Source organism: Aquirufa esocilacus (assembly GCF_042715595.1).
Lineage (GTDB): Bacteria > Bacteroidota > Bacteroidia > Cytophagales > Spirosomataceae > Aquirufa > Aquirufa esocilacus.
Genome location: NZ_JBBKXX010000001.1, coordinates 844,360 through 902,030 on the forward strand (window position 1 = coordinate 844,360; position 57,671 = coordinate 902,030).

At 37.8% G+C, this 57,671-nt stretch carries 58 protein-coding genes and 4 tRNA genes (2 of these 62 only partly in view); 39 read left to right on the top strand and 23 right to left on the bottom strand.

Annotated features, from left to right (window positions below; translation table 11 throughout):
* Positions 1–699, top strand: the final stretch of a protein-coding gene (locus SKC37_RS03670; protein ID WP_130896689.1) for a DNA topoisomerase IV subunit B. It extends 1,188 nt beyond the left edge of the window; only the last 699 of its 1,887 coding nucleotides appear in the window; its start codon lies beyond the left edge, outside the window; it ends in the stop codon at positions 697–699.
* On the opposite strand, the gene SKC37_RS03675 is transcribed toward SKC37_RS03670, so the two are convergent.
* On the bottom strand, positions 700–1,008 hold the full coding sequence (locus SKC37_RS03675; protein WP_377980160.1) for a tetratricopeptide repeat protein: 309 nt from the start codon (positions 1,006–1,008) through the stop codon (positions 700–702).
* 51 nt (positions 1,009–1,059) lie between these two features.
* On the opposite strand from SKC37_RS03675, the gene SKC37_RS03680 reads away from it, so the two are divergent.
* The 8 genes from SKC37_RS03680 to ribF are packed head-to-tail and all read left to right on the top strand — an operon-like array spanning position 1,060 to position 6,817.
* On the top strand, positions 1,060–1,794 hold the full coding sequence (locus SKC37_RS03680; RefSeq protein ID WP_377980161.1) for an electron transfer flavoprotein subunit beta/FixA family protein: 735 nt from the start codon (positions 1,060–1,062) through the stop codon (positions 1,792–1,794).
* Between the two features lies 1 nt (position 1,795).
* Entirely contained in the window at positions 1,796–2,725 is a 930-nt protein-coding gene (locus SKC37_RS03685) for an electron transfer flavoprotein subunit alpha/FixB family protein (RefSeq protein ID WP_377980162.1), read from the top strand.
* A gap of 43 nt (positions 2,726–2,768) precedes the next feature.
* Positions 2,769–3,338, top strand: a complete 570-nt coding sequence (locus SKC37_RS03690) for a bifunctional nuclease domain-containing protein (RefSeq protein ID WP_377980163.1) — start codon at positions 2,769–2,771, stop codon at positions 3,336–3,338.
* Positions 3,339–3,340: 2 nt separating this feature from the next.
* A complete protein-coding gene (locus SKC37_RS03695; RefSeq protein ID WP_377980164.1) occupies positions 3,341–4,225 on the top strand; it encodes a cell division protein FtsX in 885 nt (294 codons plus the stop codon).
* Between the two features lies 1 nt (position 4,226).
* On the top strand, positions 4,227–4,430 hold the full coding sequence (locus SKC37_RS03700; RefSeq protein ID WP_377980165.1) for a DUF3098 domain-containing protein: 204 nt from the start codon (positions 4,227–4,229) through the stop codon (positions 4,428–4,430).
* The gene (locus tag SKC37_RS03705) at positions 4,430–5,218 is read left to right on the top strand and encodes an undecaprenyl-diphosphate phosphatase (RefSeq protein WP_377980166.1); all 789 of its coding nucleotides are present in this window, start codon (positions 4,430–4,432) and stop codon (positions 5,216–5,218) included. The genes SKC37_RS03700 and SKC37_RS03705 overlap by 1 nt, the downstream gene beginning before the upstream one ends.
* Positions 5,206–5,895, top strand: coding sequence for a tRNA pseudouridine(55) synthase TruB (gene truB / locus SKC37_RS03710; RefSeq protein ID WP_377980167.1), 690 nt, complete (start codon positions 5,206–5,208; stop codon positions 5,893–5,895). The genes SKC37_RS03705 and truB overlap by 13 nt, the downstream gene beginning before the upstream one ends.
* Positions 5,879–6,817: a riboflavin biosynthesis protein RibF gene (ribF, locus tag SKC37_RS03715; RefSeq protein ID WP_377980168.1), complete on the top strand. Its 939-nt coding sequence runs from the start codon at positions 5,879–5,881 to the stop codon at positions 6,815–6,817. The genes truB and ribF overlap by 17 nt, the downstream gene beginning before the upstream one ends.
* On the opposite strand, the gene pheA is transcribed toward ribF, so the two are convergent.
* From pheA to SKC37_RS03765, 10 genes are all read right to left on the bottom strand, one after another.
* The gene (gene pheA / locus SKC37_RS03720) at positions 6,791–7,867 is read right to left on the bottom strand and encodes a prephenate dehydratase (protein ID WP_377980169.1); all 1,077 of its coding nucleotides are present in this window, start codon (positions 7,865–7,867) and stop codon (positions 6,791–6,793) included. The two genes, ribF and pheA, sit on opposite strands and share 27 nt — an antisense overlap.
* A gap of 111 nt (positions 7,868–7,978) precedes the next feature.
* Positions 7,979–8,052 (bottom strand) — tRNA-Arg (locus tag SKC37_RS03725).
* A 63-nt stretch (positions 8,053–8,115) separates the two neighbouring features.
* Positions 8,116–8,189, bottom strand: a tRNA-Pro gene (locus SKC37_RS03730).
* 11 nt (positions 8,190–8,200) lie between these two features.
* Positions 8,201–8,287, bottom strand: a tRNA-Ser gene (locus SKC37_RS03735).
* Positions 8,288–8,350: 63 nt separating this feature from the next.
* Complete coding sequence (locus SKC37_RS03740) at positions 8,351–9,850, bottom strand: glutamate synthase subunit beta (RefSeq protein WP_377980170.1); 1,500 nt, start codon at positions 9,848–9,850, stop codon at positions 8,351–8,353.
* 6 nt (positions 9,851–9,856) lie between these two features.
* On the bottom strand, positions 9,857–14,425 hold the full coding sequence (gltB, locus tag SKC37_RS03745; protein WP_377980171.1) for a glutamate synthase large subunit: 4,569 nt from the start codon (positions 14,423–14,425) through the stop codon (positions 9,857–9,859).
* Between the two features lie 200 nt (positions 14,426–14,625).
* Positions 14,626–15,051 (bottom strand): STAS domain-containing protein, encoded by a 426-nt coding sequence (locus SKC37_RS03750; RefSeq protein WP_377980172.1) that lies wholly within the window; start codon positions 15,049–15,051, stop codon positions 14,626–14,628.
* A gap of 1 nt (position 15,052) precedes the next feature.
* Positions 15,053–15,985: a phosphoribosylaminoimidazolesuccinocarboxamide synthase gene (locus tag SKC37_RS03755; RefSeq protein WP_377980173.1), complete on the bottom strand. Its 933-nt coding sequence runs from the start codon at positions 15,983–15,985 to the stop codon at positions 15,053–15,055.
* Between the two features lie 9 nt (positions 15,986–15,994).
* On the bottom strand, positions 15,995–16,534 hold the full coding sequence (locus tag SKC37_RS03760; RefSeq protein ID WP_377980174.1) for a hypothetical protein: 540 nt from the start codon (positions 16,532–16,534) through the stop codon (positions 15,995–15,997).
* Positions 16,535–17,209, bottom strand: a complete 675-nt coding sequence (locus SKC37_RS03765) for a hypothetical protein (protein ID WP_377980175.1) — start codon at positions 17,207–17,209, stop codon at positions 16,535–16,537.
* Between the two features lie 59 nt (positions 17,210–17,268).
* Between SKC37_RS03765 and SKC37_RS03770 the strand changes: the two genes are divergently transcribed.
* Together SKC37_RS03770 and SKC37_RS03775 are read left to right on the top strand one after the other, a co-directional pair.
* Entirely contained in the window at positions 17,269–18,480 is a 1,212-nt protein-coding gene (locus SKC37_RS03770; protein WP_377980176.1) for a pyridoxal phosphate-dependent aminotransferase, read from the top strand.
* Positions 18,477–19,220 carry a queuosine precursor transporter gene (locus SKC37_RS03775; RefSeq protein ID WP_377980177.1) on the top strand — a complete coding sequence of 248 codons (744 nt, stop codon included), beginning with the start codon at positions 18,477–18,479 and terminating at the stop codon, positions 19,218–19,220. Before SKC37_RS03770 ends, SKC37_RS03775 begins: the two co-directional genes overlap by 4 nt.
* Here SKC37_RS03775 and SKC37_RS03780 read toward each other — a convergent pair.
* Complete coding sequence (locus tag SKC37_RS03780; protein ID WP_377980178.1) at positions 19,197–19,946, bottom strand: TrmH family RNA methyltransferase; 750 nt, start codon at positions 19,944–19,946, stop codon at positions 19,197–19,199. The two genes, SKC37_RS03775 and SKC37_RS03780, sit on opposite strands and share 24 nt — an antisense overlap.
* A gap of 3 nt (positions 19,947–19,949) precedes the next feature.
* On the opposite strand from SKC37_RS03780, the gene tamL reads away from it, so the two are divergent.
* On the top strand, positions 19,950–22,217 hold the full coding sequence (gene tamL, locus SKC37_RS03785) for a translocation and assembly module lipoprotein TamL (RefSeq protein WP_377980179.1): 2,268 nt from the start codon (positions 19,950–19,952) through the stop codon (positions 22,215–22,217).
* 3 nt (positions 22,218–22,220) lie between these two features.
* On the opposite strand, the gene SKC37_RS03790 is transcribed toward tamL, so the two are convergent.
* The 5 genes from SKC37_RS03790 to sucC are packed head-to-tail and all read right to left on the bottom strand — an operon-like array spanning position 22,221 to position 26,299.
* Positions 22,221–23,174 (bottom strand): transketolase family protein, encoded by a 954-nt coding sequence (locus SKC37_RS03790; RefSeq protein ID WP_377980180.1) that lies wholly within the window; start codon positions 23,172–23,174, stop codon positions 22,221–22,223.
* A 10-nt stretch (positions 23,175–23,184) separates the two neighbouring features.
* Positions 23,185–24,042 (bottom strand): transketolase, encoded by an 858-nt coding sequence (locus tag SKC37_RS03795; RefSeq protein ID WP_377980181.1) that lies wholly within the window; start codon positions 24,040–24,042, stop codon positions 23,185–23,187.
* 9 nt (positions 24,043–24,051) lie between these two features.
* Positions 24,052–24,492, bottom strand: a complete 441-nt coding sequence (bcp, locus tag SKC37_RS03800) for a thioredoxin-dependent thiol peroxidase (protein WP_377980182.1) — start codon at positions 24,490–24,492, stop codon at positions 24,052–24,054.
* Between the two features lies 1 nt (position 24,493).
* Positions 24,494–25,105 (bottom strand): fumarylacetoacetate hydrolase family protein, encoded by a 612-nt coding sequence (locus tag SKC37_RS03805; RefSeq protein ID WP_377980183.1) that lies wholly within the window; start codon positions 25,103–25,105, stop codon positions 24,494–24,496.
* 3 nt (positions 25,106–25,108) lie between these two features.
* Positions 25,109–26,299: an ADP-forming succinate--CoA ligase subunit beta gene (gene sucC, locus SKC37_RS03810; RefSeq protein WP_130896713.1), complete on the bottom strand. Its 1,191-nt coding sequence runs from the start codon at positions 26,297–26,299 to the stop codon at positions 25,109–25,111.
* Between the two features lie 95 nt (positions 26,300–26,394).
* On the opposite strand from sucC, the gene SKC37_RS03815 reads away from it, so the two are divergent.
* The 13 genes from SKC37_RS03815 (at position 26,395) to SKC37_RS03875 (ending at position 38,163) form a co-directional block, all read left to right on the top strand.
* Positions 26,395–27,048 (top strand): ABC transporter ATP-binding protein, encoded by a 654-nt coding sequence (locus SKC37_RS03815; protein WP_377980184.1) that lies wholly within the window; start codon positions 26,395–26,397, stop codon positions 27,046–27,048.
* Positions 27,049–27,100: 52 nt separating this feature from the next.
* On the top strand, positions 27,101–28,516 hold the full coding sequence (gene miaB / locus SKC37_RS03820; RefSeq protein ID WP_377980185.1) for a tRNA (N6-isopentenyl adenosine(37)-C2)-methylthiotransferase MiaB: 1,416 nt from the start codon (positions 27,101–27,103) through the stop codon (positions 28,514–28,516).
* Positions 28,510–29,796 carry a sigma-54 interaction domain-containing protein gene (locus tag SKC37_RS03825; protein WP_377980186.1) on the top strand — a complete coding sequence of 429 codons (1,287 nt, stop codon included), beginning with the start codon at positions 28,510–28,512 and terminating at the stop codon, positions 29,794–29,796. Before miaB ends, SKC37_RS03825 begins: the two co-directional genes overlap by 7 nt.
* The gene (locus SKC37_RS03830) at positions 29,774–30,280 is read left to right on the top strand and encodes an LptE family protein (RefSeq protein WP_377980187.1); all 507 of its coding nucleotides are present in this window, start codon (positions 29,774–29,776) and stop codon (positions 30,278–30,280) included. The genes SKC37_RS03825 and SKC37_RS03830 overlap by 23 nt, the downstream gene beginning before the upstream one ends.
* Before the next feature lies 1 nt (position 30,281).
* Positions 30,282–30,809 carry a hypothetical protein gene (locus SKC37_RS03835; protein WP_377980188.1) on the top strand — a complete coding sequence of 176 codons (528 nt, stop codon included), beginning with the start codon at positions 30,282–30,284 and terminating at the stop codon, positions 30,807–30,809.
* Positions 30,810–30,811: 2 nt separating this feature from the next.
* Positions 30,812–31,129, top strand: a complete 318-nt coding sequence (gene secG, locus SKC37_RS03840; RefSeq protein ID WP_377980189.1) for a preprotein translocase subunit SecG — start codon at positions 30,812–30,814, stop codon at positions 31,127–31,129.
* 130 nt (positions 31,130–31,259) lie between these two features.
* The gene (locus SKC37_RS03845; RefSeq protein ID WP_223130676.1) at positions 31,260–31,538 is read left to right on the top strand and encodes a co-chaperone GroES; all 279 of its coding nucleotides are present in this window, start codon (positions 31,260–31,262) and stop codon (positions 31,536–31,538) included.
* Positions 31,539–31,567: 29 nt separating this feature from the next.
* Positions 31,568–33,199 (top strand): chaperonin GroEL, encoded by a 1,632-nt coding sequence (gene groL / locus SKC37_RS03850; RefSeq protein WP_377980190.1) that lies wholly within the window; start codon positions 31,568–31,570, stop codon positions 33,197–33,199.
* A 64-nt stretch (positions 33,200–33,263) separates the two neighbouring features.
* Positions 33,264–33,794, top strand: coding sequence for a 5' nucleotidase, NT5C type (locus SKC37_RS03855; protein ID WP_377980191.1), 531 nt, complete (start codon positions 33,264–33,266; stop codon positions 33,792–33,794).
* A complete protein-coding gene (locus SKC37_RS03860) occupies positions 33,794–34,927 on the top strand; it encodes an MFS transporter (protein ID WP_377980192.1) in 1,134 nt (377 codons plus the stop codon). The genes SKC37_RS03855 and SKC37_RS03860 overlap by 1 nt, the downstream gene beginning before the upstream one ends.
* Complete coding sequence (locus SKC37_RS03865) at positions 34,924–35,772, top strand: helix-turn-helix domain-containing protein (RefSeq protein ID WP_377980193.1); 849 nt, start codon at positions 34,924–34,926, stop codon at positions 35,770–35,772. The genes SKC37_RS03860 and SKC37_RS03865 overlap by 4 nt, the downstream gene beginning before the upstream one ends.
* A 59-nt stretch (positions 35,773–35,831) precedes the next feature.
* A complete protein-coding gene (locus SKC37_RS03870; protein WP_377980504.1) occupies positions 35,832–37,145 on the top strand; it encodes a sugar porter family MFS transporter in 1,314 nt (437 codons plus the stop codon).
* 10 nt (positions 37,146–37,155) lie between these two features.
* Positions 37,156–38,163, top strand: a complete 1,008-nt coding sequence (locus SKC37_RS03875; protein WP_377980194.1) for a GntR family transcriptional regulator — start codon at positions 37,156–37,158, stop codon at positions 38,161–38,163.
* Here SKC37_RS03875 and SKC37_RS03880 read toward each other — a convergent pair.
* On the bottom strand, positions 38,158–38,610 hold the full coding sequence (locus SKC37_RS03880) for a GNAT family N-acetyltransferase (RefSeq protein ID WP_377980195.1): 453 nt from the start codon (positions 38,608–38,610) through the stop codon (positions 38,158–38,160). The two genes, SKC37_RS03875 and SKC37_RS03880, sit on opposite strands and share 6 nt — an antisense overlap.
* Positions 38,603–39,634, bottom strand: coding sequence for an RluA family pseudouridine synthase (locus tag SKC37_RS03885; protein ID WP_377980196.1), 1,032 nt, complete (start codon positions 39,632–39,634; stop codon positions 38,603–38,605). The genes SKC37_RS03880 and SKC37_RS03885 overlap by 8 nt, the downstream gene beginning before the upstream one ends.
* Between SKC37_RS03885 and SKC37_RS03890 the strand changes: the two genes are divergently transcribed.
* On the top strand, positions 39,627–40,466 hold the full coding sequence (locus SKC37_RS03890; RefSeq protein ID WP_377980197.1) for a 1-aminocyclopropane-1-carboxylate deaminase/D-cysteine desulfhydrase: 840 nt from the start codon (positions 39,627–39,629) through the stop codon (positions 40,464–40,466). The two genes, SKC37_RS03885 and SKC37_RS03890, sit on opposite strands and share 8 nt — an antisense overlap.
* Before the next feature lie 2 nt (positions 40,467–40,468).
* Here SKC37_RS03890 and sufB read toward each other — a convergent pair whose 3' ends face one another.
* Together sufB and SKC37_RS03900 are read right to left on the bottom strand one after the other, a co-directional pair.
* The gene (gene sufB / locus SKC37_RS03895; RefSeq protein WP_130896729.1) at positions 40,469–41,917 is read right to left on the bottom strand and encodes a Fe-S cluster assembly protein SufB; all 1,449 of its coding nucleotides are present in this window, start codon (positions 41,915–41,917) and stop codon (positions 40,469–40,471) included.
* A gap of 76 nt (positions 41,918–41,993) precedes the next feature.
* A complete protein-coding gene (locus SKC37_RS03900; protein ID WP_130896730.1) occupies positions 41,994–42,458 on the bottom strand; it encodes an Lrp/AsnC ligand binding domain-containing protein in 465 nt (154 codons plus the stop codon).
* A 418-nt stretch (positions 42,459–42,876) separates the two neighbouring features.
* On the opposite strand from SKC37_RS03900, the gene SKC37_RS03905 reads away from it, so the two are divergent.
* Positions 42,877–43,512: a peroxiredoxin gene (locus SKC37_RS03905; RefSeq protein WP_377980198.1), complete on the top strand. Its 636-nt coding sequence runs from the start codon at positions 42,877–42,879 to the stop codon at positions 43,510–43,512.
* A 99-nt stretch (positions 43,513–43,611) separates the two neighbouring features.
* Complete coding sequence (gene pgi, locus SKC37_RS03910) at positions 43,612–45,258, top strand: glucose-6-phosphate isomerase (RefSeq protein WP_377980199.1); 1,647 nt, start codon at positions 43,612–43,614, stop codon at positions 45,256–45,258.
* Here the strand turns inward: pgi and hisS are convergent, their stop codons facing one another.
* A complete protein-coding gene (hisS, locus tag SKC37_RS03915) occupies positions 45,259–46,620 on the bottom strand; it encodes a histidine--tRNA ligase (protein ID WP_377980200.1) in 1,362 nt (453 codons plus the stop codon).
* A 91-nt stretch (positions 46,621–46,711) separates the two neighbouring features.
* On the opposite strand from hisS, the gene SKC37_RS03920 reads away from it, so the two are divergent.
* From SKC37_RS03920 to SKC37_RS03970, 11 genes are all read left to right on the top strand, one after another.
* Positions 46,712–46,855 carry a hypothetical protein gene (locus SKC37_RS03920; RefSeq protein WP_201737843.1) on the top strand — a complete coding sequence of 48 codons (144 nt, stop codon included), beginning with the start codon at positions 46,712–46,714 and terminating at the stop codon, positions 46,853–46,855.
* Positions 46,856–46,924: 69 nt separating this feature from the next.
* Positions 46,925–47,680: a 3-keto-disaccharide hydrolase gene (locus tag SKC37_RS03925; protein WP_377980201.1), complete on the top strand. Its 756-nt coding sequence runs from the start codon at positions 46,925–46,927 to the stop codon at positions 47,678–47,680.
* 61 nt (positions 47,681–47,741) lie between these two features.
* Positions 47,742–48,506 (top strand): class I SAM-dependent methyltransferase, encoded by a 765-nt coding sequence (locus SKC37_RS03930; protein ID WP_377980202.1) that lies wholly within the window; start codon positions 47,742–47,744, stop codon positions 48,504–48,506.
* Between the two features lies 1 nt (position 48,507).
* Positions 48,508–49,797: an aminopeptidase P family protein gene (locus tag SKC37_RS03935; protein WP_377980203.1), complete on the top strand. Its 1,290-nt coding sequence runs from the start codon at positions 48,508–48,510 to the stop codon at positions 49,795–49,797.
* Positions 49,798–49,872: 75 nt separating this feature from the next.
* Positions 49,873–51,660 (top strand): translation elongation factor 4, encoded by a 1,788-nt coding sequence (lepA, locus tag SKC37_RS03940; RefSeq protein WP_377980204.1) that lies wholly within the window; start codon positions 49,873–49,875, stop codon positions 51,658–51,660.
* A 74-nt stretch (positions 51,661–51,734) separates the two neighbouring features.
* A complete protein-coding gene (locus SKC37_RS03945) occupies positions 51,735–53,369 on the top strand; it encodes a 2-oxo acid dehydrogenase subunit E2 (RefSeq protein ID WP_377980205.1) in 1,635 nt (544 codons plus the stop codon).
* 57 nt (positions 53,370–53,426) lie between these two features.
* Positions 53,427–54,290, top strand: coding sequence for an ATP phosphoribosyltransferase (gene hisG, locus SKC37_RS03950; RefSeq protein ID WP_377980206.1), 864 nt, complete (start codon positions 53,427–53,429; stop codon positions 54,288–54,290).
* A 2-nt stretch (positions 54,291–54,292) separates the two neighbouring features.
* Complete coding sequence (hisD, locus tag SKC37_RS03955) at positions 54,293–55,555, top strand: histidinol dehydrogenase (RefSeq protein WP_377980207.1); 1,263 nt, start codon at positions 54,293–54,295, stop codon at positions 55,553–55,555.
* A 2-nt stretch (positions 55,556–55,557) separates the two neighbouring features.
* Positions 55,558–56,610: a histidinol-phosphate transaminase gene (hisC, locus tag SKC37_RS03960; RefSeq protein ID WP_377980208.1), complete on the top strand. Its 1,053-nt coding sequence runs from the start codon at positions 55,558–55,560 to the stop codon at positions 56,608–56,610.
* A 1-nt stretch (position 56,611) separates the two neighbouring features.
* A complete protein-coding gene (locus tag SKC37_RS03965) occupies positions 56,612–57,133 on the top strand; it encodes a hypothetical protein (RefSeq protein WP_377980209.1) in 522 nt (173 codons plus the stop codon).
* A 1-nt stretch (position 57,134) separates the two neighbouring features.
* Positions 57,135–57,208: transfer RNA gene (locus SKC37_RS03970), tRNA-Ala, on the top strand.
* A 3-nt stretch (positions 57,209–57,211) separates the two neighbouring features.
* Here SKC37_RS03970 and nspC read toward each other — a convergent pair.
* Positions 57,212–57,671 carry the 3' end of a carboxynorspermidine decarboxylase gene (gene nspC, locus SKC37_RS03975; protein WP_377980210.1) on the bottom strand. It continues 710 nt past the right edge of the window, so the window shows 460 of its 1,170 coding nt (coding positions 711–1,170); its start codon lies beyond the right edge, outside the window; the stop codon is at positions 57,212–57,214.

The following is a 57,671-nucleotide window of genomic DNA, read 5'->3' on the forward strand; positions in this document are numbered from 1 at the left end:
AAATTAAGGGATTGTCGTGTACACTTGTCGGATGAGAAATCGGAGACTCGTCACGACACTACTTTGTTTATCACGGAGGGTGATTCAGCTTCTGGAAGTATCACTAAATCACGTGATGTGCAATTGCAGGCGGTATTTAGTTTAAGAGGAAAGCCATTGAATAGCTTTGGCCTAACAAAAAAGATTGTCTACGAAAATGAGGAGTTTAATCTATTGCAACACGCATTAGATATTGAAGATTCCTTGGATAATTTGCGTTATAATAAGATTGTCATTGCGACGGATGCCGATGTGGATGGCATGCACATACGTTTGTTGATTTTAACGTTTTTTTTGCAATTCTTTCCTGATTTAGTGCGAAATGGTCACTTGTATATTTTAGAGACTCCCCTATTTAGAGTTCGAAATAAGAAAGAAACCCGTTATTGCTACTCTGATGAAGAACGTCGCAATGCGATCGAAGCTTTAGGGCCTAAGCCTGAGATTACGCGATTTAAGGGTTTGGGTGAAATTTCTCCTGAGGAATTCGGGAACTTTATTGGTGAGGATATTAAGCTAGAGCCAGTGATTCTTGAAAAAGATTTTACCATTCCGCAGCTTCTAACCTATTACATGGGTAAAAATACACCTGAACGCCAAAAATTTATCATTGACAACCTCGTTGTGGAAAAAGATTTGGAAGAGGTTTTATTAGGGTAATTAGAAATTCAATTCAAGGAGTTGCTTAAGTTCTTTCAAGGCTTTAGTAGCTCCTTTTTTTTCTGCTTCATTTATTCCTAGCATAATTATTTCTTCTGCTCTATCTTCCTTCATTTCAGTTAGAAGTGCGTTCGCATAGGTGTAGTATGTCGCTATATAGCCCGGGAAATCTGTAATGATTCGTTCAAATGACTCAAAAGACGCTTCAATAGCCTTTTCTTTATACAATTCTATCGCTAATAGATAGTGGTTAAACGGATCCGTTGGATCTTGATTAATCTCATTTTTAATAAATTCTTTGCGATCCATTTTGCTAAATTAAAAACAAATTAGTATGCTTGCATAACAATTTAATCTGCCATGAAAATACTAGTCTGTATCTCCTGTGTCCCAGACACTACCTCAAAAATAGCAATAGATCCATCAACCTCCCAAATTAGTAGCCAAGGATTAACATTTATCGTAGGTCCCTACGATGATTATGCCCTTTCGAGAGCTATTGAACTAAAGGAAAGTAATGGTGCAGAAGTCATTGTTTTGCACGTAGGTGGTTCCGAATCTGAAGCACTTATTCGTAAATGCTTAGCTCTGGGAGCAGATTCAGCTGTACGTGTTGATGGGAATCCTACTACTTCGGCTCAGATTGCGAATGCCATTGTATCCTATGTTAAACAAAATCCGATGGATTTAATTTTGATGGGTAAAGAGTCCATTGATTATAATTCTGGAATCGTCCATGGTTTAGTGGCGGGAGCTTTAGGATATACCCATTTTAACCCGGTGATGCATTTAGATGTTGCTGGTGATGGTTTAAAATTAGAAGTGGAAATGGACGGCGGTAAAATGGAGGTTTCTTGTCCCCTACCCGCTGTTTTGGGTTGTCAAGAACCCATTGCCGAGTGGAAAATTCCATCTATGCGCGGTATCATGACGGCTCGTACAAAAGAAATAGTGGTATTGCCTTTGGAATCCATCGGTCAAATTCAGATTGTTAAAGCTGATATTGCCGAAACAGCTCGCAAGAACAAGATGATTAAAGCCGAAGATGCTGAACAGTTAATTGATTTATTAAGAACGGAGACAAACGTATTATAAGATGAAAAAGGTCGCTATTATTGTTCAAACTAAAGAAGGTCAACTTTCAGATTCTTCTAAATCATTACTTTCATATGTATCCTCATTTAGTCCAGAGACTATACTACTTTTGGCTATAGGTGACGTGAAGTTTAGTTCAGTTCCATCTTCTAAATCGGTGGATGTTATCACTTTATCCGATGGATTGTGGACAGATTCGTCTTCTATTGAACCCTTAACGAAAATACTAGAGGGTTTTACGGTATTTGGGATAAAATCTATTCAAGTCGATAATTTATTAAGTCTTCTAGCTGCAAGTTCAACTCAGGAAATGATCTCGGGTATTCAGCAGTTTACTTATTCTGGTGGGAAATATGTTATTAATAAATCTATTTTCTCTGGTAAGGCGTCTTTGTCACTCACCACAGAATCTGCTGCCTTTTTCAGTTTGAACCGTAATTTTGATTTTTCAAATACGCCAGACTATGCTGAACAATTCATTGGGTCTATTTCAACAGTTAATGCTGCAATAGGTAGCCATGCGTCTATAATTGCCTTGAAACCGATTACTGGCGCTATACCTTTACCAGATGCTGCATTAGTGGTGGGTGCTGGTCGTGGTTTAAAAGATCCAAGTAATTGGACGATTGTAGAGGATTTGGCCAAAGCTCTAGGGGCTGCAACCGCTTGTTCAAAGCCAGTATCTGATTTAAATTGGCGCCCTCATCATGAGCACGTAGGACAAACCGGCGTTAAGATTTCACCTAATTTATATATTGCTTGTGGTATTTCTGGAGCGATACAGCATTTAGCAGGAGTAAATGGTTCTCGTATTATTGTCGTGATTAATAATGATCCAGAGGCACCATTTTTTAAACATGCGGACTACGGAATTGTAGGTGATGTAAATGATATCCTACCAAGGTTAACAAAAAAGCTTCAATCTCATTAAAATTAGCGGTCTAATTGGTACATTTGTGTTTTAATATAGGCCTTTGAAAGAGTTTGTTCCTTTGCGTATTTTATCAGTGAACCCTAGTTCTGTGGGAGCTAGTTCCTATATTCTATTATTAGAGGCAGATAATACACAAGCCTTGCGTTTTCCTATCGTTATTGGTAGTCAAGAAGCTCAATCCATATCTGTTTATTTAGAAAAAATTCAGCCAAGTCGGCCTTTAACGCATGACTTGTGTGTGAATCTGCTCTCTCATTCGAATGTTTCTATCTTAAAGGTACTTATCACAGACTTTAAGGATGGTATATTTTATGCCAATTTAGAGATTGAAAAGGACGGAGAAGTAACTCAAGTGGATGCTAGACCGTCTGATTCCATAGCTTTGGCCATCCGATTAGACATTCCAATTCTTATTTCTGAGAAGTTATTACATGATATCTGTATTCCAGAAGATGAATTATTAGATGAATTAGAGGAGGAATATGATTTAATAGAAAAAATTCCTTCGAAAAGATCTAAGGTTGAATTAGAGAGCTTGTTAGATAAGGCTTTGCAGGAGGAAAATTATGAAGAGGCTGCCAAATTAAGAGATGAAATTGAAAAGTTATAAATATGAAATATTCTAAAAGTCGTCCACAATCTACCCAGTTTACCTTGGTGATATCCATGGCGAGTTTGGCCTTTATTCTTGCCCTATTCTTTCAATTATTTGTCAGTGTAAAATCTTGGGGAGATGAAATTAAGTCACAAATGAAAGTATATGTGTACTTAAGTGATTCATTACAAACTAATGAGCTTGCATCGACGATTACCTATTTCAAATCGCGTCCTTACCTAAATCAGAAAGATTTTAAACCCGAATTAGAATTTAAATCTAAGGCTCAGATTGCCTCTGAGTTTTTGAAATCATCTCAAGAAGACTATCAAACTCTATTAGGTGAAGAAAATCCGTTTAAAAATTGCTTGATTTTAGGGGTCAAAGATGAATTTAAGGACGAAGCATCTTTTAAGAAGATTGTAGCGGAAATTCAGGCTAGACCTGATGTTTACGAAGTAACGTATCCTAATACATTTTTAGGATCACTATTGAGTAAAATTAAAGCGGTAGGCTATATAGGTGTAATTTTAATCGTTCTACTTGTCTTATTTGTCTATATTCAACTGGCTAATAATATTCGTTTACATATTCATGGAAATCGGGTTTTAATCAAGACAATGCAGTTATTAGGTAGCACAAATGGCTTTATTAAAAAGCCCTATTTACTCAATTCCTTATTCGTAGGTTTCTTGGGCGGGGTGTTAGGTTTTGTTTTTGCGGATGGAGCCTTTTATTACTTTTCTACCTCTATTCCAGAAATCTCATCCTTATTCTTTGAGGTGTCTAATCAAGTACAATTGGCCATTGTCTGTGTCGGTTTTTGTAGCTTATTTAGTTTAATCGCCTCATTCTTTTCTATCACTAAGTATTTAAAAATTCAACATACAAATCTTTTTTAATATGAGTCAATCGAATATGCCATTAGGCTCCAAAGACATTAAGATTCTTTTAATAGGAATTGCGATCATGTTAATTGGCTTTTTTGTCATGACCATGGATAAAGAAGAGTTTGGTTTTGGTTTTTTAGGTTTAACACTTGGACCTATACTTGTTATTGTAGGGATTATCATTCCCATTTTCGCCTTATTTAAGTGGAAACGCTAATGAATGAGATTCTTAAGACCATCATTTTGGGAATAATAGAGGGCTTAACTGAATTTTTGCCTGTTTCTTCTACTGCACATTTAATTGTTTCAGAAAATTTACTGGGTATCGACAATGACAAGTTCCTTAATTTCTTCACTGTATTTATTCAATTAGGCGCCATTTCGACTGTGCCTTTTCTTTATTTTAAGCGATTATTTGCTTCTGGTATTTCTGTTTATTTTACTATCCTTGCTTCTTTTGTTCCAGCGGTCATTTTAGGTGTTTTATTAGATGATTTCTTAGAAGCGTTATTTGAGGGATACTGGTTTATTGCCTGTTCTTGGATAATAGGTGGAATAATTCTAATACAAATAGATAAGTGGTTACCTGCCAAATCAGATTCTGTAGACATTCAGAATATATCTTATTTACAAGCTTTTAAAATTGGATTGTTTCAATGTATAGCCATGATTCCTGGTGTTTCTCGTTCTGGAGCTACTATTGTAGGTGGCCGGGTTTTAGGTTTAAGTCATTCAGCTGCTGTTGAATATTCCTTTCTACTGGGTATTCCAACTATTTTAGGTGCTAGTGCGAAAAAGCTGTTGGATTATAGACACGATTATGATGTGCTATTTACTAAAGAACATTTACAATTTTTAGGAATTGGAACCTTGGTTAGCTTTGTAGTGGCTTTATTAACCATCAAATGGATGGTAGGATTTGTTCGTAAACATGGCTTTACTTTATTTGGTTATTATCGCATCATTGCGGGTATTTTATTAAGTGTGTATTTGTGGATGAGTTAGGCGAAGTACTAGATAAATTTTACGTCATTAATAAGCCCAAAGAATGGTCTTCCTTTGATGTGGTGAAGAAGATTCGTAATCTTGGTCGCTTTAAGAAGATAGGTCATGCTGGAACGTTAGATCCATTAGCGACGGGTATACTTATTATGTGCGTAGGTAAGTACACGAAGAAAATTGATTACTTTCAATCGCTTCCTAAAACGTACACAGGTAAACTAGTTCTAGGAAAAACGACTCCGTCCATAGATTTAGAAACAGTTTTTGACGGTGAATTTCCAATTGACCATATTAATGCGACTATATTAGAGGAGGTTCGTAAAACATTTTTAGGTTCTATTCAGCAAGTCCCTCCTATTTATTCTGCTATTAAACTTAATGGACAACGTTTATTTACGCATGCTCGTAATGGGGTTAGTGCTGATGAATTAGAGATTAAGATTCGAGAAGTGGAAGTATATCGAATGGATATTGACGCCTCTAACTTTCCTGAGATTAGTTTTGAAATTGAATGTAGTAAAGGAACGTATATCCGTAGTATTGTGCGTGATTTTGGCATAAAGTGTCAATCAGGTGCCTACATGAGTGAATTAGTTAGAACAAAAATTGGTGATTGGGGTTTAGATAAAGCACAAGAGGTGGCCACTTTTAATAGCGATTTTTATGAAGTGCTTTTATAGTTTTGATAAAGTTCAGGTGGAGGGCCATACGGCGGTAACAATCGGTATGTTTGATGGAATACATTTAGGTCATATTAAAGTTATCCAAGGTTGTCTTCAAGTAGCGAAAGATTCAGGTCTTAAAACTTGTGTCATTACTTTCTCTAATCATCCTGCAGACCACTTTACCGGAAAGCGAAATGAATTATTGATGCCAATGCAAGAGAAAATTGTGGCACTGGAATCTTTGGGAATTGATTATGCTATCATTCTTCCCTTTGACTCTTTTATAGTAGAATTACCCGCGAAAGATTTTATACAGGATCAATTATTAGATCGATTAAAAGCCACTATAGTAGTATTAGGTTATGATAACCACTTTGGTAAAAATAGAGAGGGATCAATAGCGTTTATTCAAGATAAATTTTCAGCTGAACTTGAAGCTATTTCCATTGATGTAGCTAAAGTGGATGATGTGATTGTAAGTTCCTCTCAAATTAAAAAGTATTTATCTGAGGGGGAAGTATTAAAGGCAAAAGCTATGCTGGGACAGCCTTTCTCGATATCTGGAAAAGTCATTCATGGAAATCAGAATGGCCGAAAAATTGGATTTCCTACCGCTAATATGTCTTTACATGCTGATAATAAATTTATACCTCAATTAGGGGTGTACTTATGTGAGGTCAAGGTGGAATCAGGATCATTTTATGGTTTAACGAATATGGGCTATCGTCCTACCCTAAACAAAGATGAGGGAATCCACATTGAAACGCATATTTTGGGATTTGATGGCGATATATATGGCCAAAATATTGAAATACAATTCATGGAAAAAATCAGATCTGAAAAGCGATTTGACTCTTTTGAAGAATTAAAGAATCAAATCGCTGCTGATTTAGCTTGGGCTAAATTGTATCTAGCACAGGTTCATGTAACTTCCTAAGAAGACTAATTCATCTCCTCTCTTAGCTAACAATTCGGCTATCTTTTGGTCTAATTTATTGCCCTCAATATCTATAAAGAACCAAAATTTAAATTCATTCGTGTCCTTTTGAGGTCTAGATTCAATCTTTAATAAATTAATACCTCTAGTTTCAAAATCCTGTAATAAGGATAATAACGCCCCAGGCTTATCATCATTTTTTAATTTAACGGCTAAGCTTGTTTTGTCCTTATCCGTTTTTTTCAAATTTTCAACCTTGGATATAATGAAGAAACGCGTTTGGTTAGCATCATTATCTTGAATATTATCAAATAATATAGGTAAAGAATAAATCTTAGCCGCTATATGTGAACATAAAGCAGCCCCATCCTCTTCCTCTACAGCTAATTTAGCCGCACGGGAGGTTGAATCTACTTGTACGAAGAAATCTTCCTCCTGACCTGAGAAATAGTCGTTCAGGAAGCCTTTACATTGCTGGAATGCGATGTCTTTTGAATAGATTCTTTTGATTCCTTGGATGCCATTGTGCTTCGACGCTAAGCAGAAGTTTACAGGAATGATAATCTCGGAGATAACGAATAGATTTTTTTCATTTAAAAGATCCATGGTTTCTTTTACCATACCCTCTTGATTATTTTCAATGGGTACTACGCCATATTTTGCACGCCCGGTTTCAACAGATTCGAAAACAGACTTAATTGACGGTAAAGAAATATAATCAGCCACTGCCCCGAATCGGTTTTCAGCAGCCTGGTGCGTAAAACTACCTTCTGGTCCTAGATAACATATTATCTCAGGTAATTCTAGGTTTCTTGACACGCCAAAAATTTCTAAGAATATGGCTTCAATAGCTTCTTTCTTTAACTTACCTGTGTATTGGCTAGCTAATCGATCGATGATCTCCTTTTCTCTATCAGGATGGTAAATCACTGAATTAGACTCTCGTTTTAATTTACCGATCTCTTCTACAAACTCCATTCTTTTCACTAAAAGCGAAAGAATCGAATCATCTATATGATCTATTTTGCCTCTTAATTCAGGTATATTCATGCGTAATAATGTGCTAATTAACTCAATTTACGAATTTTAGCAGATTTAAGGAAAGGAAATAAAAAAAAGGATTTGAATAAATCCTTTTAGTTAATAACCAGATGTGTTATGTGATTCCGTTTGGATTCGAACCAAAGACCTACTGCTTAGAAGGCAGTTGCTCTATCCAACTGAGCTACGGAACCTTAATCAAAATAAAAAGTCAATTTATAATTGGTGTAAAACACGTCCTCATAAATTGACTTTTGTCGGGGTGGCAGGATTCGAACCTACGACCTCTTGGTCCCAAACCAAGCGCGATACCGGGCTACGCTACACCCCGAAAATTGACTGCGGAGAGAGAGGGATTCGAACCCTCGGTACCGTTACCAGTACGCATGTTTAGCAAACATGTCCTTTCGGCCTCTCAGGCATCTCTCCTAGCATTTAAGAGAGCACAAATGTAGTAAATATATTTAGTAAATGAAATAAATGGCGAAAAAATTATTTCGCCATCACATCAAAACTTGATATAGATTTACCTTCTAAACTTGTTTTACCCATTAAAAACAAGTCGATATTTCTAGCTGCTTCACGTCCTTCAGAAATCGCCCAAACCACCAATGATTGTCCACGCCGAGCATCACCTGCAATGAAAACTTTCTCATTATCAGATTGATAAGCTGAATTAGCTACAAGGTTACCGCGCTCATCTGCATTCACCCCCATCGCAGTTAATTGATCGAACAATCCCGTATGATCTGTATGCAAAAAACCTGCTGCAATTAAAGCTAAATCACAAGGAATTTTTCTCACATTTATTACTTCTTGCTCCATTTTCCCCTCCTTCATATTATAAACAATGTCACCAATCAGCAAGGATTCTAGCTCGCCTTTATCATTTTTGATAAATTCTTGCAAAGAAATAGACCATAAACGTTCCGCGCCCTCATCATGTGAGGTAGAGGTACGTAACATATTTGGCCAATTAGGCCATGGTGTATTAGAAGCTCTTTCTACTGGAGGTTTAGGCATTACCTCGATTTGAGTAATAGAAGCAGCCTTATGGCGATTAGAAGTACCTACGCAATCTGAACCAGTATCTCCCCCACCAATAACGACAACATGCTTTCCTTTGGCATGTATATCTGTATTTGTATATTTCTCACCTTTATGGTTAACGTCTAAAGCGATAGAAGCATTACGTTTATTTTGCTGCGATAAAAACTCCATCGCAGGATAAATGCCACTAGCGTCATTCCCTTTAGCTGTAATAAAACGAGGCGTTGTGCTACCAGTAGCTACTAATACCGCGTCAAAATTATTTATTAGATTATTTAACTTTTCTGAAGTACCTATGTTGGCATTCGTAATAAAAGTAATCCCCTCTTTTTTCATCACCTCTACACGGCGAGTAACAACTGATTTATCTAATTTGAAATCAGGAATACCGTAACGTAATAAACCACCAATTTGATCAGCACGCTCAAAGACAGTCACGAGGTGACCTGCCTTATTCAATTGCGCTGCGGCAGCTAAACCCGCCGGACCTGATCCGATAATAGCTACTTTTTTACCTGAGCGTGTCTTAGGAATAAAAGGAATAACCCATCCCTCAGAATAGGCTTTTTCAATGATTGATTTCTCAATCAATTCAATCGCCACCGCTGGTTTATTGATTCCCAATACGCAAGCTGACTCACAAGGTGCGGGGCAAATACGTCCTGTAAACTCAGGAAAGTTGTTTGTGGTACTTAAAATATCATAGGCATACTTCCAATTTTGCTCATACACAGCATCATTGAATTCTGGAATAATATTTCCAAGTGGACACCCGTTGTGACAAAATGGTGTACCACAATCCATACAACGACTTGCTTGCGCTTCAGTGTCAGTAGTCGAGTTTAATTGTTCTATTTCTTTGTAATCATTCACTCGCTCAGATACAGCTCTTTTAGGAGCTAATTTGCGGTCAATTTCCAAAAATCCGGTAGGCTTACCCATTCTATCTTATTTTAAATCTACTTTAATATCTTGATACACTTTGTCTTTGTCAGCTAATACTTCAGAGATGCTTAGTTTTCTAGAACTTAACGCATTCTTGTAATCCACTGGCAATACTTTCTTGAACTGACTTGCTAAGGCATTGAAGTTATCAAACACTTGCTTTCCTTTTACAGAACCCGTTAAGGCTACATGTTTTTCCAAATACATCAAAATGATGTTTTTATCTTCCGGCGTTAATTCTGTAATTTCTACCATTTCGCGATTAACTTTTGCATCAAAGGTATTTTGTTCATCAAGTATGTAGGCTACACCGCCAGACATACCTGCACCGAAATTACGTCCTGTATTTCCTAAAATGATGACTAAACCGCCTGTCATATATTCACAACCGTGATCACCAATTCCTTCCACTACTACTTTTGCACCCGAGTTTCTAACGCAGAAACGCTCGCCTGCCATACCCGCTAAATAGGCTTCGCCTGATGTAGCGCCGTAGAATGAAACATTACCTACGATTGAATTCTCTGACGCTTTGAAAGAAGCTAAAGGAGATGGATATGCCACTAAAGTTGCTCCACAAAGTCCTTTACCAATATAGTCATTTGCATCTCCTTCAATTTCGAATTTGATCCCTTTCACAGAAAACGCACCGAAAGATTGTCCAGCCGTTCCTTTAAATTTGATATTAATCGTATCAGCTGGTAAACCTTTCTCACCATATTTCTTCGTAATCTCATTCGATAAAATAGTTCCTACCGAACGATTCACGTTGATGATATCTAATTCTCCAGTTACCTTTTCCCCTTTATCAATGGATGGTTGAGCTATTTTTAATAACTGCCAGTCCAATTGATCTGCTAATCCATGATCTTGTTCTTCAGATTTGAATACAGCAACACCATCAGATAAAGTTGCAGGAGCTAAAATAGGGTTTAAATCTAAGTTCTTGAATTTCCAGTGTCCAGATAAATCTTTCATTTCCAAAAGATCCACACGACCCACCATGTCTTCTAGTTTACGGAAGCCTAACTCAGCCATAATTTCACGCAATTCCTGCGCTAAGAAATGGAATAAATTGACAACATGATCTGCTTGACCTGTATACAAGGCCCTTAATTCTGGGTTTTGAGTCGCTACCCCTACTGGACAGGTATTTAGGTGACACTTACGCATCATAATACAACCAGCGGTGACTAATGCAGCAGTTGCTACACCAAATTCTTCTGCTCCTAATAAGGCAGCTACTGCAATATCCTTACCAGTCTTGATTTGACCATCCGCTTGAATGGTTACTCGACCACGTAATTTGTTTTTTACTAAGGTTTGGTGCGTTTCAGCTAAACCAAGTTCCCAAGGTAAACCGGCATGACGAATAGAAGATAATGGAGATGCTCCTGTTCCTCCGTCGTAACCTGCAATCAAAATATGGTCTGCATGTGCTTTTGCAACTCCAGCCGCAATCGTACCTACACCTGCTTCTGAAACTAATTTAACCGAAATCCTAGCGGCTCTATTCGCATTCTTTAAGTCAAAGATTAATTGTGCTAAATCTTCGATTGAATAGATATCGTGGTGTGGAGGAGGTGAAATCAAACCTACTCCTGGCGTACTGTGACGAGTTTTACCAATCCAGTCATCTACTTTGTGTCCTGGTAATTGACCTCCTTCACCTGGCTTAGCACCTTGTGCCATTTTGATTTGAAGTTCTTTCGCATTTGTTAAGTAATGCGCCGTCACACCAAAACGACCTGAAGCCACTTGCTTAATAGCCGAATTCATTGAATCCCCATTTGCCATCTTTTCGAAACGAATTGGATCTTCTCCACCCTCTCCCGTATTTGATTTACCACCAATACGGTTCATCGCAATAGCTAACGTAGTGTGTGCTTCGTATGAGATGGATCCAAATGACATAGCTCCTGTAGCAAAACGAGCTAAAATATTTTCAACAGGTTCTACTTCATCCATTGAAATCGCTTTACTTGATTTGAATTTCAATAAACCACGTAAGGTGATGGACTTTTTGCTTTGGTCATCAATTAATTGCGCATACTTTTTGTAAACAGAATAGTCATTCTGTTTTGTTGCTTGCTGCAATAAGTGAATCGTTGCTGGATTGAATAAGTGCTCCTCTCCTCTTTGTTTCCACTGGTAGATACCACCAACTTCTAATTTAGGAGACTCTTGTTTGCGCAATTGATAACCAGAAGAATGCTTAATAAGCGCTTCTTTGGCAATTGTATCTAGGCTAATACCTCCAATACGAGAGATGGAACCACTGAAATAGGTGTCTACTACTTCTTTACCTAAACCTAGAATTTCAAAAATTTGAGCCCCTTGGTAAGATTGCAAAGTAGAGATGCCCATTTTAGAGAAGATCTTCAATAATTCTCCATTAACGGCTTTGATGTAATTGTACTCTAATTTATCGTAGCTCAAGTCTTTATTGACAAATCCTTGATCTTTCATTGCTTTGATTGTCTCAAAAGCCATATACGGATTTACCGCACTGGCACCGTAACCAATCAACGTAGCATAATGGTGTGTTTCCCACACATCACCCGCTTCAATAATGATACCTACTTTGGCTCTTTTCTTCGTACGAATCAAGTGATTGTGCACAGAAGCCAAGGCTAATAAAGATGGAATAGGCGCATGTGAGCTATCAATTCCACGGTCTGTCAATAAAATAATTGAATAACCATCATCCACGGCATCTTCTGCGTATTGATTAATACGATCCAAAGCCTTTTTCAAAACTCCATCCTCCTCAGATGCGCGGAAAGTCATGTGAATGGATTTCGTTTGGAAATTTTCATGGTCAATCCAACGGATCTTCTCCACCTCTTTGTTACGTAAAACGGGCTGTTGAATCTCGATTTGACGGCAATGGGTAGGGCTTTCCTCTAACAAGTTCGATAAACCTCCGATATCCGATAAAAGCGACATAACCATTCTCTCCCGGATCGGGTCAATCGGGGGATTCGTTACTTGCGCAAATAATTGCTTAAAGTAAGACGATAAATGTTGAGCTTTTTCAGACAAAACAGCTAATGGTGTGTCTATTCCCATAGAACCTAAAGCTTCCTTACCTGTTTCAGCCATTTGAGCTAAAACGATACGGATATCTTCCGTTGTAAACCCAAAAATTTGTTGTCTTGATACTAATTCAATTGCTTTCGGTTGTCTGTATTCAGAACCCGCCTCTGGAAGATCTTCTACGCGAATTTTATTATTAATCAGCCACTCTCCATAAGGTTGTTGTTGGCAAATTTTTTCTTTTAATTCTTCGTCTGGAATGATACGTCCTTGCTCCATGTCCACTACGAACATTTTACCGGGTTGTAAGCGTCCTTTAGATACAATCGTTGCTGGATCTAAATCTAAGACACCTGCTTCTGAAGCCATGATAACATGGTCATCTGACGTTACCCAATAACGAGATGGACGCAATCCATTTCTGTCCAATGTAGCACCGATCATTTTCCCATCTGTAAACGAGATACTGGCTGGACCGTCCCATGGTTCCATCATTGCAGCATGGTACTCATAGAAATCCTTTTTGTATTTCTCCATGCTCTCATTGCCATCCCAAGCTTCCGGGATTAACATCATCATGACGTGTGGTAAAGAGCGGCCTGTTAAATACAATAACTCAATAGCATTATCTAAAATGGCTGAATCAGATTGTCCTAAGCTACAAACGGGAAGAATCATGTCTAATTCTTCTTGCGTAAAGTATTTGCTTGAGAATAAAGCGGATTGAGCTTGCATCCAAGATGAATTACCTTTTACCGTATTGATCTCTCCGTTGTGCGCAATAAAGCGGAATGGTTGAGCTAATTTCCACTCAGGGAAAGTATTGGTTGAGAATCTAGAGTGTACGATGGCCAAAGCCGAGGTAAAGTTCTCCTGGAATAAATCCAAGAAGTAACCCGGAACCTGCATGGTCGTTAACATGCCCTTATAAATAATGGTACGGCAAGACAAAGAGGCAAAATAAAACTTGTTGTTTAATCCAGCAATTGTTTCGTTTAACAACTTAGAAACATATTGTCTGAAAACGTAAAGCTTTCTTTCAAAATCAATTTCTGTCGCGCAATCTGCAGGTCTTTCTATAAATAATTGTTGAATTGACGGTTCTGCATTACCTGACTCAGCACCGGTGATTTCCGAATTATCCACAGGAACGATTCTGTAGCCAAGAACTCGCAATCCTAACTTTTTAGATTTGCGCTCTATAACCTCTTTACACTCTTTAATTAAGATATCGTCTTTCGGGAAAAAGACCATTCCTACCCCATAATTTCCTAAAGATGGTAGTGAAAATCCCAAAGAACTAGTTTCTTCCATGAAAAATTCATGAGGTAGTTGTACTAATACGCCCGCACCATCCCCTGAATTAGGGTCGCATCCGCAAGCACCTCTGTGATCCATACGAATCAACATTTTAATCGAATCCTGAACAATGCGATGTGACTTAATTCCTTTTAAACTGGCGACAAAACCAATACCACAAGCATCATGTTCAAACTCTTTTCTGTACAAACCTACTTCATTCGGATTTCTCATAGGAAACTATAAATATTCTAATATAAATAATAATGAATTGTAAATATCAAGACTTGCTTGTTACCGCATTTTAGATAGATAATATACCTAATTTCAAATTTAATTAAAAATAAATTTGGCAAAACGATCTACACACAAAATATTCTTCTGAATTTGAATTATCAGAAATGCTACACAAAAAATCTTGCTATAATACTATTTTAGTCGTAATCATCTCCATATGATTCACCAAATTCGCTCTCACCTTCGGTATCATCCTCATCTTGGAATTCATTTTCAAGATCATTCAGATATATAGCATCGACTCCCTCTTGCACTGTATTTAGCAAGGTTAAATTTTCAATTTTAGCCGTGTCTAATCTCTCAGCAGTACTGTCGTCTTTAGTTACTACAACAAACAAACCTCCCTCATTTGTACAGATTTTAGTCCCTTTCCGGATAGCTGATACGCCATATCCATCTAATTCGACAATTTTAGAAATATTTAAGATGATATTAGCATAGTCTTTTTTAAATAAAAGACGAATAGCGTTTTCTAATTCCTCTGAATTAGTGGCTCCTAATTGTTCTGCTTTCCAATCAATAACGGCATAACTTTCGTTTTGTTCGAGTTGAAATGAATTCATATTAGACATGTTGCAAATACTGGATTGTGTTGTTAAAAATACGGTTATAAATATCTTCTTGTGGCTCTTTATGAAATGTCAAGCCGGTAATTTCCTCGTATAAGAGTATATATCGATCTGAAATTTGTTGCACAAACTCATCGGTAATGGGAGGAATGCTTTGTCCCTCTTTACCTTGAAATCCATTAGCAATGAGCCACTCCCGAACAAATTCTTTTGATAATTGTTTTTGGGCCTCTCCATTTGCAAACAATTCAGCATAGGGTTCTTTGTAAAAATAGCGAGATGAATCCGGGGTATGAATCTCATCCATTAACATAATTTTTCCATCATAGAGTCCAAATTCATATTTAGTATCCACTAAAATCAAATTTTTATCCGCTGCCATTTCTTGGCCTCTTTGGAATAGACGTTGTGTAATTGCACATAACTTATCCATATGTTCTTTCGCTACAATACCTTGTTCGATAATCGATGCTACGGAAATATCTTCATCATGCCCCTCACTTGCTTTTGTAGTGGGCGTTATAATAGGCGCAGGTAATTGCTGATTTTCTACAAGTCCATCGGGCAAAACAACGCCACAAACGACACGTTTACCAGCTTTGTATTCTCTCCAAAGGTGTCCCACCAGATAACCTCGAATAACCATTTCAATAGCGAAAGGTTCACATTTTAAACCAAAGGCAGCATTAGGATCAGGTGTAGCCAATAACCAATTAGGTACAATATCTGCTGTTTTTTGTAGGAAATAACTAGCAATTTGATTTAATACTTGACCTTTGTATGGAATTAATTTAGGCAACACTACATCAAATGCAGAAATCCGATCAGAAGTAATCATTAATAATCGTTCTCCTATTCCATACACATCTCGTACTTTACCTTTGTAAAAAGAAGTTTGATTAGGAAACTGATAAGGTGTTGGGTTCATTGTAGTAAATTAATAGATAAGATTTTTTTGTTTCTTCTTCATCAGATTGAGTAAAGATAAAGCTTCTTGTGTATTTATTTTCTGTGTTTGACTGATCATTTGAGTTGAACGAGCCTGTTTCTTTAATTTGTTCTGAGGAAAATAAAATGCGTACAATTCATAGGCCTTAACTAAGGTATCGACACTACCATTGTTCAGAATGGATTGATGCAAATCAGCTAAACCTTTCTTTGAATTACCGTATTTGGCTATATAGTGACTTTTTAAAATGTCATTTTCAAGAGAATTGGCAGTCAACTGTATTTGTTTAGCCTGCGTTCTTTTATCTGCAGCCACTTTTAATTCTAATGTAGCGACTACAGCTTCTATTTCATTATTATTAAAAAGTCTAGAACGCATAATTGAATGAGCACTTCCTAAAGCTTTCTGATAATCTTTAGCTGCCATCTGCTTATTTAAAGAACTGATTTCAGCATTATATTCCGATGTTGACTTTGAAAAAAGTCCATCATAAAAAAGCAGCAAAAGATAGAAAAGTGTAGAAAACATCTAGATTTTTAGTGCTTTAATCGGGAAAACAATATCTATAAAAGACAATGCCAATAACAAAATTACTAAATATAATGGCACATAGGTCGCTTGAAGCCAGTTTATGAATATATTCTTAGAAAGAAAATTATCCTCGCTTGATAGGTCATTTTCTCGCGTCCAGCGTTTACCCTCCTTGTGTAATATTGTAAACTCATCAGCTGTTAACTTAAGGGAAACAGGGCCTGTAAAAACTTTTCTAAGTAGTAAATTGGGTGAATCTTGAGCATGCTCTATCAAATTAAAAAATGAATCTTTATTAGTGTTAGGTATGATTTGATTCCAATTAGCTGTTTTAGGATCAAACTGTATTAAACCAAATTGACCATTAGAAGACAATTCATTTACTTTATCTCGAACGTTATTCCATGTTAAACTTGAATTGGTCGTAGATACAGCTACTAAATAAACTGGTTTATTATTTAACTGAGTCTGGGCTACTTGTTTGGAAACAATCACCTGGTAACATAAAAATAAGAGGATTAGTAAAGATGAAAATCTTAAAATGTATTTAATAACGAGAAGTCGAGCGACATGAAACACTCCCCCTTTGGCATTGTAATATTTATAGGCCATTAACAAGATAGTTACGCCATAAAGACTTGCCAATAAAACACCTATTTCCTTTAAATTCATAAAGACGGGTAACTCTAATTCAATTTAATTACTATTTTTACGATTCTATCAAAAATAGCATGGATATTTTAAAAAGTAAACGTCTCGATCACCTTAAGTATGAAATTCGTGGACCTGTATATGATAAGGCACTCGCTCTTCAAAATCAGGGTTACAAAATCACGTCTTTAAATATAGGTAATCCCGCCGCTTTTGGTTTTGAGACCCCTGATGAAATCGTACATGATATTATTGTAAATATACGAAATGCTCAGGGATATGTTGATTCCCGAGGTTTGTTTGCTGCTAGAAAAGCTGTAATGCAATATTATCAAAACCTGGGTGTAAAGAATATTCTGATAGAAGACATTTATATTGGCAATGGAGTAAGTGAGTTGATTTCTTTGGTCATGACTGCCCTATTGAATACGGACGATGAAGTTTTGATTCCATCCCCAGATTATCCATTATGGACTACTGTGGCAGGTTTAGCTGGCGGCAAAGCGGTGCATTACACCTGTGACGAAGCGGATGAATGGGCCCCAAATTTAGCAGACATGGAGTCTAAAATTTCAGCTAATACAAGAGCCATTGTTCTTATTAATCCTAATAATCCCACAGGTGCCGTTTACTCTCAAGAAACCGTTCAGAATGTGGTTGCATTAGCTGCCAAATACCAGTTGGTACTTTTCGCAGATGAGATATATGATAAAATTTTATTTGATCATACGGTTCATCATACAGCTGCGGGTTTATCAGATGATATCTTGATTATTACCATGGGAGGTTTGTCTAAAAACTACCGTGCTGCTGGTTTTAGAGGTGGATGGATGATTTTAACGGGTGCGAAGCATAAGGCTAAATCTTATATAGAGGGGCTCAATTTCTTATTTAGTACACGTCTTTGTGCCAATGTAATCACACAATACGGTATTCAAACAGCCTTAGGGGGATATCAGTCCATCGATGATTTAGTGGCCAAAGAGGGACGCTTAAATCGCCAGATGAATTTGGCCTATGAGCGAATCAATGCCATTGATGGAGTAAGTGCCGTTAAACCTAAGGGAGCCTTATATCTGTTTCCTAAGATTGATTTAAGCAAATTCAATTTTGAAGATGATAATCACTTTGTTATGTCCTTATTAGAGGAACAAAAAATTCTGGTAGTTGGTGGTCGCGGTTTTAATTTTCAAGATTCAGATCATTTTAGAATTGTCTTTTTGCCTCATGTTGAACAATTAGGCGTAGCCTTAGACAAAATTGCTTTACACTTTGAAAATTACCGCAAATGATTTTTGACCAATTTTCTCGAAAGCAAAAATTATTCATATTCCTATTTGGGGTGTTTTTGACAAATGCGATCGTAGCAGAAATTATAGGTGTAAAAATAGTAAGTATTGAACGTACTTTGGGATTCTCGCCTTTACATTGGGCGACACCTTGGGGCGATTTATGGGATTTAAATCAGACGGCAGGAGCTTTAAACTGGCCATTAGTATTTATTACGTCTGACATTATTAATGATTATTTTGGAAAAAGAGGGGTGCGTTTTATCTCTTTTACTACTGCGCTTTTCATCGCATTCTCATTTTTAATCATCTATATTGCGACCTTATTAGTGCCGGCTGATTTTTGGTTAGAGGTTAATAAAGGGTCAGAGAATTTCAATATCAATACTGCATTTGCTAGAATTTTTCGCCAAGGTTTAGGCATCATTCTAGGTTCCTTATCGGCATTTTTAGTGAGCCAGATTATTGACGCGCTTGTATTTGAAAAAATCAAATCAAGAACTGGTTCAAAACACATTTGGTTAAGAGCTACAGGTTCTACCCTGATTTCGCAATTAATCGATAGTGTTTTGGTTATCGGTATTGCTTTTTATTTATTCGGAAATTGGAGTATTTCCCAATGGATGAATGTTTCTTTTAATAACTACTTCTATAAATTTGTGGTGGCTATTATTTTCACTCCTTTACTCTATCTAGCTCACTGGGCTATTGAAAAGTATTTAGCTGAGGATAAATCGCTTTAAGTTATCTGCTATTATAGCAGTTGATATTCCTACATTTAAAGATTCAGCCTCACCAAAGGCTGGAATGGTAATTCGCTCATCTAAGCTTTCCATTATTTCTTCCCGTATTCCATTGGATTCATTTCCTAAAATAATAAAACCCTTATCTGGAAACTGATAGTGATGGATATTTACGCCATTTAGAACAGCTCCAATCTTTTTATATTCTTGGTGTTCTTTGAAAAAAGTAGGTAAATCAACATAGGTAAATTCGATGCGCGAGAATGAACCCATGGTTGAAATAATCACTTTGGGATTATAAAACTCTGTACAATCCTCCGAAAGTACAAGCTGCTTAAAACCATACCAGTCGCAAATACGAATAATAGTCCCCAAATTACCGGGATCACGAATTCCATCAAGTACGATTGTATACCGGTCTTGAATGATAAATGGAGGGAATTTCTTTTGATGAACGACAGCAAGTCCTATCTGATTATTAACTAAAGTGCTTAATTTTTGAATACTTTCTGGATCCAAAAAATAAATAGGAGCTTTCGATTGTTGACTAATTTGATCGGCGAGAGAAACATGAACTTCGTTCAACAGAAAAAAATCTACTTTAAAGTCAGACTTGACTAATTCAAGCAATGACTTCTCCCCCTCTACTAAAAATAAATCATTCTCTTTTCTTCCTTTTTTAGAATGTAGGGAATTAATTAACTTTATTTGTTTATTCGTTAGCATCACTTGAAGAATCAATCAATTATCGGTTTTATTGTAGTTTGTTTTGGTCTTATTTCCTGCGGGAAATACCAAAGCTTCGAAATACCCTCTCCGGTTATAAATCAGGTTAATATGGTGGGTAATCGACTTATTTCTAAGTCTGAATTACGCTCAAATATCATCGGAGTGAAAAATTCATATCGTCGTTTATTGCCTGCAAAATTATACACTTATCTGGGCATTAAAAGGAAAAGAAAAGATTCTCTTCAAATAAAGCCTAGTTTTGTACAATTTTTCAAGTCTCCAAATCCAGTCTACACACTGGCTTGGCTTACCTCCAATCAGACTCAAATACAACGTTACTATAGAGAAAACGGTTTTCTGAAAGCACAAATTAATGCTAAGGTTGATACAAGTGGTCAACTTGTAAATGTTACTTTTGAGATAAACGAGGGTCGTCCTAGTTATTTCACGCGGGAGGATTCTATATCGGTTGATAACCCTATTTTAGCAGAACATGTCAATTCCTATATTAAAGAAAATAGTTTAATTCGTCCGCTAGGGAGACTTCAATTATCGTTAATCAAAAAAGAGAAAGAGCAATTGAGTCACCATTTAAGAAATGAAGGATATTACTATTTTTCGCCAGATGCGGTAGGAATTAGGTTAAATGATGTAAAAGATTCAACACTACAACGCATTTCCCTATATTTCAAAATACCGGAGTTTAAAAATCATGTTACTATTGCCAATTATGATCGTTTGTATCGGATTGGATTGCCCGAATTTGTTATTTCTGATCCTTTTGGGAATCCGGCAATTCGCCCCCCTTTAAAAGCTTTAAGTAAATTAATTAATCTAAAAGAAGATGACTTGTATTCGGTTGATTTGTTTAACCAAAGTTTAAAAAATATTTATTTGACCGATCAATTTAAGACTGTTTCAATTCGCTTTGATACAACAAGAACCCGCCTTTTCCCCCGCATAGAATTATTTCAAAATGAAAAATATAATTTTAGTTCAGAATTAGGAGGTAGCATTTTTAGAGGGATTCCTGGGCCCTTTTTAACAAATTCATTTAAGGTTAGGCGCTTATTCTCCAGTTTAGACTATTTTGATTTTTCTACGCGCATAGGATATGAGGCTCAATCTGGATTTATTAATACGACTGATACGCGTAATAATTTAGAATTGAACGTTTCTGCTTCCATTAACTTTCCTACCCTTTACTTACCTAAGCCGTTGGTAGGAAAATTTGGATCTTATTATGGCGCCAAAACCTCTATTGGTGTGGGTTTTGATTTTATAAATCGTCCAGAGTATCAGCGGACTAATTTGAATCTATTTCAGCGCTATACTTGGCAAAAAAGTGAATACAGTTTTTTTACTTTCTCCTTGGTCAACCTCAATTTATTAAATACGATTTACCCTGAGACCGCTACTTCGGAATCATTTAAGGCATATTTGGAAGATTTAAAAGATAAGGGAAATAACTTGTATCGAAGTTTTAATCCTAGCTTCGTAAGTAGTATTTCGTTTCAATATGTGTACCGAGACCTACTACCTAGCAATGAATTAAAGAATGGGAAAATTTTTCAAATTGGACTAGAGTCTGGAGGTTCGACATTGAATCTAATACCTAGTCATAAATTCAGTTTTGTAACAGATGTATTAAATAGTGGTCAGGATATACAGTTTTACCGTTTTTTACGCTTTAATTTCGATTATAGAAAGTATAAAATGCTTGGACGAAACCAGAAATCCCAAGTGGCCTTTAAACTAGTAGGTGGTGTAGCTTACGCCTATGGCGATGAAAATGACTACCAGTTACCCTATGAGAAGAACTTTTTTATAGGAGGTCCATCTAGTGTTAGAGCATGGAAACCGCGCCGTTTAGGCCCAGGATCCTATGTGTCTTCTTCGAACTTAGTGGAGCAGCCTGGTAGTATCTTATTGGAATCTTCCCTTGAATATCGATTTAAATTATTCCCTTTATTTGGTCAAATGAATGGCGCATTCTTCGTGGATGCAGGTAATGTCTGGAATATGACACAAGGAAATACGGATCCTACTACTCAATTTCATTTGCGTGACTTCTACAATCAGATTGCAGTAGGTACAGGTTTGGGGCTTCGTTGGGATTTCGATTTCTTCTTGTTGCGACTAGATTTAGCCACGAAAGTTATTAATCCGGCTAACCCTGTAAATCAAAAATGGGTTCTGCCACAAACTTCTTTCGAAGGAGGACAAAACCCAATTGAATTTAATATTGGTATTGGCTATCCTTTTTAAAGATTATTTACGTGCCATTACCTTGATTGCTTTCGCTACGATAGCTTCCGCATTTAAGCCATATTTTTCCATTAATTCGGCAGGCTTTCCAGATTCTCCGAAGGAATCATTCACCCCTACGAACTCCATTGGCGTTGGATGGTTCATTGCCAAATACTGCGCAACAGAATCACCTAATCCACCATTGTATTGGTGTTCTTCAGCTGTAACTACACATCCTGTCTTTTTAACAGAAGCTAAGATAGCCTGAACGTCTAATGGTTTAATCGTGTGGATATTAATTATCTCCGCTTTGATACCTTTTTCTAATAAAGCCTCAGCAGCTTGAATGGCTTCCCATACTAGGTGACCGGTCGCTAAGATTGTTACATCAGTACCCTCTACTAAATGCAAAGCTTTACCAATTTCAAATTTCTGATCTTCTGGTGTGAATACAGGAACCACAGGACGTCCAAAACGTAAGTATACTGGACCTTCGTAATCGGCAATTGCGATAGTAGCTGCCTTAGTTTGGTTGTAATCACAAGGATTAATTACTACCATTCCTGGTAACATTTTCATTAAACCAATATCTTCCAAAATCTGGTGCGTTGCTCCGTCCTCTCCTAGCGTTAAACCTGCATGTGAACAACAGATCTTTACATTCTTTCCAGAATAAGCCACTGATTGACGGATTTGGTCATAAACACGACCTGTTCCAAAGTTTGCAAACGTCGTTGCAAAAGGAATGAAACCACCTAACGTTAAACCAGCAGAGATACCAATCATGTTCGCTTCTGCGATACCTGTTTGGAAAAAACGCTCTGGACTATTCTTGATAAATCCTTCTAATTTTAATGAACCAATTAAATCAGCACATAATGCGACCACTTTAGGGTTATGCTGACTTAAATACTCCATACCTGCTCCAAAACCCGAGCGTGTATCCTTTTTTGTTTCGTAGGTAAATAATGCCATCTCTATCTAATTAATAATCGCCTAAAGTTTCTTCTAATTGCGCTAATGCGTCTTGTAATTGTTGGTCGTTAGGTGCTACACCATGCCATTTATGTGAATACATCATAAAGTCTACACCAGCACCCATTTCTGTTTTCATGATAATCATGATAGGAGATCCTTTTCCTAATTCAGCTTTGGCCTTAATTAGCGTATTTTGTATATCCACCGCATTATTACCGTCCATACGCATCACATTCCAACCGAATGCTTTGTATTTAGCCTCTAAATCACGGTTGCTCATTACTTTCTCTGTAGGACCATCAATTTGCTGTCCATTTTCATCAATGAAAGCAATCAAATTGTCCACCTTGTGATGAGGAGCATACATCGCAGCTTCCCATACTTGGCCTTCATTTTGTTCCCCATCACCCATTAAACAGAAAACGGTAGACTTGTCTCCATTTAATTTCTTTGCTTGAGCAGCACCGATGGCCACACTAAGACCTTGTCCTAACGAACCTGACGCAATACGAATACCTTCTAAGTGCTCGTGTGGAGTTGGGTGTCCTTGGAGACGTGTATCAATTTTTCTAAACGTAGCTAATTCAGCCGTAGGGAAATAACCACGACGCGCTAACACACTATAGATTAATGGAGAGATGTGACCATTGGACAAAAAGAATAAATCTTCATTCGTTCCATCCATATCAAACACTACTTTTCCTGCAGCATCTGTTTTCAGATTCATCGTGCTAAAATACAGATCCACTAAAAGATCTGTACAACCTAATGATCCACCTGGGTGACCGGATTGGCAACCGTGAACCATTCTTAAAATGTCTCTACGAACCTGAGAGCTGATTTTTTGTATTTCTTGTGTTTGCATGGTAGGTGATTAGTGAATTTGAGAACTATGGTTCTTCGTATCCACCTTTTCGATAATGTCAATAATAATTCCGTTTTCGTCGATGATAAATGTAGTTCTTGCTACACCCATATATTGCTTTCCGTACATCGATTTCTCTACCCATACACCAAAAGCTTCCGCTAATTGATGTTCAGGATCAGATAAAAGTGGGAAAGCTAAATTATATTTTGCTTTAAACTTGGTGTGAGAGGCGTTGGTATCAATACTCACTCCTACTACCTGAAAACCTTTGGCTTGAAGTGCCTCTAGATTTTCATTCAGATTGCAGGCCTGAGCAGTACAACCAGGTGTATTATCTTTGGGATAAAAATACAAGACTATTTTCTTTCCACTAGGGATAGCAAAATTGTTTCCGTCAGAGTCCACCATGGATATGGTAGGAGCTGCATTACCTATTTGTAGTTTCATATTATGAGATAGCTAATTCAAATAAGGGAGAACCCTCTAATGCCCCAGTTAATACATCGCCGATGGCAACAGGACCCACACCCGCAGGTGTACCGGTAAAAATATAATCCCCCGTTTTTAACGTAAAATACTTAGAGACTTCTTCTATCAGTTCTGCTACATTCCAAATCATCAACTCAGAATTTCCATCTTGAACTAATGCTCCGTTCTTATGCAACGTAAAATGAATAGGGTTTTCTAAAATAGCAGGTACAAAAGGCTGCATTGCACTAACAAAGGCAGAACCATTAAAAGCTTTCGCTTTTTCCCAAGGAAGTCCTTTTTCCTTTAATTTACTCTGTACATCTCTAGCTGTAAAGTCAATACCTAAGCCGTAAGAATCGATGTACTTGTGTGCAAATTTTGCTTCAATATTTTTGCCCACTTTGCCTATCCTAAATACTAGCTCAAGTTCGTAATGAACATCAGAGGAGAATTTAGGATAGTAAAAGTGACTATTTGCATCTATTAAAGCCGTATCTGGCTTTAAAAAGACCACCGGTTCAGTAGGCCTTTCATTCGATAATTCAGTAATATGATCTACGTAATTACGACCGATGCAAATAATTTTCATGGCTTATTTCAATACTTCTGATACTAAACGAGCGGCATCTTTTAATAAAACAGCTGAGAATACTTTCAAGCCAGAGTTATTAATGATCGCAGCACCTTCTTCTGCATTTGTTCCTTGAAGACGAACAATGATAGGGATATTAATCTCACCAATGTTTTTGTACGCTTCTACAACTCCATTTGCAACGCGATCACAACGAACGATACCACCAAAGATATTGATCAAGATTGCTTTTACATTGGGATCTTGTAGGATAATACGGAAACCAGCTTCAACTGTTTTCGCGTTTGCTCCACCCCCTACATCAAGGAAGTTAGCGGGATCGCCACCAGATAATTTAATAATATCCATAGTAGCCATCGCCAAACCAGCTCCGTTTACCATGCAACCTACGTTACCATCTAATTTAACGTAGTTAAGATCATTTTCAGATGCTTCTACTTCTAATGGATCTTCTTCTTCGATATCACGTAAAACCGCTAAGTCTTTGTGACGGAATAAAGCGTTATCATCTAAGTTTACTTTGGCATCTACCGCTAAAATTTTATCATCAGATGTCTTCAACACTGGGTTGATTTCAAACATAGATGAATCAGTCTCTACATAGGCACGGTACAATGATTGGATGAATTTAACCATCTCTTTCAAAGCAACACCGCTTAAACCTAAAGCAAAGGCTACCTTACGTGCTTGGAAGTCTTGTAGACCTACACGTGGATCGATCCATTCTTTAATGATTTTTTCTGGGCTATGCTCCGCTACCTCTTCGATGTCCATTCCACCTTCTGTACTTGCCATGATCACATTGCAAGCCTTAGCGCGGTCTAATAAGATCGATAAATAGTATTCCTTCGGCTCAGAATCGCCAGGATAATACACATCTTCAGAAATTAAAACTTTGTTAACTTTCTTTCCTTCAGGACCAGTTTGATGCGTAATTAATTGCATTCCCAATATTTGAGAAACGCGCTCTTTTACTTCATCTAAACTTTTAGCTAGTTTAACACCGCCCCCTTTTCCACGGCCACCCGCATGAATTTGAGCTTTAACAACAAACCATCCTGTACCAGTCTGAGCTTTTAATTGCTCAGCCGCTGAAATAGCGTTGTCAACAGAGTCAATCACAATTCCTTCTTGAATGCGCACTCCGTAACCTTTTAAGATTTCTTTCGCTTGATATTCGTGAATATTCATTTAGTAAAATTTTAATTTCGTGAAATTACTATTTATTTGCGTAAATATTAAATAACCAGTCATTCATTCGTATTTTCTAAAAAAAAGACAAAAAAATGTTAGAATTAAAAAATATTTCCAAAAGTTATGGAACTCAATTAATTCTAGACAACATCTCTTTACAAGTAAAGGAGTCTGAAATGGTCAGTATTTTAGGCCCATCGGGGTCTGGTAAAAGTACGCTTCTACAGATTATGGGCTTATTAATGAAAGCAGATTCTGGTCAGATATACTTAGATGGGATTGATTATGCTGCGCTATCAGAAAAAGATCAAGCTACATTCCGAAACCAGAAACTAGGTTTCGTCTTTCAGTTTCATAATTTATTAGGGGAGTTTACTTGTGAAGAAAACATCAAGTTCCCTTTATTCATCAAAGGTAGTAAACTGAATGAAGCTGATTTAGAACTATTCGATAAAATAGTCCTAACCTTAGGCATTCAACCCATTCTGCATAAATTACCCTCTCAAATATCAGGTGGAGAGCAACAGCGAGTAGCGGTTGCCCGCGCTTTGATTAATCGCCCTACCCTCTTGTTAGCGGATGAGCCCACAGGTAATTTGGATAATAAGAATGCAGAAACATTGTATGCCCTGTTTGTTGAATTAAAAGCGGTTTGGCAACAACGGATAATCATGGTTACGCACAATGAGAAATTAACCTCCCATTCTGATCAGGTTATTTATCTAAATTCCGGTAGAATCGAATAGAATTACTGCCAAAATGTCATAAATTTGCAATCTAAATTTCATTGATTGTAAAATGCAAGATTTAAAAGTACTGACGAAAGAAGAGAAAGAGGGTTTGGATGTTCCGAGAATTTCGGAGGATCAGGTGGCAGAGAATTCTTTTGGAAAAAAGGTCTATATCGAAAGTTATGGCTGTCAAATGAATTTTGCGGATTCAGAAGTCGTTACCTCTATTCTACAAGAAAACGGTTACGTTACGACATCTAACGTTAAAGAAGCTCATACCATTTTATTAAATACGTGTGCGATTCGCGAGAATGCGGAACATAAGATTCGCCATCGCTTGCAAGTATTCACTCATTTGAAAGCGAAAAATCCAGCATTAACTGTAGGAATTTTGGGTTGTATGGCGGAACGCTTGAAGACTAAGTTGATTGATGAGGAGAAAATAGTCGATTTAGTCGCTGGCCCAGATGCCTACCGTGATTTACCTGCCTTATTAGATGAAGTTTCAGATGGCCAAAAAGCCATCAACGTTTTCCTTTCTCGCGAGGAGACTTACGGCAACATCGAACCTGTTCGACTAAATTCAAATGGTGTAACTGCTATGGTCAGTATCATGCGTGGTTGCGACAATATGTGTACTTTCTGCGTTGTTCCTTACACGAGAGGACGCGAAAGATCACGTGATTTACCATCAATTATCGCAGAATGCGAGAAATTATTCCAGCAAGGTTACCGGGAAGTAACTTTACTAGGTCAAAATGTAGATTCCTATAAATGGACCTCTGAAGAGGGTCAATTGATCAATTTTGCCCAATTATTGGAAGCCGTTGCCTTAGTCAATCCTTTATTACGCGTTCGTTTTTCTACTTCGCATCCAAAAGATATCACAGACGAAGTATTGTATACGATGAAGAAGTACGATAATATCTGTAAAAACATTCACTTGCCGGCACAAAGTGGCAGTAATCGAATCTTAGATTTAATGAATCGTTCGTATACTCGGGAATGGTATCTAGATAGAATTAAGTCTATTCGGAATATCTTAGGTGAAGAATGCGGCGTTTCCCAAGATATGATTGCAGGATTCTGCACAGAAACCGAAGAAGATCACCAAGATACGTTGTCTTTATTAGCTGAAGTGGAATACGACTTTGGGTATATGTTTGCTTATTCTGAGCGACCAGGAACACCAGCCGAAAAGAAATTAACAGATGATGTGTCTGAAGAAGTAAAAATGCGTCGTCTACAAGAAATCATCGATTTACAACGCATACATTCAGCTAAACGCAATGAAATGTGGGTAGGTAGAAAGGTACAAGTTTTAGTAGAGGGAGATTCAAAAAAATCGAAACTTCATCACTTTGGTAAAATAGATTCAAATAAAGTAGTCGTTTTCCCTAAAGGAGACGAAGTTAAAGGAGATTATGTTTTTGTGAATGTAACTCATTGTACATCAGGAACTTTATTAGGTGAATTATGTTAGATAACAGTCATCTTGCTAGTATAAAAGCGCGTTTTGGGATCATTGGCAATGCTCCTGCTCTTTTGCGTGCCATTTCTGTAGCGGAACAAGTAGCCGCGACGGATATGACCGTATTGATTACAGGGGAAAGTGGATCAGGTAAAGAATCCTTTTCTAAAATTATTCATTCCCTTTCTAAGCGAAAGCATGGAGCCTTTATTGCGGTAAACTGTGGTGCCATCCCGGAGGGAACGATTGATTCCGAATTATTTGGGCATGAAAAAGGGTCTTTTACGGGAGCTATTGAAGCTCGCAAGGGATACTTTGAAGTAACAGACGGGGGAACTATTTTCTTAGACGAAATTGCTGAAATGCCCTTAGGTACTCAGGCACGCTTGTTACGTGTGTTAGAAAATGGGGAGTTTTACCGTGTTGGATCTTCTAAAGTACAAAAGACCAATGCACGCGTCGTTGCTGCCACGAATTTAAACTTACAGCAAGCGATAGAAAAAGGGAAATTTAGAGAAGACTTGTATTACCGTTTGAGTACGGTACCTATTTATGTCCCCCCTCTACGTGAACGTGGAGATGATATCGAATTACTTTTTAGGAAATTCACGACTGACTTTTCTGAATCGCATCGAGTAAAACCGATCATGCTGACGAAAGAAGCAAAAGATTTGCTTCAAAAACAGCGTTTCCCTGGTAACATTCGCCAATTAAAAAATCTAGCAGAGCAAATATCTGTTTTAGAATTAGGTGATCGAATCATTGATGAGTTGCAATTACAGTATTATTTGGACTTCAATGAGCCCAAATTAGGTAATTCGGTTGTCAAATCAGATGCTTTTTCCGGACCTGAGGGAATGAATGAACGAGAGATTCTGTATAAAATCTTGTTTGATTTAAAGCGAGATGTAACAGAATTGAAAAAGATATTATTGAAAGTAGTGGAATCTGATCAGTCCAAAGCGTACGAGATTCTACACGATAATATGTCCATCTTTGAAGACGTAAGAAATCATACAGAAGTAAGTAACCCTCCTGCTGGATTGTCTTTGCCCATACATACACAAGAGGAGACCAAGTTCACTGAAGAGCCTATCGATTCCAATTATGAGGAAATTATCTTGCCAGCTAATGATGTAACCCTATCTTTGGAAAAACAAGAAAAAGAAATTATCATTCGGGCTTTAAAGAAGAACAAGAATAAACGTAAGTACGCAGCTAAAGATTTAGGCATCTCTGAGCGAACTTTATATCGTAAAATCAAGCAATATGATTTGGAAGAATTGGATTAATCTGTGTGTTATCGTCGGGTCCTTCATTGGATTATCCTCCTGCTATAGTTTCAAAGGGGCTAGTTTAGACCCGAATTTGAAGACAATTCAGGTTAGTAATATACGAATGGAAACGGCTGGCGGACCCGCTAACCTTAGTTTAGAAATAAATGAAAAATTAAAAGAGTACTTTCAGCGTAATACCTCTTTAAAGATTAATAATAAGAATCCTGATCTGTTAATTGAGGGAAGTATTGTAGGGTATGAATTAACACCTCAGGCTCCTACTGGTGATGATAAGGCTGGCTTAAACCGTATAACTTTACGAGTTCAATTTCGGTTAACGAATCGTTTAGATGAGGACAAAAATTTCGAGCAAGAATTCTCTTTTTACCAGGATTTTCCGCAGAGCCAAACCTTGACACAGGTAGAAAAAGCCTTAATTCCTAAATTAGTGGATCAAATTATCTTAGATTTGTTTAATAAAATTGCGGGGGACTGGTAATATGGAAACGTCGAAAGCACAAAAGCTTTGGTTCTTATTGAACAAAATCGATCGAACAGATCAGTCTGAGCTGAATCTAGACAAGTCGTTATACCCCTATTTCTATTTATTACATTGGAATGAACGCTTTTCTATATTAAAACAACAAAAGGTTGCGCTTCAGTCTTCTCAACGCAGACAATACTTTGAGTCTATTTATGATATTTCTAGTGAAATGGAAGAAATACCAGAAATTATTCCTGCTGAAGAAATAAAAGCCCTACAAGATTCCCTTATTGATCAGTTTATTTTAAATCAGCCAACTTTGGCCAAACCAAAAAGAACTGATCTTGATGACGCGCCTCAGGAAGATTTAGCTGCCACCTCGTTTACCTTACCCCTATCTGAAACGGTAGCAATTCTGTTAACAAAGCAGGGGAAATATTTACAGGCCATTGAATTATATGAGAAGTTAAGTTTGATTAAACCTGAAAAAAGGCTTTACTTTGCATCTCGAATTTCTGAATTACAAAATTTACTAACAGAATAAATATGTTTACATTATTAATTTCATTGATTATTATCTTTTCTGCCTTATTAGTCGTACTTATTTTAGTACAAAACCCGAAAGGTGGTGGTATTAGCGGAGAATTTTCTTCTTCTGGAGCGACACAAATGTTTGGTGTTCAAAAGACGGGTGACCTAGTTGAACAATTAACTTGGGGATTCTCAATCGCTATTCTAGTATTGGTTTTAGTGACTAATTTCACTTTATCTGGCACAAAAGAAACAAGTACTTCTGTAAACGTAGAAAAAGCAGCTACTAAAACGGTACCTGTTGCTCCTGCTCCAGTAGCGCCTAAGCAATAGTTTTTATTTATATAGCCTTTTTAATACTGCCAAAATTTCAGCAATGAGTTTTGGCATTATTATTGTATGAGCCTTTGTACCATGTTCGCATGGATGTATAATCTCTAATTTAAAATTAAATTTATAACACATGTCAAATTTAAGTATTAAGCCCTTAGCGGATCGGGTTGTTGTAGAACCAGCTCAAGCTGAAGAAAAAACAGCATTTGGTATTATTATTCCTGACACAGCGAAAGAGAAACCACAAAAAGGAACAATCGTAGCGGTGGGAAATGGAAAGAAAGACGAGCCTATTACTGTAAAAGTAGGTGATTCAGTTTTGTACGGTAAATACTCTGGTACAGAAATCACTATTGACGGTAAAGATTACTTGATCATGCGCGAGTCTGACATTTTTGCAGTTTTATAATTTTAACAATTCATTAATTACAAAATCATATGGCAAAGGAATTATTTTTCGATAGCGAAGCGCGCGAAAAGATGAAAAGAGGGGTTGATACCCTTGCAAATGCAGTTAAAGTAACATTAGGACCTAAAGGTCGTAACGTAATCATTGATAAAAAATTCGGATCTCCTTCCATTACAAAAGATGGTGTTTCGGTAGCAAAAGAAATTGAATTAGAGGACGCTGTGGAAAACATGGGTGCTCAATTAGTAAAAGAGGTTGCCTCCAAAACAGCTGATCAAGCGGGTGACGGTACAACAACTGCTACTGTATTAGCTCAGTCCATCTACACAATTGGTTCTAAAAACGTTGCTGCTGGCGCTAATCCAATGGATTTGAAACGCGGTATTGAGAAAGCAGTAGATGCAATCGTTGCTGATTTGAAAAAACAATCTCGTGCGATCACCACTTCTAAAGAAATTGCTCAAGTAGCAACAATTTCTGCAAATAATGATTCTGAAATTGGTACGATGATTTCTTCAGCGATGGAGAAAGTAGGTCGTGAAGGTGTTATTACAGTAGAAGAAGCTCGTGGTACTGAAACTGAAGTAAAAACAGTAGAAGGTATGCAGTTTGATCGTGGATATTTATCTGCCTACTTTGTAACGAATACAGACAAAATGGAGGTTGAGTTAGAGAAACCATTTATCCTGATCTCTGAGAAGAAAGTTTCTTCTATGAAGGAATTACTTCCTGTATTAGAAGCGGTAGCACAAACAGGTCGTCCCCTATTGATCATCTCTGAAGATGTAGATGGAGAGGCTTTAGCTACTTTAGTTGTTAATAAAATGCGTGGTGCATTGAAAGTAGCTGCTGTAAAGGCTCCAGGTTTCGGTGACCGTCGTAAAGCGATGTTAGAAGATATCGCGATCTTAACTGGCGGTACGGTTATCGCAGAAGAAAGAGGTTTCAAATTAGAAAATGCTACCATCGAATATTTAGGTCAAGCAGAAAAAGTAATCATTGACAAAGACAATACGACTATTGTAAATGGTGCTGGATCTAAAGACAATATCGAGAATCGTGTAAATCAGATCAAAGCTCAAATCGAGAACACAACATCTGACTACGATCGTGAGAAATTACAAGAGCGTTTAGCTAAGTTATCAGGTGGTGTGGCTATTCTTTACATCGGTGCTGCTACGGAAGTAGAGATGAAAGAGAAGAAAGACCGTGTAGATGATGCTTTACATGCTACTCGTGCCGCTGTTGAAGAGGGTATCGTTGCTGGTGGTGGTGTCGCACTTATTCGCGCAATCCAATCATTAGATAAATTAAAAGGAGATAACGAAGATCAATTAACAGGTATCAACATCATCCGTCAAGCGGTTGAATCTCCATTGCGTACCATTGTTGCGAATGCAGGTGGTGAAGGTTCTGTAGTAATCAATGCTGTAAAAGCAGGAAAAGATGATTTCGGTTATAATGCACGCGAAGACAAATATGAAAATATGATCGCAGCGGGTATTATTGACCCGACTAAGGTTACACGTTTAGCATTGGAAAATGCAGCGTCTATCGCAGGATTGTTGTTGACAACAGAATGTGTGATTGCTGACAAACCTGCAAATGAACCAGCTCATGGACATGGCCCTGGTGGCGGTGGAATGGGTGGAATGATGTAATTTTAATTAGATTAATCCTTGAAAACTCCCCATATTTGGGGAGTTTTTTTTTGAATAAGAAAGTATGAAAAGAATTGCTATAGATATGGATGACGTTTTGGCTAAAACCACACACGTTATTATTGACCGTATTAATCAGATTGTAAATCAAAATTATACATACGAGGAGCTTTTAACTGGTAGTGCATCGGTTAAAGAAGAGTTTTATGGACATTATTTAGCCAATAACTCCTTTTTGTGGGAACCAGGTTTTTTTGAGCATATTCCAGTGAATGAAGATGCCATCGAAGTAGTTAAAAAATTATCGGAACGCTATGAAGTTTTCATCGTTTCAGCGGCCACTGAATTCCCTAATTCCTTAAAAGAGAAACTAGTGTGGATGGAAAAATATTTTCCTTTTATCACTTGGAAGCATATCGTTTTCTGTGGCCATAAACACATGATACAAGCCGATTATTTAATTGACGATCATGAAAAGAATCTACATACATTCACAGGAACTCCTCTCCTATTTACAGCTCCACACAACTTACATATTACTGATTTCAAGCGAGTAAATAATTGGAAAGAAGTAGAAAAGTTATTGTTAGATTAATGAAGAAAGCTCGATTTAGTATTGGTATTTTATTTTTTATCTGTGGTTTAAATTTCGCCACTTGGGCTACGCGTATTCCAGATTTCAAATCGTTTTTAAATCTTTCAGATGCACAATTAGGAACAGTTTTGATGGGTTTACCTATTGGTTCTTTGGTCTCATTACCTATAGCGGGTTGGTTACTGACTAAGTATGCTTCGCGCTGGATTTGCCTGATGGCTGTTGCCATGTATTTGATCGTGATTCCTGGACTAAGTTTAATGAGTTCGCCGATTACCTTATTTATAGGTCTTTTCTTTTTTGGAATGGCAGGAGATATTATGAATATAGCGATGAATACCCAGGTTGTCAGTTTAGAGGCGAAAATGAATAAAATAATCATGTCGTCTTTTCATGCTATTTTCTCATTAGGATTAATGGCAGGAGCCTTTATAGGTGGCATATTAGAAAAAGAGCACTTTACAACAACGGAACATTTTAGTATAGTGGCCTTATCTAACATTTTATTAATACCATTCAGTTTCCCGAATCTGCTAACAGATAAACCAATACAGGATGAGTCTAAACAAAAATCCTCTATCTTAAATTTAGGGCCGTACCTGATAATTCTATCTTTTATCGCTTTCTGCGGTATGTTATGTGAGGGGGCTATGGCGGATTGGATCTCCTTATATTTCAAAGAATACAGCCCTGACTCACCGTTCCCTATTACGATTGGTTTTTCATTCTTTGCTGCGGCGATGGTATTAGGGCGTTTTTTAGGTGACAAAATTTCCTTAAAATATGGCGTATCAAACATATTGATCTTAAATGGTATTTTGATAGGCGTGGGCATGTTGCTCACACTTTTATTCTCCTCCATTTACCTTAAAATAGGAGGTTGTTTTTTAACTGGAATAGGAATATCAACTATTGTCCCCTTAATCTATTCGCAGGCGGGAAATCAAAAGGAAATTATGCCATCCATTGCGATTGCTGGTGTTTCAACAATTGCTTATGTAGGATTTTTGTTAGGGCCGGTTTTAATTGGCTACCTATCTGATTTTGTTGGATTGGATAAAGCCTTATTTCTAATTGTGGTTTTAGGGTTCTTAGCGGCGTTTATTTCCAAAACTTGGGCAAATAAAAAATGATCATCGAATACAGGAAACCTTCTTCGGCCTTAGCGCCATTTGTAGACCATTTGTGGGAGAAACAGGTGGAAGAGGGAGGTGTTATACCCTATGATATTGAAACTATTTTTCCAGAAGACCAAACTGTATTGACGTATTCTTTTGGTAAAGAATACTATCGGTCGCATGCTACCGTAGAAAATTTCGAAGCGATTAATGGTGTTCAATTGGAGGGTTTGCATCAAGCACCTAATTTCTACAAACACCAACCTGGTATTCATATTTTTGGTGTAAAATTTCGAGTAGGAGGTCTATTTGCTTTCTTACCCTCTCCTATTTCGGAAACAAATAATAGGAGTTCTGACGCGGATACGCTTTTGACAGAACTCCCATCATTAGATCATACAATCAATTTTGATCAACGTTGCGAAACAATAGAGGCCTACTTATTAAAGAATATACTTGAAAAACAGGCTAAAAAGTATTTAAAATTATTATTAATGCTTCAAGAGCTAGATGCCGATTCTAGTGCAATGCCTAGTTCTTATAAAACGCTTTCTAGACTATTTCAAGAAGTGATTGGTATTAGTCCCAAAGAATACGTTCAAATCAAACGAATCAATCAATCTTTGGCCTTATTCGCTTCGTCGAAAGACATTAAAAGTCAGGATTTAGCGGATCAATTAGGTTATTATGATTCTGCTCATTTTATCAATGAATTCAAAAAGTATACTGGTAAAACACCTAAGAGCCTCAAGAATAGTCTTTTTGACATGAAAGATTCGGAATTCATTGATGAGTTTAAGCAATACATTTCTCCTGAGCATTTGCTTCATTATACCTCGATTTTTCACAAGAATTCATAATTGTCCTTTTTTTACAATTTATATCACATAAAAATTTCTAAATTTTGTGTGGAACAAATATTATTATGAATAAACACGTTATTTTTTGGTCAATCACGGTTGGTTTAGGCGGCCTTTTATTTGGAATGGACGTTGCAGTCATTTCAGGAGCAGAGCTAGCTATTCAACATTTGTGGCACTTAAATTCATTTACGCACGGATTAGCCATAGCTGCTGCTTTATATGGTACCGTAATAGGTGCTGCATTAGGTGGAATTCCTGCAGATTTATTCGGCCGTAAAAAGACTTTATTTTGGATTGGGTTAAGCTTTTTTATCTCGTCTATCGGAGCTGCAATCGCACCTGACGTCAATTTATTTATGTTATTTCGATTCTTAGGTGGCTTAGGAATTGGTGCATCATCCGTGGTAGCTCCTATTTATATCTCAGAAATTGCTCCTGCAAAGCATAGAGGCAAATTAGTCATCTCTTTTCAACTAAATATCGTTCTTGGTATTTTGATTGCTTACGTCTCTAATTACTTCATTCAAGGGTTGGAAAACGATTGGCGAATTATGTTAGGTGTTGTATCTCTTCCATCCCTTTTATTTTCCATTCTAATATTATTAACACCTGAAACTCCTCAGTTTTTATTGCTTAAGCGCAATGATTTAGCAGGGGCACGTAAGGTTTTAGAATTAGCAGATCCTAATCCAGAAGAGACGATTGAACGTATTCAAAATAATGCAAAACAAAGCACGGAGAAAGAGCGCCTGTTTTCAGGGAAATATGTTTGGCCTTTGACCTTAGCCTTTCTATTTGCCTTTTTCAATCAGATGTCAGGCATCAACGCTATTATCTATTACGCTCCAAGAATCTATGAATTAACAGGTTTAGGAAAGGAAAGTGCGTTGTTGTCTACAGCAGGTATCGGTATTGCTAATTTGTTATTCACCTTATTAGGTTGGTATTTAATTGATCGTGTGGGCCGTCGAATATTAATGTATATTGGATCAATTGGCTATATCGTTACACTAAGTTTAATAGCTTACGCATTTTTCACCGAATCCTACACGTTTGTTCCTATTTACATATTTGCTTTTATTGCGTCTCACGCTATTGGCCAAGGGTCTGTAATTTGGGTATTTATTTCTGAGATTTTCCCTAATTCTGTACGAGCATCAGGGATGGCTTGGGGGTCATTAACCCACTGGGTTTTTGCCGCATTAGTCGCTAATTTCTTTCCTCTATTTACTGAAAATTATGGTGGCGAACTCATCTTTGGCTGTTTTGCGGTGATGATGGTGGCACAATTAGCCTATGTAGCCTTTATGATGCCAGAGACGAAAGGGGCAAATTTAGAAGACATTGAAAAACAAGTAATCATGCATTAATGGTATTACTATGATATATTTCGATCCTAACAGCAGTAAACCAAAGTACCAACAATTAATTGATGGTATCATTGATGGAATTAATTCCGGCTTATTAGAGCATGGAAAACAATTGCCTTCTATCAACAAGGTAGCAAGTGAGTTCAATATGGCACGTATGACCGTTACGAAAGCCTATGATGATTTACGCGAAAAAGGATTGATTAGTTCCCACCACGGTAAAGGTTTCTATGTATCGAGTACGAATACTAAAAATGCCTTGCGTGTGTTCATCTTAATGGATGCTTTGACTCCCTACAAAGAGATTTTGTATGACAGTATCATTCAAAATTTAGGTGAAGAAGTAAGTCATAACTTATTTTTCCACTACCACGACATCGAGTTGTTTGAGGAGTTAATCACCAACAATTTGGGAAAATACAACCACTACATTATTCTTCCCCACTTTAATAAGAGTGTAGCCAGAATCGTTTCAAAAATACCGAAAGACAAACTATTAGTACTTGATATTAATATCAAAGAATTTAGTGATGACTATTCAATTCTATACCAAAACTTTGAATCGAATATTTACCAAGGTTTAAGTTCTTCTTTAGAAAAGGTAAAAAAATACCAGCAGATCAATCTAGTTTTAAGTTCAAAAAGTTTCCAGTATACGCCAGATGGAATCATTCAAGGATTTACTCAGTTCTGCACTGAAAACAACTTAGAATTCGATATTATCCCTGATTTAGATGACGATTACGAACTACAAGTAAATCAGGCCTATATCGTCTTCAGGGAATACGATTTAATCAAGATGATTAACTGGACTACAAAGAATAAATTAAAGGTCGGAAAAGACGTAGGAATCATTTCCTACGATGATACCCCTTTAAAGGAAATCATTGCCGAAGGCATATCTGTCATTTCAAATGATTTCAAGAAAATGGGGGAACGAGCTGCTCAAATGATCATTAATCGGGAGAAAGGGCGCGAGTCTAATGAATTCTATTTTATAGATAGAGGTTCCTTATAGATCTAAGTGAACATTAAGCCAACCTGCATCCATCTTAACTCCTAAGGTGTTATAGAAATCAATCGCAGGTTGATTCCAATCCAACACTTGCCACATCATTCCGGTGCATTTTGTTCGCTTTGCTTCTTCAATCGCTTCCATAATTAAACGCTTACCTAATCCTTTGCCTCTGAAACTTTCCTTGATATACAAATCCTCTAAATAGAAACGTCTACCCTTCCAAGTCGAGAAGCGGTAATACCAAAGAGAAAATCCGCCTAATTCTCCATTTAAATAAATGAGATTTGCGAAAAATAAAGGATTATCAGAAAATCCACCAGCTAAATAATCGTCTATCGTAGAACTAACTTCTTCTGGAGCCTTTTCAAAAATGGCTAATTCCATCACTAAATCTCGGACTAAGCTAATATCTTCATTCGTAGCTCTACGTATTTCTATCTTATCCATTGATGGCTCTCAGTTTAGATAATAAGGTTAAAAAATCTTCCGGAAACTCTTGTTCAAATTGCATAAATTCGTTCGTGGTAGGATGAATAAATCCTAAGGAATAGGCATGCAAGGCTTGTCTAGGACATATTTTAAATGAATTATCAATAAAAGCTTTATATCCTGCCATTGATGACATATACCGTATTTTATCACCACCATAAGTAACATCAGAAAACAAAGGGTGACCAATCGATTGAAAGTGAGCCCTAATTTGATGAGTTCTTCCCGTTTCTAGTTTAAATTTCACAAAAGACGCAAAACCAAAAGTTTCCATCACCTCATAATGCGTAATTGCAATTCTGCCGTACTCAGAATCTTCTGGAAAAATGGCTTGAATCTTACGGTCTTTCGGACTTCTACCTATTTTACTGCGTATGGTCCCTTTTAATTCTTTAGGAACGCCCCAGCAAATCGCATAATAGGTTCTTTCGATGCTATGTTCAAAGAATTGTTGACCTAAAAAATTGAGAGCAAATTCTGTTTTACCAATGACTAAAATACCGGAAGTATCTTTATCGATCCGATGCACCAGACCGGGGCGAATGTCTTTTTGACCTGGGAGATTTTGGCAATGAAATAATAAACCATTCACAAGAGTTCCAGACCAATTACCTTGTGCAGGATGCACCACCATTCCGGGAGACTTATTGACCAAAATCAATTGTTCATCTTCGTAAATAATATCAATCGGGATATCTTCTGGATAAACTTCTTTATCGCGTGGAGGAGTTGCAAATGATACAGAAATCGTATCTAAAGGCTTAACGCGGTAATTTGACTTGATCAATCCTCCATTTACTTTCACAGACCCCGCATCGATGCCCACTTGAATCTTATTGCGACTAGTACCCGCAATTTTAATCATCAAATATTTGTCGATTCTGAGTAATTGCTGACCTTTGTCAACGGTGAAATTAAAATGCTCAAATAAATCATCTTCCTCTTCGGAATCAGGAGCATTCATTTCTGGATCGATGGACATAGCAAATTTCGAATTTAACGCGTTACACTTACCGTCTCCAATAGAAGAGATATTTGATGAATGTTGGAATTCAAAAGGAATTCAGGTGTTTGTCAAAAGAGACGACCTCATCCATCCCATCATATCGGGAAATAAGTGGCGCAAATTAAAAAATTATCTCCAAACCTTTTCATTTAGTACCCATTCTGGCCTATTAAGTTTTGGTGGAGCGTACTCTAATCACCTGTATGCCCTAGCCTTCGCTGGTCACTCTCTCGGAATTCCGACAGTTGGAATTATTCGCGGTGAAGAGTTAACTACAGGAAGTAATGCCTTTTTAAGCCAAATGAATGATTGGGGAATGCAATTGCATTTTATCTCCAGAACAGTCTATCGTTCTAAAACTATTCCGCTAGAATATGAAAAATACGCTGTCATTGCGGAGGGTGGATTTGGCGAATTAGCGATTCAAGGGATGGAAATTCTTGTTGATGAGCTTCCTGCCTGTGATTTAATTTATACGGCAGTAGGAACGGGAGCTACAGCTATAGGAATCGCAAAGCACTCTGAGACATCGGTAATTGGCGTATTGACACTAAATAATCGTTCAGAAATAGAATCGCATTCATTGCCTACCAATTTGAGCATTGAAGATGCCTATGTGTTTGGTAAATATGCTAAACAGAATGATGAATTAGATTTGTTTTGTGCTGAATTTCATCTGCAACACAGAATTTCCATAGAACCTATCTATACAGGTCGTATGTTTTATGCTTTATTTGATCACATAAAAAATGGCCACATAGCTCCGAATACGAAACTAGTGGCCATCCATACCGGAGGAGTTAAATAACACTATCCTACCGAACCTTCTAATGAAATAGCTAGCAGCTTTTGCGCTTCCACGGCAAATTCCATCGGTAATTGATTCAATACTTCTTTGGCATATCCATTAACAATTAAAGCAATCGCAGTTTCGGTACTTAAACCACGCTGGTTGCAATAAAAGATTTGATCCTCCCCAATTTTGGAAGTAGTCGCTTCATGTTCAACAGATGCCGTATTATTCTTTACCTCTAGATAGGGGAATGTATGTGCACCGCACTTATCTCCTAGCAATAAGGAGTCGCATTGTGAGAAATTCTTAGATCCATCCGCTTTTCTAGCCACTTGAACTAAACCGCGATACGAATTCTGAGAGAATCCTGCCGAAATACCTTTAGACACAATACGGGACTTAGAATGCTTTCCTAAGTGAATCATTTTAGTACCTGTATCAGCTTGTTGGTAATTATTAGTTACCGCAACAGAGTAGAATTCACCAATCGAATAATCCCCTTTTAAGATAACTGAAGGGTATTTCCAAGTCACAGCAGAACCAGTTTCTACCTGAGTCCAAGACAACTTTGAATGCGCACCATCACAAATTCCACGTTTTGTAACGAAATTATAAATACCCCCTTTTCCTTCTTTATCGCCAGGGTACCAATTTTGTACCGTTGAATACTTCACTTCAGCACCCGCATGCACGTAAATTTCTACCACCGCAGCATGCAATTGATTTTCATCGCGCATCGGCGCTGTGCAACCCTCTAGATACGAAACATAGGATTCATCTTCCGCCACGATCAGGGTACGCTCAAATTGACCAGTACCTGATGCATTGATACGGAAGTAGGTTGATAATTCCATTGGGCAACGGACGCCTTTGGGAATATAACAGAATGATCCATCTGAAAATACTGCACTATTTAACGCAGCAAAGTAATTATCCTTAACGGGAACAACGGATCCTAAATATTTCTTGATTAATTCTGGATGTTCTCTAACAGCTTCTGAAATAGAACAAAAGATTACCCCTTTTTCTGCCAAAGTCTCCTTAAACGTTGTCGCTACTGATACAGAATCGATAACAGCATCCACAGCCACGTTTGACAGACGCTTTTGTTCGTCTAATGAAATACCTAATTTCTCAAAAGTTCTACGTAATTCAGGATCAATCTCGTCCAATGAATTCAACTGCTTCTTTTGAACAGGTGCTGAATAATATTTCAATTCATCGTATTTCGTAGGAGTATACAATAGATTAGCCCAATCTGGTTCGGCTAACGTTCTCCAGTAACGGTATGCGGATAATCGCCATTCCAACATCCAATCAGGTTCATTCTTTTTCTCAGAAATAAAATGAATGATTGATTCGCTTAAACCTATAGGAGCTTCGTCTGTCTCGAAATGAGACTCAAAACCGTACTTATAATCGGTTGAAGTTACTTCTTGTAAAATATCGTCTACTTTCTCTGCCATCATTTTGCATTTAGACTACAAAATTACAAAAGGATTTTGGAGAAAAATAGACTTAGTTTAGAATAAATCTAAACAACTAAAATAAAGGCGTATTTCTGATCAGACTTTCTTCCAAAGAAATAAAAGTTTCTGTTCGTTGAATTCCCGTAACGCGTTGAATCTTATCATGTAATACTTCGCGAAGATGTTGGGTGTCGCGGCAGATAATTTTGGCAAAAATGGAATAAATACCGGTGGTATAATGAATATTAACCACTTCAGGGATCTGTTCTAACTGTTTGGCCACATCTTCATATAAACTACTCTTATCTAAATAGATGCCTAAAAATGCGGTAATGTCCCACCCTATTTTCGAATAATCAATGAGTAATTGCGCTCCTTTTACAATTCCTAAAGATTCCATCTTTTTCATACGTACGTGAACCGTACCACCAGATACATCTAAGCGTGAACCGATTTCCGTGTAGGGAAGATTCGCGTCTTTCACTAAAATTTCCAGTATCTTATAATCTAGAGGATCAAGCTCAAACTTCTTTTCCATTGAATTTTCGTAATTATTTCAGGTTCGAATTAAAAATTATGCAAAAAAAGACATTTATTTTTGAAAATTTTTGAAAAATAAAAAATCTCCTTCTATATTTGTCCTACTAATTATTGCAAAGGTAATAATTTTCACTGTAGGGTGATGAAATTGGCAGACGTGCCCTCCTGTCTCGGGGGTGGTGAGTTCAGGATAAACGCTTCATAATGGGTTGACCACTAAATCAGTTCTGTGTCGCGGCTAACTGCACCTTGGAGGTTCGAATCCTTCTCCTACAGCATTTTAATTAATTTGGTTTTTAGTTTGTTGATGAAGTGTAATGTTAAAAGCAATCTTATTTTAGGATTGCTTTTTTTATTGAATTACAAATCTATATATTTGATAGACAAACTAGTTTTACCATTTAACCCCTAACATTATGTCATTAAGATTAGGAGATATCGCACCAGATTTCAGTGCAGATACAACATTAGGCCACATTAACTTCCACGAATTCATTGGTGATTCTTGGGTATTGTTATTCAGTCACCCAGCCGATTTCACTCCCGTATGTACCACTGAATTAGGTAAAACGGCTCTTTTAAATAGTGAATTCCAAAAGCGTCACGTGAAGCCCATCGCCATTTCAGTAGATAGCTTAGAATCCCACCATAAATGGGTGCCAGATATTGAGGAAGTAAATTCAGTTAAAATGAATTTCCCTATTATCGCAGATCCTGAGAAAAAGGTGGCATTATTATACGATATGATTCATCCGAATGCTTCCGAAAAAGCAACCGTTCGTTCTGTTTTTGTCATTGGACCAGATAAGAAAATCAAATTGACGTTAACCTACCCTGCTTCAACGGGACGTAACTTCACGGAAATTTTGCGTGTGATTGATTCCTTACAATTAACAGCGAATTACCAAGTGGCAACACCTGCTGATTGGGTTAATGGTGACGATGTGATTATCGTACCAGCCGTATCGAATGAAGACGCGGTAGCTAAATTCCCGAAAGGCTTCACTTCTGTAAAACCTTATTTACGCAAAACACCTCAACCGAATTTATAGTAGGTTAAAACTCATCTTAAATGCCAAAATTCATTACAGGTGGATTTTGGCATTTTTTATATTAAAACCGTATTTTTGTAGCTCATTAATATAATCCGCATGTTATCAACGATTAATTTTACTTCTACTGCTGCCTATAAAGCACTCTTATCAGATCAAACTCGTTTAGCATCTACTACGATTGCTGAATTATTTAAAGGGGATGCTTCAAGACAAGCTTCTTACAGCCAAACATTTAATGGCATATTTTTTGACTATTCAAAAAATCTAATCGATGCAAAGGCTTTTCAATCTTTACTTCAATTAGCCAAAGAATGTGGTTTAGAGGAAGCCATCAAAGCGCAATTTTCAGGGGATAAGATTAATCAGACTGAGGGTCGTTCCGTTTTACATACAGCTTTAAGAGCTAAATCATCCGCTTCAATCAAAGTAGATGGAGAAGATATTATCCCTAAGATTCAAGCGGTCAAAGCACAGATGAAAGAATTTTCTGAGAAAGTCATCTCAGGTGCTTGGAAAGGGTTTTCTGGCAAAGAAATTACGGATGTAGTAAACATTGGTATTGGTGGATCTGACTTAGGTCCCGTCATGGTGACTGAAGCCTTGAAACCATATAAAACAAGATTGAATGTGCACTTTGTGAGTAATGTGGACGGAACGCACATTGTAGAGACATTAAAGAAAGTGAATCCAGAAACAACCTTATTTTTAATTGCTTCTAAAACATTCACCACACAAGAGACGATGGCCAACGCTTTCTCTGCTCGAGATTGGTTCTTAGCAGCAGCTAAAGATAACGCGGCTGTTGCTAAACATTTTGTGGCTTTATCTACGAATACAAAGGCTGTGGCTGAATTTGGTATTGATACTGCGAATATGTTTGTGTTTTGGGATTGGGTAGGCGGTCGTTATTCCTTATGGTCTGCGATTGGATTATCGATCTGTTTATCTATTGGATACACACAGTTCGAGGCATTATTAGCAGGTGCTGAAGCTATGGATAGCCATTTTGCTTCAGCTTCCTTTGAAAGTAATATTCCTGTGATCTTGGGATTGTTGGGTATTTGGTATGTAAATTTCTTCAAGGCGCCTACGCACGCTATCTTGCCTTATGACCAATATATGCACCGTTTTGCAGCCTATTTCCAACAAGGAGATATGGAATCAAATGGAAAGACAATTGATCGTTCTGGCAAGCGTGTTAACTATGCAACAGGTCCAGTTATTTGGGGAGAGCCAGGTACAAACGGCCAACACGCTTTCTACCAGTTGATTCACCAAGGGACACAATTAATTCCAGCTGATTTTATTGCCCCAGCAGTAACGCAAAATAAAATAGGTAATCACCATACTTTATTAATGTCTAATTTCTTTGCGCAAACAGAAGCATTAATGAATGGTAAGTCGAAAGAAGTAGTTGTTGCTGAATTACAGAATGCTGGTTTGAGCGAGACTGAAATTGAGAAATTAGCACCATTCAAAGTGTTTGAAGGAAATAAGCCAACTAATTCATTCTTGGTAAAACAAATTGATCCAGCTACCTTGGGTTCTCTAATTGCCATGTACGAACACAAGATATTTGTCCAAGGCGTTATTTGGAACATCTTTAGCTACGACCAATGGGGTGTAGAATTAGGAAAGCAATTAGCTAATTCGATCTTACCAGAATTAGAGAATGACGAGAAAATTCATTCCCATGATTCTTCTACGAACGGATTGATCAATCAATTCAAAGCTTGGAGATAATTAGGCTTTTAATAAAGCAATCAATTCAGAGATGGAGAGCAGGTTCTGTTCTCCATTTTTCATGTCCTTTACATTCGCTTTACCCTCTTTCAATTCAGACTCCCCTATCACAGCGACATAAGCGATTTTCTTTTTATCGGCGAATTCAAACGACTTCTTGATTTTGGCAATATCTGGATAAACCTCTGCAGGAATTCCCGCTTTGCGTAATTCATTGGACATACCTAAACTAGCTTTGCGTCCAGTCTCATCGAAATAGGTAAATAGAATGGCACTTGCACTAGTTGCCATTTCAGGGAAAAGCTTTAATTCTTCCATGACATCCAAAATACGTTCGATACCAAAAGAGATTCCCACGCCTGACATATTAGGCAAACCAAAAGAACTCGTTAAATCATCATAACGACCTCCGCCCACAATAGATCCAAAAGGAAGGTCAACCGCTTTACCTTCATAGATTAAACCCGTATAATAGCTCAAGCCACGCGCTAATTTATAATCAAACACAAGATTATCGGAGGAGAATCCATTGGTTTCTGATAAAGATAAAACCTCTTTAATTTCTGCCAAACCTTGTAAACCTGTGGCATTCGTGTCAAAAAACGCAGTTAATTTGGCGATTTTCTCTTCATTCGATCCCTCGAACAAAACTAAATCTTTAATAGACTCTGTCTTATCATCTGTAAATCCATTCTGAATCAATTCCTTCGCTACATTCTCCCAACCAATCTTATCCAGTTTATCTAAGGCAACGGCAAAGGCTACAAAACGTGCACTTTCCCCTAAGCTATCTACGATACCCGCTAAAATTTTACGTGAGTTTATGTATAAGTTAACCCGAAGTTTCAATGAATGGAATATTGATTGAAATAAGGCAATAAGCTCTGCCTCATTTACTAAGGAATCGGAACCAATAATATCGGCATCGCATTGATAGAACTCGCGGTAGCGACCACGTTGTGGACGATCCGCTCTCCAAACCGGTTGAATTTGGTAGCGACGGAATGGAAAGGCTAAGTCATTTCGATTCATGGCTACAAAGCGGGCAAAGGGTACCGTTAAATCGTAGCGAAGACCTTTTTCAGAAATTTTAGAAGTTAATGATTTAGAACCAGCCTCGATATCTGAAGCTGAAACTTTGGACAAATAATCACCACTATTTAATATTTTAAATAATAATTGATCACCCTCTTCACCATACTTACCCGTCAAGGTAGACAAGTTCTCAATGGCTGGCGTTTCGATTGTTTGAAAGCCAAATCCTTGAAAATGAGTCTTTATGATGTCAAATACGTAATTACGTTTTGCCATTTCTGTAGGACCAAAATCCCTTGTACCTCGTGCGTTTGCTGGTTTCTGCATATTTCTAAAAAAACAAATTTAATTAATTATGCTATAATATTTTTGATAATAGTCGATTTTAGCTATTTTTGCAAACCAAATTATCAAAGACATGGCAGTAACTAGACTAAAACGTAAAGACAGAAGAAATAAAGCAGTAGCTAACAACAAGGTTGCAGCTATCAAAATTTTAAAAGCAAGACCTATCATCAAGTTAGTTGATGTAGAAGCTATTAAAGCTAGCTTTGCTAAATAAGAATTATATTCTTTATATTTAAACCGGTTTATGCCGGTTTTTTTATGCTTAATCCAATCCTATTCAACAATGAAAAAGACATTATTAATAATCTCAGCCCTACTTTTGTGTTCAGCAACAGTAGCACTCGCACAAGATCATCGTCACGTAAAAGTAAATCCAACCAACCCTAACGACACGGAATATTGGGAACCAAGCATTACAGTCGTAACACCTGGAGCTATTCCATCCGATGCGATCGTTTTATTTGATGGTAAAAATTTAGATAATTGGGAATCAGCAAAAGATGGCTCTCCTGCAGCTTGGAAAGTAGCTGATGGAAAAATGACCGTAGTTGGTGGCAAAGGAAATATCTCTACAAAAGAGAAATTCACGAACTATCAATTGCACATCGAGTGGCAATCCCCTATCGAACCTGAAACGTTGAAAAGCCAAGGAAAAGGAAACAGTGGTGTATTCATGCAAGGAATGTATGAAGTTCAAGTGATGAACTCGTATCAAAACCCGACATACCGCAACGGTCAAGCAGGCGCAATATACAAGCAAACACCTCCTTTAGTAAATGCTACTTCTAAAATGGGCGATTGGAATACCTACGATATCATTTATACCGCTCCCGTATTTACTACGAATGGGGGAATTGAAACGCCGGCCTATGTAACAGTAATTCACAATGGCATTGTAGTTCAAAACCACACCAAAATTCAAGGTACGACTGAATATATTGGACAACCTTTAAATCCAGTTCACGGACCAGGACCCATTAGCTTACAAGATCACGGAAACGCGGTAAGCTTCCGTAATATTTGGTTAAGAAAAATGTAATTAATTTCTTAATTTTGAAGGGAAGGTTTTAAACATAAAAGCCTTCCCTTTTTTTGTTTCTATGAAATACATCATTAGCTGGGTTTTACGATTTATCCCGAGAAAATTCATTCAATTATTTGCCCACAGACTTATCAAAATATACAGTATTTTCTTAACCGGGAATAAGGTTTATTGTCCCGTTTGTGACCATTCTTTTCGTCATTTCCTGCCCTACGGTCGATTGACACCTCGGGAAAATGCCCTTTGTCCATCCTGCTTAAGTTTAGAGCGTCATCGGTTGATGTATTTGTATCTGAAGAATGAGACATCGTTTTTTACAGAAAAGCCTAAATTATTACATATCGCTCCGGAATATTGTTTTATCGAACGTTTTGAGAAGCATTTAGGCGATCAATATATTACAGCTGATATCGAAAGCCCACTGGCAAAAGTAAAAATGGATTTACATGATATTCCATTTGAAGACAACACATTTGATGCGGTATTCTGTAATCACGTGTTAGAACATGTAAATGACGATGTGCGTTGTATGCAGGAAATCAGAAGGGTATTAAAGCCGACTGGTTTTGCTTTATGCCAAAGTCCACAAAGATACGATCTGGCAACGACCTATGAAGATGCCAGCATCACAGATCCACGGGAACGCGAAATTCATTTCCTACAAGACGATCATTTGCGCATCTATGGACGTGATTATGGTACACAATTAGAAAAGTCTGGATTTACAGTAGAACCCATTAATTTAATAGAGAAATTAGGTTTGTCAGAAAGCCAAAGAATGGCATTGCCACTAGAAGAGATTATTTACGTTTGTCGCAAATAAGATGAGATATACTCCATTTTCAGTTGAATTATTTAAAAAGAATCGGGCCAAATTGTACGCACAATTACCCCCTAAATCAATCGTGGTTGTTAGTTCCAACGACATCATGCCCACGAATGCCGACGGGACAATGGGATTCAGACAAAACAGTGATTTGTTTTACTTATCCGGTTTAGATCAAGAGGAAACCTTTTTGATCTTGTATCCAGATGCTCCAGAAGCACAATGGAGAGAAATCGCCTTTGTTCGCGAGACATCTGAATTGATTGAAATTTGGGAAGGACATAAATATACCAAAGAAGAGGCAACTCAAACTTCCGGGATTAAGAACATCCAATGGTCGTCTAATTTTGAGCAACTTTTAAAAACACTTGTTTACTCCGCAAATCATATCTACTTAACTGATAATGAGCACTTACGTAATGCTTCAGTGGTTCAGACACAGAATGCGCGCTTAGGTATAAATATCCGAAATACGTATCCAAATCATGCGATAGGTCGCCTTGCTCCTATTTTGAGTGATTTACGCATGCTAAAGGAGCCTGAAGAATTGCAAGCCTTACAAGTCGCTTGCGATATAACAGATAAAGGATTCAGACGCGTATTGAATTTCACTAAACCAGGTGTAACTGAATACGAGATTGAAGCAGAATTTATTCATGAATTCACGCGCAATCGATCAGAAGGTTTTGCTTATACTCCAATTATTGCTTCTGGTGCTAACGCGTGCGTGCTACATTACATTGACAATGCACTTCCTTGCAGGGATGGAGATATGCTATTATTAGATGTAGGAGCCTCTTATGCGAATTACAATGCAGATATGACGCGTACAATTCCAGTAAATGGCCGTTTCAGTCCTAGACAGAAGCATGTGTACCAAGCAGTACATTCCGTATTAAATTATGCAACCGAAATCATGCAGCCTGGCGTGTTTTGGGTAGATTACCAAAAAGAGGTCGAGCGCTTCATGGAAGGGCAATTAATCGATCTAGGTTTATTCTCCCGTGCTGATGTAGAAAAACAAAATCCGGCTAATCCATTGTTTAAGAAATACTTTATGCACGGAGTAGCCCATCATTTAGGCTTAGATGTGCATGATGTTTGGGATAAATACAAACCTTTTCAAGAAGGAATGGTTCTTACCTGTGAGCCTGGTATATATATCCAGGAGGAAGGATTAGGAATAAGATTAGAGAACAACTTAGTCATTCAATCAGGTACAAATATCAATCTGATGAAAAATATTCCGTTAGATTGGGAGGAAATTGAAGATTTAATGAATCAATAAAACGGGTTAAATGCCTTGTTTTGGCTATATTTGTAGCTTAGTTTAAGGGGAAGCCCTAAGGAGAAATAATTCTATATGAAACACCTGCGTAATTTTTGCATCATTGCCCATATTGACCACGGTAAAAGTACATTGGCCGATCGATTAATTGAATTCACCAATACCGTTCAAAAGCGCGATATGATGAATCAATTGCTCGATGATATGGATTTAGAGCGTGAACGCGGTATTACCATTAAGTCTCACGCGATTCAAATGCAATACCCTAAAGATGGGGAATTGTATACATTTAACTTGATTGACACGCCAGGACACGTCGATTTCTCTTACGAAGTATCCCGTTCCATTGCGGCATGCGAAGGTGCATTGTTAATTGTAGATGCATCCCAAGGTATTGAGGCGCAGACTATTTCTAATTTATACTTAGCAATTAGTCATGATCTTGAAATCATTCCAGTATTAAATAAGATCGATTTACCTGGCGCGATGCCGGAGGAGGTTTCAGACCAAATTATCGATTTAATTGGCTGTAAAAAAGAAGATATCATTCACGCCTCTGGTAAGGAAGGAATTGGTATTCAAGATATTTTAGATGCGGTTGTAGCTAGAATCCCTGCTCCTAAAGGGGAACCTGAAGCGCCATTACAAGCCTTGATCTTTGACTCTACGTTTAACTCTTACCGCGGTATTGAGGTTATTTTCCGTGTGTATAATGGGGAAATTAGAAAAGGAGATAAAGTTAAGTTCATTAATACGGGTAAAGAATACTACGCGGATGAAATTGGTACACTGGGATTAGAACAAGAACCCAAACAAATCATTAAAACGGGTGATGTAGGTTACCTGATTTCTGGTATTAAAGAGGCGAAGGAAGTAAAAGTGGGTGATACGATCACACATGTAGCAAATCCTACCCAATCTGCGATTCAAGGTTTTGAAGAAGTAAAACCGATGGTTTTCGCCGGTATTTATCCAGTAGAAACATCGGAATTTGAGGATTTGCGCGATGCGATGGAGAAGCTTCAGTTAAATGATGCCTCTTTAGTGTGGGAGCCAGAGACTTCGGCTGCCTTAGGATTCGGTTTCCGTTGTGGTTTCTTAGGCATGTTGCACATGGAAATTGTGCAAGAACGCTTAGAACGCGAATTTGATATGACGGTAATCACGACGGTTCCATCCGTTAAATTTAAGGTGATCACTACCGCAAATGAAGAGCTATGGGTTTCTGCACCAGCGGATTTACCAGAACCGAATTTGATTAACATCATCGAGGAACCCTATATTAAAGCACAAATTATTACGAAATCTGAGTATACGGGGGTCATTATGAGCCTTTGTATGGATAAGCGAGGTATTTTGGTGAATCAAATCTACCTGACGACGGATCGTGTTGAATTAACGTTCGATATGCCCTTATCTGAGGTGGTATTTGACTTCTTTGATCGTTTAAAGACAATTTCTAGGGGTTATGCCTCACTAGATTACGAATACAAGGATTACGAGCCAGGTGAAATGGTGAAGCTTGATATCATGTTAAATGGTGACAAGGTGGATGCCCTATCTGCTATCGTACACCGTGACAAGGCGTATGACTGGGGTAAACGTTTATGTGAGAAATTACGTGAATTGATCCCGAGACAACAATTTGAAATTGCGATTCAGGCGGCGATTGGACAGAAAATCATTGCTCGTGAGACGGTGAAAGCGTTACGTAAGGATGTTTTGGCCAAATGTTATGGTGGAGACATCTCTCGTAAACGTAAATTATTAGAGAAGCAGAAGAAAGGAAAGAAACGTATGCGCCAAGTGGGTAATGTAGAAATTCCACAAGAGGCATTTATGGCGGTTCTTAAACTAGATTAATACAGAATAATTATCACATAAAATTTTTAAAAACAGGGTTTAAAGCGTAATTTTAAACTTTCAAACAAAATAAGATGGCTGAAATTATTAGAATGCCCAAGATGAGCGACACGATGTTAGAAGGTGTGATCGCTAATTGGCTTAAAAAAGAAGGTGACGTTATTAAATCTGGAGACATTATTGCGGAAGTCGAGACCGACAAAGCGACAATGGAACTTGAGAATTACGAAGACGGTACTTTATTATATATCGGTGTAAAAGTAGGCGAAGCGGTTCCTGTAGATGGAATTATTGCGATCGTAGGTACACCAGGTGAAGATTATTCAGCTCTTTTAGCTGCACCGGCTGCTGCTACATCTCCTGCTACATCTCCTGCTCCAGTAGCATCTGAACCTGTTGCCGCAACAGCTGCACCAGTAGCACAAGCACCAGCTGCAACTCCTGCCATCGATTTAAGCGGTGTAAAAGCTGTGGCAGTTCGTATGCCTAAAATGAGTGATACCATGATCGAGGGTGTCATCGCTAAATGGTTAAAAGCCGTAGGCGATGTAATCAAGAATGGAGATATCATTGCGGAAGTAGAAACAGATAAGGCAACGATGGAATTAGAGAACTATGAAGATGGTACTCTTTTATATATCGGCGCAAAAGAAGGACAAGGTGTCATCGTAGATGGTATTATTGCTATTGTAGGTGAGCCAGGTGCTAATTTCCAGTTAATCTTAGATGCAGAAGCGGCTCCTAAAGCGAGTACTCCTGCACCAGCGCCAGCAGCTCCTGCAGCTGCCCCAGTAGCAAGTGCACCAGCGCCTGCAATTACTAAGGCTCCCGTAGTCGAAGAAAAAACAGCTTCTAAACCAGGTGCAGAATTGAAGGCTAGTCCTTTGGCTCGTGCTTTGGCAAAAGAAAAAGGGTATAACTTAAACTGGATCACGGGAACGGGTGAAGGTGGACGTATCACGAAAGCAGACGTGGAAGAATACAATCCTAATTCAGGTGGCGCAAATGCGAACTTCACTGGAGGAGTAGAAAGCTTCGAGGATATTCCAAACAGCCAAATGCGCAAAACCATCGCGCGTCGTTTATCAGAATCTAAATTCAGCGCTCCTGAATTCTATCTAACGATGGAAATCAACATGGACAAAGCAATGGAAGCACGTGTGAGCATGAATGAAACATTCCCAGTGAAGATTTCATTTAACGACATGGTGATTAAGGCTACTGCCCTATCCCTTGCGAAACACCCGAAAGTAAATTCTTACTGGATGGAAGACCGTATCCGTGTGAACAAACACGTACACATTGGTATGGCTGTCGCAGTGGAAGACGGTTTATTAGTTCCTGTTATCCGTTTTGCATCAGAAAAGTCGATCGCACAAATCTCTGCAGAAGCTAAAGATTTAGGTGCTAAGGCGAAAGGTAAATTATTGCAACCGAAAGATTGGGAAGGTAATACGTTTACGGTTTCTAACTTAGGTATGTTCGGTATTGATCAATTTACTTCGATCATCAACTCGCCAGAGTCTTGTATTCTAGCGGTAGGTGGAATTAAAGAAACCGTAGGTGTGAAGAATGGTCAATTCTATGCCACCAACATTATGAAATTAACTTTGACTTGTGATCATCGCGTGGTAGATGGTGCAACTGGAGCTGCGTTCCTGTTAACCCTGAAACAATACCTAGAGGACCCAATCAAAATGTTTTTATAAAATTGATTCTGCAAGCCTCGAATAACCTCGAGGCTTGCTTTTTTTAGAATAAATACGATGAGCACAAACAATATCAGAATTGCGGTACAGAAGTCAGGACGACTTAGCGATGACTCTTTGAAATTATTCAAGGAGTGTGGCATTAAGTTTGAGTCCGGTGGTTCTAAGCTTCGTTCAATTTCGAGCAACTTCCCGATTGAATTTCTATTCCTACGTGACGACGATATTCCGGGTTATGTAGAAGATGGTGTAGCTGATTTAGGCGTAGTAGGTCTAAACGTTTTAATGGAACATACACGCAAAGTGGATATCGTTAAAGAATTAGGCTTTTCTAAATGCCGCCTTTCATTAGCTATCCCTCGTGGCGAGAACTACTCTGATTTAAAACAGTTCGAGGGTAAAAGCATTGCTACTTCGTATCCGAACCTTACAAATCAATTCCTACTAAAGAACGGTGTTAAGGCTGAAATGCACGAGATCTCAGGTTCAGTAGAAATTGCTCCTAGTATTGGTTTAGCAGAGGGTATTTGCGACATCGTTTCTACTGGAGGCACGCTATTAAGCAATGGCCTTAAAGAAGTGGCTACGGTTTTCCAAAGTCAAGCTGTGATGATTGCAAACGCGACCTTATCTGCAGAAAAACAAGCTATTTTAGATAAACTATTATTTAGAATTGACTCGGTTCAAAGAGGCCAAAATGCGAAATACGTGGTTTTAAACGTACAAGAGCAAAACATTGACAAAGTGACTGCTTTATTACCCGGAATGAAGTCTCCTTCAGTATTGCCATTAACTACGAAAGGCTGGTTCTCTTTGCATTCGGTGATTGAAGAAAATGACTTTTGGAATATCATTGAAAACCTGCGTGATGCAGGTGCTGAAGGTATTTTAGTTTTACCAATTGAGAAAATGATTTTATAATCATGTTTACACAAATCAATTATCCTTCTCGCTTAGATTATGCAGCTATATGTCAGCGTCCGGCTTTAGAGCAGGGACAATTAGACGCCTTGATTTCTGACGTTTTTCGTCAGGTTAGATCGAAAGGCGATCAAGCCTTACGTGAATTAACGGCGACCTACGAAAAAAGGGAGATTACAGATATATTATATACGGCAGCAGAAATTGAAGATTTAGCCTCAAAAACAGATATAGCATTACAAAAGGCAATCGATCATGCCTACGCTAATATTTATGCCTTTCACGCGGCACAAAAGTTAGTTCCCAATAAAATTGAAGTTAATCCAGGTGTGGTTTGTTGGCAAAAAGCCACAGGCATCGATAAAGTAGGAATCTACATTCCTGGAGGAACCGCTCCCCTATTTTCAACCGTATTAATGTTAGCCATTCCGGCTCGCATCGCTGAATGTCAGGAAGTAGTTTTATGTACTCCTGCTACTCACCCTGCTATTTTCTACGCTGCTAAATTATGTGGCGTAACCAAGATGGCCAAAATAGGTGGTTCACAAGCTATAGCCGCATTAAGCCTAGGAACTGAAAGCGTACCGAAGGTATATAAAATCTTTGGCCCAGGAAATCAATATGTTACCGCCGCTAAAATGTATGCCAACCGATTAGGCACAGCAATTGATATGCCGGCTGGACCATCAGAAGTAGCTGTATATGCTGATCACACGGCTAATCCAGCTTATATCGCCTCCGATTTGTTATCACAAGCAGAACATGGGGCAGACTCTCAAGTTATATTAATTAGTACGTCTTCTGATATCGTGGAAAAAACGATCACAGAAATCAAAATTCAATTAGCTGAATTACCTAGAAAAGACCTGGCTGAGAAAGCGCTAGCTAATTCTAAATTCATTTTAGTGAATACTTCAGCAGAAGCTATTGACTTATTAAACGAATACGCCGCAGAACACTTGATTTTAGCTTGTGACGATGCAGAAGAATTCTCAGGGTACATTAGAAATGCAGGATCTATCTTCTTAGGTAATTATACACCCGAGTCTGCAGGTGATTATGCTTCAGGAACTAACCACACCTTACCAACGAATGGATTTGCGAGAGCCTATTCTGGGGTTAATTTGGATTCCTTCACAAAGAAAATTACCTTACAATCCATTTCTAAACAAGGTTTGGAGCAATTAGGCAAGACAATTATTGATATGGCTGAAGCTGAATCACTTCAGGCTCATGCAAATGCTGTTAAAATTAGAATCAACTAAATATGAATTTCGAAAACTTCATATTACCTCATATTTGGAACCTAAAGCCTTATTCATCAGCAAGAGATGAGTTCAAAGGTAAAGAGGGAGTGTTTCTAGATGCGAATGAAAATCCAGTAGGTTCAGGAGTATCTGAAAATTGGAATCGCTATCCTGATCCTTTGCAATTAGCCATTAAGGAACAATTAGCTAACATTAAATCCTGCTCAACGGATCAAATTTTCCTAGGAAATGGTTCAGATGAGGCTATCGATTTAATCATGCGAATGACATGTCAATCAGGTGTCCACAATATTATACTGTGCCCACCTACCTATGGCATGTATGAGGTGAGCGCATCGATTAATCATATCGAACAACGCAAGGTTAGTTTAACTCAGCATTATCAATTAGATGTGGAGGGAATATTACAGACGGTTGATCAAAATTCACGTTTGCTATTCCTTTGTTCACCTAATAATCCGACCGGGAATAAATTGAATCGCTCGGATATTTATACGCTAATAGAATCCTTTAAAACAGGATTTGTCATCATTGACGAAGCCTATATCGATTTTTCTGATGAACCTAGTTTTATTTTAGAATTAGCGAAATACCCTCATGTCATTGTAATGCAGACGCTTTCCAAAGCCTATGGGTTAGCTTCCCTGAGATTAGGTATGGCTTTTGCTCATCCCACTATTATCAACTTATTAAATAAAATCAAACCACCCTATAATATTGGCGGAGCGACACAGGAGATCGTTTACAAAGCGCTTGGCAATAAATCTTTTAAGGAAGGAGCTGTTCAATTAATTTTATCAGAGCGGTCTCGTTTAATAGAATCTCTTCATAAAATTCCAGAAGTGGTTCAGATTTACCCATCAGATGCAAACTTTATACTAGTGCATTTTAAGCGAGCCAATCAGCTATTTAATTTTTTAATTGAGTCAAAGCTAATCACCAGAAACCGAAGTTCTGTCGCTTTATGTGAAGATTCTATTCGCATTACCGTTGGTTTGTCGTCAGAAAACGATAAATTAGTTGATCTAATCTCAAAATTCTATTCAGCTTAAGATGTTGAAGCGCCTATTTCTCTTCTTACTTTTATTGACCCCTCTTTCCACTGTTAAAGCGCAGATGAAAGATTGGGCAGCAGGTTTTAGAGTGGGTGAACCAGGAGGATTTATGATTAAACGTTACTTGCCCAACGGAAGAAATGCAGTGGAATTTAATTTTGGAAGTTATGGTGGTCTTTGGGGGACAAATCGCTCCTATCAAAATGGATCATTTCAGAATATAGGATTCTCTATGAATGCCTTGTATTTATGGCATCGCCCTACCCTAGTCAATTCAGATTTACATTATTATTACGGAGCTGGCCCACAGTTTGTATCTAGAAATCTATTTACAGACAATTCCATTTACCCTGAAACGAAACGTGGATTAGGGGCGGCAGGAGTAGCTGGAATGGAATATTTCCCTATCGATGCACCTAATCTTTCCTTTTTTGCGGAGCTTGGATTGTATTCTGAAATACTACCGAACCCATTTTTCCTACATATTCAGGGTGGATTAGGAGTTAAGGTTAATTTTTAATGGGGATGTAGCTCAGTTGGCTAGAGCGCTTGCATGGCATGCAAGAGGTCGTCGGTTCGAGACCGATCTTCTCCACAATTACAGTCGATCCTTAAAGGATTCGTATCCGAAAGACTTCAGTAGGTGGAATTGTTCATCCCTATCTAATTTACCGATACTTGGTAAATTAACACCATTAAATGTAGTAGTTTTCACCATCGTATAGTGAATCATATCTTCTAAAATGATTTCATCCCCTATTTGCAATTCCTTTTCAAACGAGTAATCGCCATAGAAATCCCCTGCTAAACAAGTCATACCGCCAAAACGATACGTGGGCTTTCCTGTTTCAGGTTCTGAATTCGCTCCTCTTATCCGAGGTTTATAGGGCATTTCTAACGTATCAGGCATATGAGCTGCAAAAGACACATCTAAAATGGCCACCGTTATTCCAGCAGATTCGACTATATCCAAAACCGTTGATTTTAAAAAGCCAGTCTGCCAGCCTACTGCTGATCCTGGCTCAAGGATAATCTGAAGGTTCGGGTATTTTAGGCGA

Coding starts and splice junctions, on each gene's coding strand:
- SKC37_RS03760 (WP_377980174.1), bottom strand. CDS start 16,534: ATGTTTTCTACACTTTTCTATCTTTTGCTGCTTTTTTATGATGGACTT.
- SKC37_RS03900 (WP_130896730.1), bottom strand. CDS start 42,458: ATGGAAAAGAAGTTTGAGCTTGATCCTCTAGATTATAAGATACTGGAA.
- SKC37_RS03875 (WP_377980194.1), top strand. CDS start 37,156: ATGATATATTTCGATCCTAACAGCAGTAAACCAAAGTACCAACAATTA.
- hisG (WP_377980206.1), top strand. CDS start 53,427: ATGAGCACAAACAATATCAGAATTGCGGTACAGAAGTCAGGACGACTT.
- SKC37_RS03905 (WP_377980198.1), top strand. CDS start 42,877: ATGTCATTAAGATTAGGAGATATCGCACCAGATTTCAGTGCAGATACA.
- SKC37_RS03770 (WP_377980176.1), top strand. CDS start 17,269: ATGGATATTTTAAAAAGTAAACGTCTCGATCACCTTAAGTATGAAATT.
- SKC37_RS03815 (WP_377980184.1), top strand. CDS start 26,395: ATGTTAGAATTAAAAAATATTTCCAAAAGTTATGGAACTCAATTAATT.
- SKC37_RS03685 (WP_377980162.1), top strand. CDS start 1,796: ATGAAAAAGGTCGCTATTATTGTTCAAACTAAAGAAGGTCAACTTTCA.
- secG (WP_377980189.1), top strand. CDS start 30,812: ATGTTTACATTATTAATTTCATTGATTATTATCTTTTCTGCCTTATTA.
- SKC37_RS03885 (WP_377980196.1), bottom strand. CDS start 39,634: ATGTCCATCGATCCAGAAATGAATGCTCCTGATTCCGAAGAGGAAGAT.
- SKC37_RS03740 (WP_377980170.1), bottom strand. CDS start 9,850: ATGGGTAAGCCTACCGGATTTTTGGAAATTGACCGCAAATTAGCTCCT.
- groL (WP_377980190.1), top strand. CDS start 31,568: ATGGCAAAGGAATTATTTTTCGATAGCGAAGCGCGCGAAAAGATGAAA.
- sucC (WP_130896713.1), bottom strand. CDS start 26,299: ATGAATATTCACGAATATCAAGCGAAAGAAATCTTAAAAGGTTACGGA.
- bcp (WP_377980182.1), bottom strand. CDS start 24,492: ATGAAACTACAAATAGGTAATGCAGCTCCTACCATATCCATGGTGGAC.
- SKC37_RS03925 (WP_377980201.1), top strand. CDS start 46,925: ATGAAAAAGACATTATTAATAATCTCAGCCCTACTTTTGTGTTCAGCA.
- SKC37_RS03790 (WP_377980180.1), bottom strand. CDS start 23,174: ATGGCATTATTTACCTACGAAACAAAAAAGGATACACGCTCGGGTTTT.
- lepA (WP_377980204.1), top strand. CDS start 49,873: ATGAAACACCTGCGTAATTTTTGCATCATTGCCCATATTGACCACGGT.
- hisS (WP_377980200.1), bottom strand. CDS start 46,620: ATGCAGAAACCAGCAAACGCACGAGGTACAAGGGATTTTGGTCCTACA.
- SKC37_RS03860 (WP_377980192.1), top strand. CDS start 33,794: ATGAAGAAAGCTCGATTTAGTATTGGTATTTTATTTTTTATCTGTGGT.
- SKC37_RS03865 (WP_377980193.1), top strand. CDS start 34,924: ATGATCATCGAATACAGGAAACCTTCTTCGGCCTTAGCGCCATTTGTA.
- SKC37_RS03855 (WP_377980191.1), top strand. CDS start 33,264: ATGAAAAGAATTGCTATAGATATGGATGACGTTTTGGCTAAAACCACA.
- sufB (WP_130896729.1), bottom strand. CDS start 41,917: ATGGCAGAGAAAGTAGACGATATTTTACAAGAAGTAACTTCAACCGAT.
- SKC37_RS03695 (WP_377980164.1), top strand. CDS start 3,341: ATGAAATATTCTAAAAGTCGTCCACAATCTACCCAGTTTACCTTGGTG.
- SKC37_RS03675 (WP_377980160.1), bottom strand. CDS start 1,008: ATGGATCGCAAAGAATTTATTAAAAATGAGATTAATCAAGATCCAACG.
- SKC37_RS03890 (WP_377980197.1), top strand. CDS start 39,627: ATGGACATAGCAAATTTCGAATTTAACGCGTTACACTTACCGTCTCCA.
- SKC37_RS03680 (WP_377980161.1), top strand. CDS start 1,060: ATGAAAATACTAGTCTGTATCTCCTGTGTCCCAGACACTACCTCAAAA.
- pheA (WP_377980169.1), bottom strand. CDS start 7,867: ATGAATATACCTGAATTAAGAGGCAAAATAGATCATATAGATGATTCG.
- SKC37_RS03700 (WP_377980165.1), top strand. CDS start 4,227: ATGAGTCAATCGAATATGCCATTAGGCTCCAAAGACATTAAGATTCTT.
- SKC37_RS03780 (WP_377980178.1), bottom strand. CDS start 19,946: ATGCTAACGAATAAACAAATAAAGTTAATTAATTCCCTACATTCTAAA.
- pgi (WP_377980199.1), top strand. CDS start 43,612: ATGTTATCAACGATTAATTTTACTTCTACTGCTGCCTATAAAGCACTC.
- SKC37_RS03965 (WP_377980209.1), top strand. CDS start 56,612: ATGTTGAAGCGCCTATTTCTCTTCTTACTTTTATTGACCCCTCTTTCC.
- SKC37_RS03945 (WP_377980205.1), top strand. CDS start 51,735: ATGGCTGAAATTATTAGAATGCCCAAGATGAGCGACACGATGTTAGAA.
- SKC37_RS03845 (WP_223130676.1), top strand. CDS start 31,260: ATGTCAAATTTAAGTATTAAGCCCTTAGCGGATCGGGTTGTTGTAGAA.
- SKC37_RS03825 (WP_377980186.1), top strand. CDS start 28,510: ATGTTAGATAACAGTCATCTTGCTAGTATAAAAGCGCGTTTTGGGATC.
- SKC37_RS03805 (WP_377980183.1), bottom strand. CDS start 25,105: ATGAAAATTATTTGCATCGGTCGTAATTACGTAGATCATATTACTGAA.
- SKC37_RS03920 (WP_201737843.1), top strand. CDS start 46,712: ATGGCAGTAACTAGACTAAAACGTAAAGACAGAAGAAATAAAGCAGTA.
- SKC37_RS03765 (WP_377980175.1), bottom strand. CDS start 17,209: ATGAATTTAAAGGAAATAGGTGTTTTATTGGCAAGTCTTTATGGCGTA.
- SKC37_RS03880 (WP_377980195.1), bottom strand. CDS start 38,610: ATGGATAAGATAGAAATACGTAGAGCTACGAATGAAGATATTAGCTTA.
- hisD (WP_377980207.1), top strand. CDS start 54,293: ATGTTTACACAAATCAATTATCCTTCTCGCTTAGATTATGCAGCTATA.
- SKC37_RS03775 (WP_377980177.1), top strand. CDS start 18,477: ATGATTTTTGACCAATTTTCTCGAAAGCAAAAATTATTCATATTCCTA.
- SKC37_RS03830 (WP_377980187.1), top strand. CDS start 29,774: ATGATTTGGAAGAATTGGATTAATCTGTGTGTTATCGTCGGGTCCTTC.
- hisC (WP_377980208.1), top strand. CDS start 55,558: ATGAATTTCGAAAACTTCATATTACCTCATATTTGGAACCTAAAGCCT.
- SKC37_RS03835 (WP_377980188.1), top strand. CDS start 30,282: ATGGAAACGTCGAAAGCACAAAAGCTTTGGTTCTTATTGAACAAAATC.
- SKC37_RS03930 (WP_377980202.1), top strand. CDS start 47,742: ATGAAATACATCATTAGCTGGGTTTTACGATTTATCCCGAGAAAATTC.
- miaB (WP_377980185.1), top strand. CDS start 27,101: ATGCAAGATTTAAAAGTACTGACGAAAGAAGAGAAAGAGGGTTTGGAT.
- SKC37_RS03750 (WP_377980172.1), bottom strand. CDS start 15,051: ATGAATTCATTTCAACTCGAACAAAACGAAAGTTATGCCGTTATTGAT.
- SKC37_RS03935 (WP_377980203.1), top strand. CDS start 48,508: ATGAGATATACTCCATTTTCAGTTGAATTATTTAAAAAGAATCGGGCC.
- SKC37_RS03795 (WP_377980181.1), bottom strand. CDS start 24,042: ATGCAAACACAAGAAATACAAAAAATCAGCTCTCAGGTTCGTAGAGAC.
- gltB (WP_377980171.1), bottom strand. CDS start 14,425: ATGAGAAATCCGAATGAAGTAGGTTTGTACAGAAAAGAGTTTGAACAT.
- ribF (WP_377980168.1), top strand. CDS start 5,879: ATGAAGTGCTTTTATAGTTTTGATAAAGTTCAGGTGGAGGGCCATACG.
- SKC37_RS03755 (WP_377980173.1), bottom strand. CDS start 15,985: ATGAACCCAACACCTTATCAGTTTCCTAATCAAACTTCTTTTTACAAA.
- SKC37_RS03705 (WP_377980166.1), top strand. CDS start 4,430: ATGAATGAGATTCTTAAGACCATCATTTTGGGAATAATAGAGGGCTTA.